The 55,546-nt window shown below is 63.7% G+C and carries 51 protein-coding genes and 1 pseudogene; 25 read left to right on the forward strand and 27 right to left on the reverse strand.

The genetic code is table 11. The features are described 5' to 3' along the window. Window positions 1–147: 147 nt before the first annotated feature. Together gmk and ACNFCH_RS15500 are read right to left on the reverse strand one after the other, a co-directional pair. Window positions 148–804 carry a guanylate kinase gene (gene gmk, locus ACNFCH_RS15495; RefSeq protein ID WP_196163178.1) on the reverse strand — a complete coding sequence of 219 codons (657 nt, stop codon included), beginning with the start codon at window positions 802–804 and terminating at the stop codon, window positions 148–150. A 13-nt stretch (window positions 805–817) separates the two neighbouring features. Continuing rightward, a complete protein-coding gene (locus tag ACNFCH_RS15500; protein ID WP_196163179.1) occupies window positions 818–1,681 on the reverse strand; it encodes a YicC/YloC family endoribonuclease in 864 nt (287 codons plus the stop codon). Between the two features lie 225 nt (window positions 1,682–1,906). On the opposite strand from ACNFCH_RS15500, the gene rph reads away from it, so the two are divergent. Together rph and ACNFCH_RS15510 are read left to right on the forward strand one after the other, a co-directional pair. Next, window positions 1,907–2,629: a ribonuclease PH gene (gene rph, locus ACNFCH_RS15505; RefSeq protein WP_337157660.1), complete on the forward strand. Its 723-nt coding sequence runs from the start codon at window positions 1,907–1,909 to the stop codon at window positions 2,627–2,629. 25 nt (window positions 2,630–2,654) lie between these two features. Beyond that, window positions 2,655–3,026 (forward strand): DUF4870 domain-containing protein, encoded by a 372-nt coding sequence (locus tag ACNFCH_RS15510; RefSeq protein WP_196163180.1) that lies wholly within the window; start codon window positions 2,655–2,657, stop codon window positions 3,024–3,026. Window positions 3,027–3,150: 124 nt separating this feature from the next. Here the strand turns inward: ACNFCH_RS15510 and ACNFCH_RS15515 are convergent, their stop codons facing one another. After that, window positions 3,151–3,930, reverse strand: a complete 780-nt coding sequence (locus ACNFCH_RS15515; RefSeq protein ID WP_043212963.1) for an exodeoxyribonuclease III — start codon at window positions 3,928–3,930, stop codon at window positions 3,151–3,153. Window positions 3,931–4,010: 80 nt separating this feature from the next. Between ACNFCH_RS15515 and pyrE the strand changes: the two genes are divergently transcribed. Then, window positions 4,011–4,652, forward strand: coding sequence for an orotate phosphoribosyltransferase (pyrE, locus tag ACNFCH_RS15520; protein ID WP_011536401.1), 642 nt, complete (start codon window positions 4,011–4,013; stop codon window positions 4,650–4,652). A gap of 105 nt (window positions 4,653–4,757) precedes the next feature. On the opposite strand, the gene ACNFCH_RS15525 is transcribed toward pyrE, so the two are convergent. The 7 genes and pseudogenes from ACNFCH_RS15525 to coaBC all read right to left on the reverse strand — a co-directional run bounded on the left by ACNFCH_RS15525 (window position 4,758) and on the right by coaBC (window position 10,806). Beyond that, window positions 4,758–5,417: a DUF799 domain-containing protein gene (locus ACNFCH_RS15525; RefSeq protein WP_337157659.1), complete on the reverse strand. Its 660-nt coding sequence runs from the start codon at window positions 5,415–5,417 to the stop codon at window positions 4,758–4,760. After that, the gene (locus ACNFCH_RS15530) at window positions 5,414–5,785 is read right to left on the reverse strand and encodes a DUF4810 domain-containing protein (RefSeq protein WP_337157658.1); all 372 of its coding nucleotides are present in this window, start codon (window positions 5,783–5,785) and stop codon (window positions 5,414–5,416) included. The genes ACNFCH_RS15525 and ACNFCH_RS15530 overlap by 4 nt, the downstream gene beginning before the upstream one ends. 26 nt (window positions 5,786–5,811) lie before the next feature. Beyond that, the gene (locus ACNFCH_RS15535; RefSeq protein ID WP_337157657.1) at window positions 5,812–6,492 is read right to left on the reverse strand and encodes a CsgG/HfaB family protein; all 681 of its coding nucleotides are present in this window, start codon (window positions 6,490–6,492) and stop codon (window positions 5,812–5,814) included. 196 nt (window positions 6,493–6,688) lie between these two features. Continuing rightward, window positions 6,689–7,594 (reverse strand): acetylglutamate kinase, encoded by a 906-nt coding sequence (gene argB, locus ACNFCH_RS15540; RefSeq protein WP_337157656.1) that lies wholly within the window; start codon window positions 7,592–7,594, stop codon window positions 6,689–6,691. A 31-nt stretch (window positions 7,595–7,625) separates the two neighbouring features. Further along, window positions 7,626–8,999 (reverse strand): annotated as a pseudogene (locus ACNFCH_RS15545) (phosphomannomutase/phosphoglucomutase); the annotation flags it as partial. 134 nt (window positions 9,000–9,133) lie between these two features. After that, complete coding sequence (dut, locus tag ACNFCH_RS15550; RefSeq protein WP_070093840.1) at window positions 9,134–9,589, reverse strand: dUTP diphosphatase; 456 nt, start codon at window positions 9,587–9,589, stop codon at window positions 9,134–9,136. A gap of 5 nt (window positions 9,590–9,594) precedes the next feature. Next, window positions 9,595–10,806, reverse strand: coding sequence for a bifunctional phosphopantothenoylcysteine decarboxylase/phosphopantothenate--cysteine ligase CoaBC (gene coaBC, locus ACNFCH_RS15555; protein ID WP_070093841.1), 1,212 nt, complete (start codon window positions 10,804–10,806; stop codon window positions 9,595–9,597). A 125-nt stretch (window positions 10,807–10,931) separates the two neighbouring features. On the opposite strand from coaBC, the gene radC reads away from it, so the two are divergent. After that, window positions 10,932–11,612, forward strand: a complete 681-nt coding sequence (gene radC, locus ACNFCH_RS15560; RefSeq protein ID WP_337157654.1) for a RadC family protein — start codon at window positions 10,932–10,934, stop codon at window positions 11,610–11,612. 93 nt (window positions 11,613–11,705) lie between these two features. Here the strand turns inward: radC and ACNFCH_RS15565 are convergent, their stop codons facing one another. Next, window positions 11,706–13,295: an ABC transporter substrate-binding protein gene (locus ACNFCH_RS15565; protein WP_416743078.1), complete on the reverse strand. Its 1,590-nt coding sequence runs from the start codon at window positions 13,293–13,295 to the stop codon at window positions 11,706–11,708. Between the two features lie 363 nt (window positions 13,296–13,658). Here ACNFCH_RS15565 and rpmB point away from each other — a divergent pair, with 363 nt between their 5' ends. Continuing rightward, a complete protein-coding gene (rpmB, locus tag ACNFCH_RS15570; protein WP_043212989.1) occupies window positions 13,659–13,895 on the forward strand; it encodes a 50S ribosomal protein L28 in 237 nt (78 codons plus the stop codon). An 11-nt stretch (window positions 13,896–13,906) separates the two neighbouring features. Then, entirely contained in the window at window positions 13,907–14,062 is a 156-nt protein-coding gene (rpmG, locus tag ACNFCH_RS15575) for a 50S ribosomal protein L33 (RefSeq protein WP_003253507.1), read from the forward strand. Between the two features lie 64 nt (window positions 14,063–14,126). On the opposite strand, the gene ACNFCH_RS15580 is transcribed toward rpmG, so the two are convergent. Next, a complete protein-coding gene (locus ACNFCH_RS15580; RefSeq protein ID WP_337157652.1) occupies window positions 14,127–14,330 on the reverse strand; it encodes an I78 family peptidase inhibitor in 204 nt (67 codons plus the stop codon). Window positions 14,331–14,410: 80 nt separating this feature from the next. Next, a complete protein-coding gene (locus tag ACNFCH_RS15585; protein WP_337157651.1) occupies window positions 14,411–14,770 on the reverse strand; it encodes a cupin domain-containing protein in 360 nt (119 codons plus the stop codon). Window positions 14,771–14,965: 195 nt separating this feature from the next. Here ACNFCH_RS15585 and ACNFCH_RS15590 point away from each other — a divergent pair, with 195 nt between their 5' ends. After that, the gene (locus ACNFCH_RS15590) at window positions 14,966–16,459 is read left to right on the forward strand and encodes an aldehyde dehydrogenase (protein ID WP_043212993.1); all 1,494 of its coding nucleotides are present in this window, start codon (window positions 14,966–14,968) and stop codon (window positions 16,457–16,459) included. 164 nt (window positions 16,460–16,623) lie between these two features. Next, window positions 16,624–17,763, forward strand: a complete 1,140-nt coding sequence (locus ACNFCH_RS15595) for an MFS transporter (RefSeq protein WP_416743079.1) — start codon at window positions 16,624–16,626, stop codon at window positions 17,761–17,763. A 111-nt stretch (window positions 17,764–17,874) separates the two neighbouring features. Here ACNFCH_RS15595 and ACNFCH_RS15600 read toward each other — a convergent pair whose 3' ends face one another. Continuing rightward, a complete protein-coding gene (locus ACNFCH_RS15600; protein ID WP_337157649.1) occupies window positions 17,875–19,431 on the reverse strand; it encodes a phospholipase D family protein in 1,557 nt (518 codons plus the stop codon). A 59-nt stretch (window positions 19,432–19,490) separates the two neighbouring features. Beyond that, on the reverse strand, window positions 19,491–20,921 hold the full coding sequence (locus ACNFCH_RS15605; protein WP_337157648.1) for a PLP-dependent aminotransferase family protein: 1,431 nt from the start codon (window positions 20,919–20,921) through the stop codon (window positions 19,491–19,493). Window positions 20,922–21,100: 179 nt separating this feature from the next. Between ACNFCH_RS15605 and ACNFCH_RS15610 the strand changes: the two genes are divergently transcribed. Then, window positions 21,101–21,331 carry a DUF1127 domain-containing protein gene (locus ACNFCH_RS15610; protein ID WP_196163350.1) on the forward strand — a complete coding sequence of 77 codons (231 nt, stop codon included), beginning with the start codon at window positions 21,101–21,103 and terminating at the stop codon, window positions 21,329–21,331. Between the two features lie 151 nt (window positions 21,332–21,482). Here ACNFCH_RS15610 and ACNFCH_RS15615 read toward each other — a convergent pair whose 3' ends face one another. Further along, complete coding sequence (locus ACNFCH_RS15615; RefSeq protein ID WP_416743080.1) at window positions 21,483–22,775, reverse strand: NAD(P)/FAD-dependent oxidoreductase; 1,293 nt, start codon at window positions 22,773–22,775, stop codon at window positions 21,483–21,485. Between the two features lie 178 nt (window positions 22,776–22,953). On the opposite strand from ACNFCH_RS15615, the gene ACNFCH_RS15620 reads away from it, so the two are divergent. Then, window positions 22,954–23,307 carry a YkgJ family cysteine cluster protein gene (locus tag ACNFCH_RS15620; RefSeq protein ID WP_416743081.1) on the forward strand — a complete coding sequence of 118 codons (354 nt, stop codon included), beginning with the start codon at window positions 22,954–22,956 and terminating at the stop codon, window positions 23,305–23,307. A 3-nt stretch (window positions 23,308–23,310) separates the two neighbouring features. On the opposite strand, the gene ACNFCH_RS15625 is transcribed toward ACNFCH_RS15620, so the two are convergent. After that, window positions 23,311–23,799 (reverse strand): Lrp/AsnC ligand binding domain-containing protein, encoded by a 489-nt coding sequence (locus ACNFCH_RS15625; RefSeq protein WP_043213006.1) that lies wholly within the window; start codon window positions 23,797–23,799, stop codon window positions 23,311–23,313. 155 nt (window positions 23,800–23,954) lie between these two features. Here ACNFCH_RS15625 and dadA point away from each other — a divergent pair, with 155 nt between their 5' ends. The 6 genes from dadA (at window position 23,955) to ACNFCH_RS15655 (ending at window position 30,014) form a co-directional block, all read left to right on the forward strand. After that, window positions 23,955–25,256: a D-amino acid dehydrogenase gene (dadA, locus tag ACNFCH_RS15630; protein WP_337157645.1), complete on the forward strand. Its 1,302-nt coding sequence runs from the start codon at window positions 23,955–23,957 to the stop codon at window positions 25,254–25,256. Next, entirely contained in the window at window positions 25,228–25,581 is a 354-nt protein-coding gene (locus ACNFCH_RS15635) for a RidA family protein (RefSeq protein WP_070093855.1), read from the forward strand. Before dadA ends, ACNFCH_RS15635 begins: the two co-directional genes overlap by 29 nt. 90 nt (window positions 25,582–25,671) lie before the next feature. After that, window positions 25,672–26,745 (forward strand): alanine racemase, encoded by a 1,074-nt coding sequence (gene alr / locus ACNFCH_RS15640; RefSeq protein ID WP_337157644.1) that lies wholly within the window; start codon window positions 25,672–25,674, stop codon window positions 26,743–26,745. A 110-nt stretch (window positions 26,746–26,855) separates the two neighbouring features. Next, window positions 26,856–27,404, forward strand: a complete 549-nt coding sequence (locus ACNFCH_RS15645; protein WP_043213014.1) for a cupin domain-containing protein — start codon at window positions 26,856–26,858, stop codon at window positions 27,402–27,404. A gap of 154 nt (window positions 27,405–27,558) precedes the next feature. After that, the gene (locus ACNFCH_RS15650) at window positions 27,559–27,963 is read left to right on the forward strand and encodes a c-type cytochrome (protein WP_196163351.1); all 405 of its coding nucleotides are present in this window, start codon (window positions 27,559–27,561) and stop codon (window positions 27,961–27,963) included. A gap of 185 nt (window positions 27,964–28,148) precedes the next feature. After that, window positions 28,149–30,014 (forward strand): acetyl-CoA hydrolase/transferase C-terminal domain-containing protein, encoded by a 1,866-nt coding sequence (locus ACNFCH_RS15655; RefSeq protein ID WP_416743082.1) that lies wholly within the window; start codon window positions 28,149–28,151, stop codon window positions 30,012–30,014. Window positions 30,015–30,043: 29 nt separating this feature from the next. On the opposite strand, the gene xpt is transcribed toward ACNFCH_RS15655, so the two are convergent. Then, complete coding sequence (gene xpt, locus ACNFCH_RS15660) at window positions 30,044–30,616, reverse strand: xanthine phosphoribosyltransferase (protein ID WP_070093858.1); 573 nt, start codon at window positions 30,614–30,616, stop codon at window positions 30,044–30,046. A 71-nt stretch (window positions 30,617–30,687) separates the two neighbouring features. After that, window positions 30,688–32,697, reverse strand: coding sequence for a DNA helicase Rep (gene rep / locus ACNFCH_RS15665; RefSeq protein WP_070093859.1), 2,010 nt, complete (start codon window positions 32,695–32,697; stop codon window positions 30,688–30,690). A 252-nt stretch (window positions 32,698–32,949) separates the two neighbouring features. Here rep and ACNFCH_RS15670 point away from each other — a divergent pair, with 252 nt between their 5' ends. After that, complete coding sequence (locus tag ACNFCH_RS15670) at window positions 32,950–34,614, forward strand: putative bifunctional diguanylate cyclase/phosphodiesterase (protein ID WP_416743083.1); 1,665 nt, start codon at window positions 32,950–32,952, stop codon at window positions 34,612–34,614. Window positions 34,615–34,717: 103 nt separating this feature from the next. On the opposite strand, the gene ACNFCH_RS15675 is transcribed toward ACNFCH_RS15670, so the two are convergent. Beyond that, entirely contained in the window at window positions 34,718–36,106 is a 1,389-nt protein-coding gene (locus tag ACNFCH_RS15675; RefSeq protein WP_416743084.1) for a NorM family multidrug efflux MATE transporter, read from the reverse strand. Window positions 36,107–36,261: 155 nt separating this feature from the next. Here ACNFCH_RS15675 and ACNFCH_RS15680 point away from each other — a divergent pair, with 155 nt between their 5' ends. Further along, a complete protein-coding gene (locus ACNFCH_RS15680) occupies window positions 36,262–37,209 on the forward strand; it encodes a LysR substrate-binding domain-containing protein (protein WP_337157640.1) in 948 nt (315 codons plus the stop codon). A 114-nt stretch (window positions 37,210–37,323) separates the two neighbouring features. Here the strand turns inward: ACNFCH_RS15680 and ACNFCH_RS15685 are convergent, their stop codons facing one another. Both ACNFCH_RS15685 and ACNFCH_RS15690 read right to left on the reverse strand, forming a co-directional pair. After that, window positions 37,324–38,709 (reverse strand): VOC family protein, encoded by a 1,386-nt coding sequence (locus tag ACNFCH_RS15685; RefSeq protein ID WP_337157639.1) that lies wholly within the window; start codon window positions 38,707–38,709, stop codon window positions 37,324–37,326. Window positions 38,710–38,966: 257 nt separating this feature from the next. Continuing rightward, window positions 38,967–39,857, reverse strand: coding sequence for a LysR family transcriptional regulator (locus ACNFCH_RS15690; RefSeq protein WP_337157638.1), 891 nt, complete (start codon window positions 39,855–39,857; stop codon window positions 38,967–38,969). 136 nt (window positions 39,858–39,993) lie between these two features. Between ACNFCH_RS15690 and ACNFCH_RS15695 the strand changes: the two genes are divergently transcribed. Together ACNFCH_RS15695 and ACNFCH_RS15700 are read left to right on the forward strand one after the other, a co-directional pair. Beyond that, entirely contained in the window at window positions 39,994–41,484 is a 1,491-nt protein-coding gene (locus tag ACNFCH_RS15695; protein ID WP_337157637.1) for an aldehyde dehydrogenase family protein, read from the forward strand. 167 nt (window positions 41,485–41,651) lie between these two features. Beyond that, window positions 41,652–42,938: an NAD(P)/FAD-dependent oxidoreductase gene (locus ACNFCH_RS15700; protein WP_416743085.1), complete on the forward strand. Its 1,287-nt coding sequence runs from the start codon at window positions 41,652–41,654 to the stop codon at window positions 42,936–42,938. Between the two features lie 100 nt (window positions 42,939–43,038). On the opposite strand, the gene ACNFCH_RS15705 is transcribed toward ACNFCH_RS15700, so the two are convergent. Beyond that, window positions 43,039–44,466, reverse strand: a complete 1,428-nt coding sequence (locus ACNFCH_RS15705; RefSeq protein ID WP_416743086.1) for a mechanosensitive ion channel domain-containing protein — start codon at window positions 44,464–44,466, stop codon at window positions 43,039–43,041. Window positions 44,467–44,787: 321 nt separating this feature from the next. Between ACNFCH_RS15705 and ycaC the strand changes: the two genes are divergently transcribed. From ycaC to ACNFCH_RS15720, 3 genes are all read left to right on the forward strand, one after another. Beyond that, complete coding sequence (gene ycaC / locus ACNFCH_RS15710) at window positions 44,788–45,417, forward strand: isochorismate family cysteine hydrolase YcaC (protein ID WP_043213448.1); 630 nt, start codon at window positions 44,788–44,790, stop codon at window positions 45,415–45,417. 59 nt (window positions 45,418–45,476) lie between these two features. Beyond that, entirely contained in the window at window positions 45,477–46,028 is a 552-nt protein-coding gene (locus ACNFCH_RS15715; RefSeq protein ID WP_337157634.1) for an antibiotic biosynthesis monooxygenase, read from the forward strand. 76 nt (window positions 46,029–46,104) lie between these two features. Beyond that, entirely contained in the window at window positions 46,105–48,075 is a 1,971-nt protein-coding gene (locus tag ACNFCH_RS15720) for an amidohydrolase (RefSeq protein ID WP_416743087.1), read from the forward strand. Between the two features lie 33 nt (window positions 48,076–48,108). Here ACNFCH_RS15720 and ACNFCH_RS15725 read toward each other — a convergent pair whose 3' ends face one another. The 4 genes from ACNFCH_RS15725 to ACNFCH_RS15740 form a co-directional block, all read right to left on the reverse strand. Next, window positions 48,109–49,020, reverse strand: a complete 912-nt coding sequence (locus tag ACNFCH_RS15725) for a LysR substrate-binding domain-containing protein (RefSeq protein WP_337157632.1) — start codon at window positions 49,018–49,020, stop codon at window positions 48,109–48,111. A gap of 150 nt (window positions 49,021–49,170) precedes the next feature. After that, window positions 49,171–50,958 (reverse strand): monovalent cation:proton antiporter-2 (CPA2) family protein, encoded by a 1,788-nt coding sequence (locus ACNFCH_RS15730; RefSeq protein WP_337157631.1) that lies wholly within the window; start codon window positions 50,956–50,958, stop codon window positions 49,171–49,173. Between the two features lie 309 nt (window positions 50,959–51,267). Next, window positions 51,268–52,755, reverse strand: a complete 1,488-nt coding sequence (locus ACNFCH_RS15735) for a YifB family Mg chelatase-like AAA ATPase (protein ID WP_337157630.1) — start codon at window positions 52,753–52,755, stop codon at window positions 51,268–51,270. Window positions 52,756–53,028: 273 nt separating this feature from the next. Further along, window positions 53,029–53,292 carry an accessory factor UbiK family protein gene (locus ACNFCH_RS15740; RefSeq protein WP_337157629.1) on the reverse strand — a complete coding sequence of 88 codons (264 nt, stop codon included), beginning with the start codon at window positions 53,290–53,292 and terminating at the stop codon, window positions 53,029–53,031. A 388-nt stretch (window positions 53,293–53,680) separates the two neighbouring features. Between ACNFCH_RS15740 and glnK the strand changes: the two genes are divergently transcribed. Further along, entirely contained in the window at window positions 53,681–54,019 is a 339-nt protein-coding gene (glnK, locus tag ACNFCH_RS15745) for a P-II family nitrogen regulator (RefSeq protein ID WP_002555808.1), read from the forward strand. A 42-nt stretch (window positions 54,020–54,061) separates the two neighbouring features. Then, window positions 54,062–55,393 (forward strand): ammonium transporter, encoded by a 1,332-nt coding sequence (locus tag ACNFCH_RS15750; protein ID WP_416743088.1) that lies wholly within the window; start codon window positions 54,062–54,064, stop codon window positions 55,391–55,393. Window positions 55,394–55,546 lie beyond the last annotated feature (153 nt).

The raw sequence follows: 55,546 nt of genomic DNA on the forward strand, positions 1-55,546 counted from the left end.
TATTAATATCGTGCACAAGAACGCCGGTTTGTAGATGTGTTTGCTCGCACGAACATCATCCATCAAACCGGCGTTCTTGTTTCTGTCTTTCCCGGGATTCCGTGAAGAACCAAAAAAAAGGGGCTGCGAACGCAGCCCCTTTTTGTTTCAGCCGATCAGTTGCTTGAGCAGCGCCCCATGGCGCTGCTGTTGCTGATGCAGCTTGAGCGCCTCGGCGCGCTGCGCAGCCTGCGAATCATCATTGCGGTTCGCGCGGAACACTGCCTTGAGGTCTTCCAGTGCATCGGCGAAGTCATCGTTGATGATGACGTAGTCGTACTCGTCGTAGTGCACCATCTCGCTGACCGCTTCCTTCATGCGGCCCTCGATGATTTCTTCGCTGTCCTGGCCGCGGTTGTCCAGGCGCTGGCGCAGAGCCTGCTGGCTCGGCGGCAGGATGAACACCGAAAGCGCTTCTGGCATCAGCTTGCGGACCTGCTGGGCGCCTTGCCAGTCGATTTCCAGGATCAGGTCCTGACCCTGGTCGAGAGCCTGCTGCAGCGCGCTGCGTGAGGTGCCGTAGAAGTTGCCGAACACCTCGGCGTGCTCGAGGAAGTCGTTGCGCTCGATCAGGGCTTTGAACTCGTCATGGCTGACGAAGTGGTAGTTCACGCCGTGTTCTTCGCCCGGGCGCTTGTTGCGCGTGGTGTGCGAAACCGAGACGCTGATGCGTGGATCGTCCTGGATCAGCGCTGTGACCAGGCTGGTTTTGCCGGCGCCGGAAGGGGCCGAGACGATGTAGAGGGTGCCGCTGCTGTGGTTCATGGTAGGGGTGGCCTTACTCGATATTCTGTACTTGTTCACGCATCTGTTCGATCAACACCTTGAGGTTGACCGCCGCCTGAGTGCTGCGCGGGTCGAACGCCTTGGAACCCAGGGTGTTGGCCTCGCGATTGAGCTCCTGCATCAGGAAGTCCAGGCGCCGGCCGGCTGCACCGCCGGACTTGAGCACGCGACGGACTTCGGTGATGTGGGTGCTCAGGCGGTCCAGCTCTTCGGCCACGTCGCTCTTCTGGGCCAGCAGCACCATCTCCTGCTCCAGGCGCTGCGGGTCGAGTTCGGCCTGCAGATCATTGAATCGGTCGAGAATGCGCTGGCGCTGGGCGGCCAGCATCTGTGGCACCAGGGCGCGCAGGGTGGTGACTTCAGTGGTCATGCCATCCAGCCGCTCGTTGATCAGACGGGCCAGTTCCAGACCTTCGCGCTGACGCCCAGCCTTGAGCTCGGCGAGTGCTTCGTCGAACAGCGCCATGGCTTCGGCATTGAGGGCTTGTGGATCGCTGGCATCTGCCACCAGCACGCCGGGCCAGGCCAGGACTTCGAGCGGGTTCAGCGGCGCGGGCTGTTTGATCAGCCCGGCGACGGTCTCGGCGGCGGCGACCAACTGCGCGGCGCGCTCACGGTCGACTTGCAGGGGCTTGCCGGTGTTGTCTTCGCTCAGGCGCAGGGTGCATTCGACCTTGCCGCGCGACAACCCTTGGCGCAGGCCTTCGCGTACTGCGCCTTCCAGATCACGCAAGGCTTCGGGCAGGCGCAGGTGAGGTTCCAGATAGCGGTGGTTGACCGAGCGCAGTTCCCAGGCCAGGGTGCCTTGGCTGCCGGCGCGCTCGACGCGAGCAAATGCGGTCATGCTGTGCACCATGGAGAGTACCTCGCGAAGTCTGAATGAACGGGGAAGCCTTTCGGCCAAGGCGCGGGATTGTAACGCAGTGCGGTGCGGGCGCCCAATCCGCCCATGTTACAGACAGCCCGCAGGGCCGGTGGGAAAAGACGACAGGCTGCCGGGAGCGCGACAATAGGCATGTCTTCCCAGGGCGACGGGCCTTATAATGCTCGCCAGATTCAAGTCCCGGTACAGGTATCCCAGATGAAACGTCCAAGTGGTCGCGCCGCCGATCAGCTCCGCTCGATCCGCATCACCCGCAACTACACCAAGCACGCCGAGGGGTCGGTACTGGTCGAGTTCGGCGACACCAAGGTCGTCTGCACGGTCAGCGTCGAAAATGGTGTTCCCCGCTTCCTCAAGGGTCAGGGCCAGGGTTGGCTGACTGCCGAGTACGGCATGCTGCCGCGCTCCACCGGCGAGCGTAACCAGCGTGAGGCGAGCCGTGGCAAGCAGGGCGGTCGCACCCTGGAAATCCAGCGCCTGATCGGCCGTTCTCTGCGCGCCGCGCTGGACATGAGCAAGCTGGGCGATGTCACCCTGTACGTCGACTGCGACGTGATCCAGGCCGATGGCGGCACCCGCACCGCGTCGATCACCGGTGCCATGGTCGCGCTGTGCGACGCCTTGGCGGTGATCAAGAAGCGTGGCGGTCTCAAGGGCGGCAACCCGCTCAAGCACATGATCGCCGCTGTCTCGGTGGGCATGTACCAGGGCGAGGCCGTGCTCGACCTGGACTACCTGGAAGACTCCGCCGCCGAGACCGACCTGAACGTGGTCATGACCAGCGCCGGTGGCTTCATCGAGGTGCAGGGCACCGCCGAAGGCGCCCCGTTCCAGCCTGAAGACTTCAACGCCATGCTCGCCCTGGCGCAAAAAGGCATGACCGAAATCTTCGAACTGCAGAAGGCCTCGCTGGCCGACTGACCTGTACGCCAAGGAGGTGTGGAACATGAACGAACCTGACGACCTGCCGGTCGCCCCACCCAACGCCGAGATCCGGCAGTGGGCGATGTTCTGTCATCTCTCGGCGCTGCTGGGCCTGGTGGTGCCCCTTGGGCACCTGCTGGGTCCGCTGGTGATGTGGATCTGGAAGCGTGAGCTGGATCCTTTCATCGACGCGCAAGGCAAGGAGGCGCTGAACTTCCAGATCAGCGTGACCATCGCAGGGTTCATCTGCTTCCTGCTGATGTTCGTGCTGGTGGGGATCGTGCTGTTCGCCATTCTGACGGTGGCGGTGCTGGTCCTGGCCATCCTTGCGGGCGTCAAGGCCAACGAGGGCAAGCCTTACCGCTATCCGCTGATCTGGCGACCGATCAAGTAGGTTTTTCTGAGGCCCATTCGCGGAAAACCCGCTCCCACAAGGTCTGCGCCGCTCTTGCGTGCGACGCCATACCTGTGGAAGCGGGTTTACCCGCGAATGGGCTGCTGCTAGGCAGCCCCATGCTTTAGATGGTCAGCGTCCAGTCGTAGTCCACGATCAGTGGCGCATGCTGGGAGAACCGCGGCTGGCGCGGCAGGCGGGCATTACGCACGAAGCGACGCAGGCCTGGGGTGAGGATCTGGTAATCGAACCGGTAACCCAGGTTGAGCATTTCGGCCTGCTCGTTGTCCGGCCACCAGCTGTACTGGTCGCCTTCGCGGCTGACTTCGCGCAGGGCGTCGACGTAACCCATGTCGCCAACGATTGCGTCCATCCACGCACGCTCCGGTGGCAGGAAGCCTGGCGACTGCTGGCTGTCGCGCCAGTTCTTGATGTCGAGCTTCTGCTGCGCCACGTACAGCGAGCCGCAGTAGATGTACTCGCGACGCTTGCGACGCTGCTTGTCCAGGTAGCGGGCGAAGTCGTCCATCAACTTGAACTTCTGGTTCAAGTCCTCATCGCCGTTCATGCCCGAAGGCAGCAGCAAGGTGGCAATACTTACCTTGTCGAAATCCGCTTGCAGGTAACGCCCGTAACGGTCGGCTGTCTCGAAGCCCAGGCCGGTGATGACTGCCTTGGGCTGCATCCGCGAGTACAGTGCCACGCCACCTTGGGCTGGCACCTCCGCGTCGCAGGCGTAAAGGAAATAGCCATCGAGCTGGAAAGCTGGGTCGTCGAGTTCAAAGGCCGAGGCGCGGGTATCCTGAAGGCAGATGACGTCGGCATTCTGGGCTTGCAGCCAGCTGAGCAATCCACGCTCGGCCGCAGCCTGAATGCCATTTACGTTCACACTGATGATCCGCATAAATGGCCCCAAAAATCTCGTGCGTGTATGATACCCGAGCTCAACTCATTTAGCTAAATCCGTGGTGTCTGGGACTCTTCATGCAGCCGTATCAGCGCGACTTCATTCGTTTTGCCATCGATCGCGGGGTTCTGCGCTTCGGTGAGTTCACCCTGAAATCGGGGCGTACCAGCCCGTACTTCTTCAATGCCGGCCTGTTCAATACCGGCTCTGCACTGGCGCAACTGGGGCGTTGCTACGCGGCGGCCATCGTCGACAGCAAGATCCCGTTCGACGTGCTGTTCGGCCCTGCCTACAAGGGTATTCCCCTGGCGGCAGCCACTGCCGTGGCCCTGGCCGAGCAACACCAGCTCGATGTGCCATGGTGCTTCAACCGCAAGGAAGCCAAGGATCACGGCGAAGGCGGCAGCCTGGTCGGTGCTCCCCTGGCCGGTGACGTGCTGATCATCGACGACGTGATCACCGCTGGCACCGCCATTCGCGAAGTGATGCAGATCATCAACGCCCAGCAGGCCAAGGCCGCTGGCGTTCTGATCGCCCTGAACCGCGAAGAGCGTGGCAATGGCGAGCTGTCGGCGATCCAGGAAGTCGAGCGCGACTTCGGCATCCCGGTCGTCAGCATCGTTTCGCTGACCCAGGTGCTGGAGTTCCTGGCCGACGATCCACAGCTCAAGCAGCACCTGCCAGCGGTCGAAGCCTATCGGGCCCAGTACGGGATCTGATTCGCGCGTTGAAAATGAAAAAGGCGACCTTCGTGAGAGGGTCGCCTTTTTTATGCTGGCTATTCAGGCCTCATTCGCGCCGAACTGCCGCGATGCTGGCTACGCTCAGTCCGTGCCGTACTTCGGCGAACGGGGACCATAGAGGATGCCGCCATTGGGCTGGGGTGTGAGCAGTCGAGTGCTGGTCATGCCTGCGATCGGGTAACCCGCATCATCTTGTACGTTGCTGATGATCTGGTTGATAGCGGCGGTGACCAGCATGCCGATCAGACCCCCTTGGTTCTGCCGACCCTCTTCGCTCGAGGCGCTGGCGCTACCCGTCCACAAGGTGGTTCCGCTTTTGAGGTCCACCAGTTTGGCGCTGGCGGTGACGACAGTTGCGCTGCTGAGCACCATGTAGCGAGTACCGTAGTCGCTGACGGTGACATACAGGCCTGCATCCGCGCCAAAGATCTCGTGCAGCTTGTTGGTCGGCAGTTGGTGGATATCGGAGGGTGTGCTCAGGCCGTTCTGGCGGAATGTCTCGTCCACCAGTGCCACGGGCATCACATAGTAGCCGGCCTCGGCCAGTGGATAGGTCACCTGGGACAGCATGCTGTAGGTGGCTTTGACGTCCGGCGACTCGTTCAGCGGTGGCAGGATCAAGATGGATTTGGGGCGGCTTTGCTTGTACGCCGTGTAGTCGATGGTCTTGCGTTCGGCGCAGCCGGTCAGCAAGGCCAGCACGCAGACACTCGCGAGCAGTTGGGTGAGGCGTCTGGTCATTGCTTGTCCCTTTTGCTGGCGTTGTTCATCAGAAAGTCCATGTAGGCTGCCGACTCAGGAAACAGGGCTTTTTCTGTGCGCAGCTGCTGAATCATCTGGTCATCTTTACCCAGGCCGGCATACAGCAGGCCCAGTTGAGCGTGGTAGCCCGGAGGCACGCTGCCATTCTTGGCTTTGATCTTTTCCAGGTCGCGCTCCAGGGCAATGGCCTGCTCCTCTTTCGAGGACTCACCTTTGAAGTACTCATATACCTGGGGCTGGTAGCTCTCCCATTGATACATGGGCTTTTGCCCGCTGCAGCCGGCCAGCAGGGTGCAGCCCAGCAAGAGCGCGGCGCCAGCGCGCCAGGCCGAGAGTGGGGTCGTCATGTCACTGTCTTCCTTGTCCTATGCACTTACTGTGCTTGTGGCTTCCATTGGCCGCTTTCCACGGCATTGACCAGTTTGTTCACGGCTTCGCGCATGGCCAGGTCGAGGACCTTTCCATTGAGGGTGGAGTCATAGCTGGCGGTGCCGCCGAAGCCGATGATCTCGCGGTTGGAGAGCGCATATTCACCCGCGCCCTGGCTCGAATAGACCACCTCGGAGGTGCTGATATTGACGATGTTCAGTGCAACCTTGGCGTAGGCGATCTGGGTCTTGCCGCGGCCCAGGATGCCGAACAGCTGATGATCGCCGACCTCTTTGCGGCCGAACTCGGTCACATCGCCCGTCACCACGAAGTCGGCGCCTTTGAGGCGCTGGACCTGGCCTTTGATCGCCGCTTCCTGCTGGATCTCGCCCATGTTGTCGCGGTCGAGCACATTGAAGCGATTGGTCTGCTGCAAATGGGTGATCAGGATGGTTTTGGCCTGACCGCCGAGGCGGTCAACGCCGTCGGAGAAGATGCCACGCATATAGCTGGAGCGATTGTCGAACTTGCCCACGGCGATCGGCGCACGAACGCCGCTGTAGGGGCGGCTGACGCTTTCCACCTGCTGCACGGCGACTGCCGTGGAGGTTTCTGTTGCGCAGCCGGTAAGGGACCCGATAGCCAGAGCGGCTACCAGCACGAGTCCTTGTGATGCGTGTTTCACGCGATATCTCCACTAGAAAAAATTAGAACGATGGCGCTATGCCATTACTTTTTCGGCGCCAGGTAAAAAAACTTTATGTGCGGCGGGAGCTTAAAGCGTGGGTGCAGCGAGGACGCATAAAAAAAGGCGACCCTAAAGGTCGCCTTTTTCCGTGAATTGGCGCCAGATGGTAAGAGCCATCTGACAGACCAAGCGATCAGTGACGCTTGGTGTTGGTGATCAAGGTACCCACGCCGCTGTCGGTGAAGATCTCCAGCAGCACGGCGTTCGGTACGCGACCATCGATGATGTGCGAGCTGTTCACGCCGCCTTGTACTGCCTCCAGTGCGCATTTGATCTTGGGCAGCATGCCGCCGTAGATGGTGCCGTCGGCGATCAGCTCGTTGACCTGCTCGGTGGTCAGGCCTGTCAGGACGGTGCCTTGCTTGTCCATCAGGCCAGCGATGTTGGTCAGCAGCATCAGCTTCTCGGCTTTCAGCGCCTCGGCCACCTTGCCCGCCACCAAGTCGGCGTTGATGTTGTAGGACTCGCCGTTCTCACCCACGCCAATCGGTGCGATCACCGGGATGAAGTCGCCTTTTACCAGCATGTTCAGCAGGTCGGTGTTGACGCTCACCACTTCGCCCACATGACCGATGTCGATGATTTCCGGCTGGGTCATCTCCGGTGTCTGGCGGCTGACGGTGAGTTTCTTGGCGCGGATCAGTTCAGCATCCTTGCCGGTCAGGCCGATGGCGCTGCCGCCGTGACGGTTGATCAGGTTGACGATGTCCTTGTTGACCTGGCCGCCCAGGACCATCTCCACTACGTCCATGGTGGCCGAGTCGGTGACGCGCATGCCATCGATGAAGTGGCTTTCGATCGACAGGCGCTTGAGCAGATCACCGATCTGCGGGCCGCCACCGTGCACGACCACTGGGTTGATGCCCACGGCCTTCATCAGCACGATGTCCCGGGCAAAGCCGGTCTTGAGCTCTTCGCTCTCCATCGCGTTGCCGCCGTACTTGATCACCAGGGTCTTGCCGACAAAGCGGCGAATGTAAGGCAGTGCTTCGGACAAAACCTCGGCTACATGGGAAGCGGCATCGCGATCGAGGGTCATGCAGGGCTCCAGGTAAGGAACGGATAGTCGGTCAGAACGGCAGTTGCAGGGCTGGATCGACACGCAGCAACTGCGTGCGCAAGACAGCCTGGATACGTTGCAGCTCGGCGTCGCTTTCGGCCTCGAAGCGCAGTACCAGCACCGGGGTGGTGTTGGAGGCGCGAACCAGACCCCAGCCCTGGGCGTAGTCGACTCGCACACCATCGATGGTGGTGAGGTTGGCATCGCCCCAGTCGGCGTCGCGTTGCAGTGCATCAATGATGCTGAATTTACTCTCGTCGGTCACATCAATGTTGATTTCCGGCGTCGAAATATCGTTCGGGAACGCCGCGAACAGACTTTCGGCGTCCTGATCGACCTTGCTGAGGATCTCCAGCAGGCGTGCGGCGCTGTAGATGCCGTCGTCGAAACCGTACCAGCGTTCCTTGATGAAGATGTGTCCGCTCATCTCGCCGGCCAGCAGCGAGCCGGTCTGTTTCATTTTCTTCTTGATCAGCGAGTGGCCAGTCTTCCACATCAGGGCGCGGCCGCCATGCTGCTCGATCAGTGGCGTCAGGCGACGGGTGCATTTGACGTCGAAAATGATCTCGGCACCGGGGTTGCGCGACAGCACGTCCTGGGCGAAGAGCATCAGCAGGCGATCGGGATAGACGATGGTGCCGGTGTTGGTCACCACGCCCACACGGTCGCCGTCCCCGTCGAAGGCCAGGCCGATATCGGCGCCGGTTTCCTTGACCTTGGCGATCAGGTCCACGAGGTTTTCGGGCTTGCCCGGGTCCGGGTGGTGGTTGGGGAAGTTGCCGTCGACGTCGCAGAACAGCGGGATGACCTCGCAGCCCAGGGCCTCGATCAATTGCGGGGCGATGACGCCGGCGGCGCCGTTGCCGCAATCCACCACCACTTTGAGTTTCTTGGCCAGTTTCACGTCGCCGGTGATCTGCTGGAAGTAACGCTCCAGGATCTCGACACGCTCGACGCGGCCTTCGCCATGGCTCAGGTCATTGGTTTTCAGGCGGGTCAGCAGGGCCTGGATCTGTTCATTGGCCAGGGTGTCGCCAGCAATCACGATCTTGAAGCCGTTGTAGTCAGGCGGGTTGTGGCTGCCGGTGAGCATCACGCCGGATTTGCCGGCCAACACATTGGCGGCGTAGTACAGCGCGGGGGTCGGAACCAGGCCTACGTCGCTGACTTGGCAACCGGCGTCGACCAGGCCCTTGATCAGTTGCTCGACCAGCATAGGGCCGGACAGGCGGCCATCGCGACCGACCGAGATCTGCGGCTCGCCCTGGGCGAGGGTCTGGGCGCCGATGGCACGGCCGATCCAATAGGCAGTCTCGCCGGTCAGGGTTTTGCCGACAACGCCACGGATGTCGTAGGCGCGGAAGATGCTCTCGGGCAGTGCGGGTACCAGGTGGGCCATGTCGTTCATCTCTGGGTGCTCCAATAATCAAAGGCTTCTGGGCAGGCGCAAACTGAACGCTTGGACGGTGCTTTGGCCAGAGAGTTCGCCATCCATGGCCCAACGGTCGTCAAGCGGGCTCAGTGGCTGCCGGAGTGACCGAAGCCGCCAGCTCCGCGCTGGCTCTCGTCGAAGGACTCGACGATGTCGAAATGCGCCTGCACCACAGGCACCAGCACCAGCTGCGCGATGCGCTCGCCGATGGCGATGGTGAATGGCGTCTGGCCGCGGTTCCAGCAGGAGACCATCAACTCGCCCTGGTAGTCCGAGTCGATCAGGCCGACCAGGTTGCCCAGCACGATGCCGTGCTTGTGACCCAGGCCCGAGCGCGGAAGGATCATGGCGGCCAGGCCTGGGTCGCCGATGTACACCGACAGGCCGGTTGGAATCAGCAGGGTCTGGCCAGGTTCCAGGACGGTATCTTCCTTGAGCATGGCGCGCAGGTCCAGGCCGGCGGAGCCAGGGGTGGCGTACTGCGGGAGAGGGAATTCGTTGCCCAGGCGGGCGTCGAGAATCTTGGCTTGAAGAGCGTGCATGTAACTTATTGAACCTGGTTGAGCCGTTCGGCGATGAAGGCGACCAACTGCCGGGCGATCTTGCCCTTGCTGGTCTGCGCGAAGAGGGTCTGGTGCTGCTGGCGGTCGATGACGGTCAGGGCATTTTCCTCGCTGTTGAAGCCGATGCTGGGGTTGGCCACATCATTGGCGACGATCAGATCGAGGTTCTTGTCCTTGAGCTTGCGCGTGGCGTAATCGAGCAGATGTTCGGTCTCGGCGGCGAAGCCGACGCTGAACGGACGGTCGGTGCGCCCTGCGATGGTCGCAAGGATATCCGGATTGCGCACCATCTGCAGCAGCATGCCGTCGCCGGTCGTAGGGTCTTTCTTGAGTTTTTGCGGGGCAACGACTTCTGGGCGGTAGTCCGCGACCGCTGCCGAGGCGATGAACAGGTCGCAGGGCATGGCCGCTTCGCAGGCAGCGAGCATGTCCCGCGCGCTCACCACGTCGATCCGGTTGACGCGATCGGGTGTCGGCAGGTGCACGGGGCCTGTGACCAGGGTTACCCGAGCCCCGGCTTCGGCGGCCGCCTCAGCCAGGGCGAAGCCCATCTTTCCGGAGCTATGATTGGTGATGTAGCGCACCGGGTCGATGTTTTCCTGGGTCGGGCCGGCAGTGATCAACACGTGCTTGCCGGTCAGTGACTGGCGTTTGAAGCTTTCGGCGGCGCACCAGGCGAGATCCGTGGCTTCGAGCATGCGGCCAAGGCCTACATCGCCACAGGCCTGGCTGCCGGAGGCCGGGCCGAACACCTGGATGCCGCGGCTCTTGAGCAGTTCGAGATTGGCCTGGGTGGCCGGGTCGCGCCACATGGCCTGGTTCATGGCCGGGGCCACGGCAACAGTGGCATCGGTGGCCAGCACCAAGGTGGTCAGCAGGTCATCTGCCATGCCCTGCGCCAGGCGCGCCATGAGGTCGGCGGTGGCGGGGGCGATCAGTACCAGGTCGGCCCATTTGGCCAGTTCGATGTGCCCCATCGCAGCTTCCGCGGCAGGGTCGAGCAGATCCATGTGCACCGGGTGGCCGGAGAGCGCCTGCAGGGTCAGTGGCGTGATGAACTCGGCGCCACCGCGGGTCATGACGACGCGCACCTGCGCGCCGTGTTCCAGGAGTCGGCGGATCAGCTCGGCGCTCTTGTAGGCGGCGATGCCGCCACCCACGCCGAGAACGATGCGCTTGCGATACAACCGCTGCATAGGCTTGCCTTTATCCAGTGAAAGCGGGCGGCGACGACAACTGCCTGCGGCAGATCGTCGCATCTACGGAGCGAAATAGATTAACACAGGGCCGAAACGCGCCGCAGTAACACGCAAGGAGGGGTATGAACATCAGGGAGTGGCCTGTGGCGGAGAGACCACGGGAGAAGTTGTTGCAACAAGGGGTGGGTAGTCTGTCGGACGCTGAATTGCTGGCGGTATTCCTTGGGTCTGGTGTGCGTGGGTGCAATGTCCTCGAGTTGTCGCGTGGGCTATTGGTGAAGTTTGGTGGCTTGCGTCAGTTGCTTGAGGCCGACAGGGCGGCATTTCTGGGTGAGCTAGGGCTTGGCCCGGTCAGGTATAGCCAATTGCAGGCGCTGCTGGAAATTGGACGGAGGAATCTGGCCAAGTCGCTTGAGCGTGACTCTGTCATGGAAAACCCCTCGGCTGTGCGACGTTACCTGAAGTCCATGTTGCGCCATGAGGCCAGTGAGGTATTCGGCTGCCTATTCCTGGATACCAAGCATCGGCCGCTGGCTTTCGAGATTCTGTTCCGCGGCACGATCGATCGGGCCAGCATCTATCCCCGCGAAGTGGTGCGGCGCTCGCTGTTGCATAACGCCGCGGCGATGATCATCTGTCACAACCATCCTTCAGGCCATTGCGAGCCCAGTGAGGATGACGTGCACATGACCCTGATGCTCAAGCGTGCGTTGGCCTTGATCGATGTGCGGGTGCTCGATCATGTCATTGTCGGGGATGGCGAGCCGCTGTCGATGGTCGAGCAGGGGTGGTTTGTCGCCTAGGGCTCTCACAGGTACAGCAGCGTTCTTGAGGGCCGCCGAGCTGTGGAGGCTGGCGCAGCCTGCGATGGGGCGCAAAGCGCCCCTGGCCCCTGCTTAGCGCGTGACGGAAACCTTGCTGAAATCCAATCGCCCGAACGGGCTCACCTGGTAGCCCTCCACGCCCTGGCGCAGCAGTGTGGCCGCGGTCGGGTGAGCCAATGGCAGCCACAGCGCCTGCTGCTGGATCAGCGTCTGCGCCTGCTGGTACAAGCGGCTGCGCACGCTCTGGTCATTGGTGGTGCGTCCGGCGCTGATCAGCTGATCCAGGCGGTTGTCGCAGAACCGCGCGAAGTTGGTGCCGGATTTGACCGCCGCACAGGAAAACTGCGGGCTGAGGAAGTTGTCCGGATCGCCGTTGTCCCCCGCCCAGCCCATGAACAGCAGGTCATGCTCGCCGGCCTTGGCACGGCGGATCAGCTCGCCCCATTCGATCACGCGGATCTCGGCCTTGATGCCGATCTTCGCCAGGTCTGCCTGGAGCATCTGTGCGCCGAGGCTCGGGTTGGGATTGAGCAGGCTGCCTGAAGGACGGGTCCAGATCGTGGTGGCAAAACCGTCCGCAAACCCGGCCTTGGCCAGCAGCGCCTTGGCCTTTTTCAGGTCCAGGGTGTAGCCGGGCAAGTCTTTGGCGTAGCTCCAGGTGTTGGGCGGGTAGGGGCCGTTGGCCGCAGTGGCGGTGCCTTCGAACACGGCCTTGAGATAGGCGGGCTTGTCGAAGGCAAGGTTGATGGCCTGGCGTACTTCGGGCTTGTCCAGCGGTGGGTGCTGGCTGTTGAGGGCGACGAACGCCGTCATGAAGGCCGGGGTGCTGGCGGTCTTGAGGTTGCCGTCCTGGCCCGCTTCGGTGATATCCAGCGGCTTGGGCGAAAGGGCCACCTGGCATTCGCCGCGCTTGAGCTTCTGCAGGCGTACGTTGGCGTCCGGGGTGATGGCGTAGATCAGCGGGTCGACCGCAGGTTTGCCTGCGAAATAGTCGGGGTTGGCGCGGTAGCGCACCACCGCGTCCTTCTGGAAGCGCTGGAACACGAACGGCCCGGTGCCGACTGGCTGGCTGTTGAGTTTTTCCGGGGTGCCGGCCTTGAGTAGCTTGTCGGCATACTCGGCGGAATAGATCGAAGCGAAGCCCATGCTCAGGGTGGCCAGGAACGTGGCATCCGGGTGGGTCAGGGTGAAGCGCACCGTGTGCGGCTCCGGCGCCTCGATCAGTTTGATCAGGGTGGCCAGCTGCAGCGATTGGGCATGCGGGTAGCCGCCGGGCGCCGTCTTGTGCCAGGCGTGGGCGGGGTAGAGCATGCGCTGGAAGCTGAACAGCACGTCGTCGGCGTCCAGCTCACGGCTGGGCTTGAACCACGGCGTGGAGTGGAATTTCACGCCATTGCGCAGTTTGAAGTCGTAGATCAGGCCGTCATCGGACACTGTCCAGCTTTCCGCCAGACTGGGCACCACCTTGCCCTGGCTGGCATCGAATTCCACCAGGCGATTCATCAGCACATCGGCCGAGGCGTTGGTGGTGGTCAGCGAATTGTACTGGACCACGTCGAAGCCTTCGGGGCTGGCCTCGGTGCAGACGGAGAGGGGCGCCGCCTGGGCGAGGCCTGCGGCGAACAGGGAGGTGAACAACAATGAAAGGGCGGCGACACGCATGGTGGCTCCTTGGCTGATCCGTGGCCCATCTGGCTGTGCAGTTGAATGAAACGTCCTACCCTAGTGTGCGCATTGATAAATGACCACCTTCTTTTTCGCTCGCCTGGCGACGAGCGGTCGACAGCACGCCAGCCTTGTCGCTATGCTGGCCGGGCGCGCTCGGCCCTATCAGGATGCGTATCTTCTATTGTTGTGGCCGAGTCTTTCTGGTATAAAGCAGCGCTCTTTTCTAGGGGCACGGTCTGTCGCGCAAGCCGATTCGGTCGATAAGACCCCCGGAAACACGGCGCCTGGCGCCATAGACTGAGAGATTAAGCGGCCAACCCATGCCGGGTTGGGCATGTGGTTTTAGAGGGCTGAGGCATGTCGAGAGTCTGTCAAGTTACCGGTAAGGGTCCGGTAACCGGGAACAACATTTCCCACGCAAACAACAAAACCCGTCGTCGTTTCCTGCCAAACCTGCAGCACCACCGTTTCTGGGTTGAGTCCGAGAAGCGCTTCGTGCGTCTGCGCGTTTCCGCCAAGGGCATGCGTATCATCGACAAGCGCGGTATCGATGCCGTTCTGGCCGACATCCGTCGTGCTGGCGCCAAGGTTTAAGGGAGAACATCATGCGTGAATTGATCCGTCTGGTTTCGAGTGCCGGTACCGGCCACTTCTACACCACCGACAAGAACAAGCGCACCACTCCGGACAAGATCGAGATCAAGAAATACGATCCGGTCGTCCGCAAGCACGTGGTCTACAAGGAAGCCAAGATCAAGTAATTGATCGGCAACCTGAAAAAAACCCGCTTCCTCGGAAGCGGGTTTTTTATGCCCGGCGTTCAGGTCAGTTGAAGGCGAAACCTTCGATAATGCCGTTCGCGTCCGCCTGAATGTGAATTCGCATCGGGTCGAACTCCCGGGTGGACATCTCGCCCGGCCCAACGACACGAGGGCGCAGGGTGATGGCGCTGATCTCGTCCTTGATCGAGGGCGCATAACGGCTACCGATCAGATGAGACAAGGCTTGCAAGACTTCTTCGTTGGTCATGGTGTCGCTCCTTAGCGGTCGATGGCCCGACATGGGCCAGGCCATCCTCCCGCCGAGCGGTCCTGCCCCTGCGTTAACTATTACTTCTGTTCGAACATGACATAGATCTTGCGGCAGGGCTCCAGCACCTCCCAGGTGCCTTTGAAGCCGGCCGGGATCACGAACCGATCGCCGGTACGCAGGGTCTTGGCATTGCCTTCCTGGTCGCGCAGCACCGAAACACCCTGGGTGATCTCGCAGTATTCATGCTCGGTGTAATTCACCGTCCATTGGCCGATCTCGCCTTCCCACACACCTGCCGCGAATTGGCCGCATGGGCTGGAATAGTGGTTGTAGACCGCCTGGTCCGGCTCGCCCTTGAGGATTTTTTCCGCAGCTGGGCGGTAGCGTTCGGCCTCGGTGAGTGCCTGGGCGAAGTCGATGATGGTGCCGATGCTCATGGTGATTCCCTTTTGTTGTTTAATAAAATGCACATCAGTAGGCGTTTAGGCCATTCGTGTCAAATATATTGATAGTTTCTAGCGGCTGGTTTAGGGTGTCGGGTGCCAGTGTGCGCTTGTCGCCCGGCCAGAATTATTGACACGTCGTGATGTCCTCAGTACGGCGTTGCACCTTAACAAGAGGAGGAGTTTCGTATGACCACCCTGACTCGTGCGGATTGGGAACAGCGTGCCCAGCAATTGAAGATCGAAGGTCGCGCCTTCATCAACGGCGAATACACCGATGCCGCATCCGGTGAAACCTTCGACTGCCTGAGCCCGGTGGACGGACGCTTCCTGGCCAAGGTTGCCAGCTGCGATCTGGCCGACGCCAACCGCGCTGTCGAAAATGCCCGCGCCGTGTTCGAATCCGGCGTCTGGTCGCGCCAGGCCCCGGCCAAGCGCAAAGCCACCCTGATCCGCTTCGCCGACCTGCTGCGCAAGAACGTCGAAGAGCTGGCCCTGCTGGAAACCCTGGACATGGGCAAGCCGATCGGTGACTCCTCCACCATCGACGTTCCCGGTGCTGCCAACGCCATCCACTGGACGGCCGAAGCCATCGATAAAGTCTACGACGAAGTCGCCCCGACCCCGCACGATCAGCTGGGCCTGGTGACCCGCGAGCCTGTGGGCGTGGTCGGCGCGATCGTGCCGTGGAACTTCCCGCTGCTGATGGCCTGCTGGAAACTCGGCCCGGCCCTGGCCACCGGTAACTCCATCGTCCTCAAGCCTTCGGAAAAGTCGCCACTGACCGCCATCCGCATCGCCCAACTGGCGATCGAGGCTGGTATCCCGGCCGGCGTGCTGAACGTGCTGCCAGGCTACGGCCACACCGTGGGCAAGGCCCTGGCCCTGCACATGGACGTCGATACCCTGGTGTTCACCGGCTCGACCAAGATCGCCAAGCAACTGATGGTCTACGCAGGCGAGTCGAACATGAAGCGCGTCTGGCTGGAAGCCGGTGGCAAGAGCCCGAACATCGTCTTCGCCGACGCTCCTGACCTGAAGGCCGCTGCCGAAGCTGCTGCCAGCGCCATCGCCTTCAACCAGGGCGAAGTCTGCACCGCAGGCTCCCGTCTGCTGGTCGAGCGCTCGATCAAGGACAAATTCCTGCCGATGGTCGTCGAGGCCCTGAAGGCCTGGAAGCCGGGCAACCCGCTGGATCCGTCGACCACCGTCGGCGCGCTGGTGGACACCCAGCAGATGAACACCGTGCTGTCGTACATCGATGCCGGCCACCAGGACGGCGCCAAGCTGCTCGCTGGCGGCAAGCGTATTCTGGAAGAGACCGGCGGCACCTACGTCGAGCCGACCATCTTCGACGGCGTGACCAACGCCATGAAGATTGCCAAGGAAGAGATCTTCGGCCCCGTGCTGTCGGTCATCACCTTCGACACCGCCGAGGAAGCCGTGGCCATTGCCAACGACACCCCGTACGGCCTGGCGGCTGGCATCTGGACCGCGGACATCTCCAAGGCCCACAACACCGCCCGTGCCGTGCGCGCCGGCAGCGTGTGGGTCAACCAGTACGACGGTGGCGACATGACCGCGCCATTCGGCGGTTTCAAGCAGTCGGGTAACGGCCGTGACAAGTCGCTGCACGCACTGGAGAAGTACACCGAGCTGAAAGCGACCTGGATCAAGCTGTAAATCCAGCGGGGCCGCTTGGCGGCCCTTTTCGTGGGTGAATCCGCTGTAGGCGTGGGTTCACCCGCGATGGGCTGCACAGCAGCTCCGAAAGAAACTAGCCGGGCCGGCCCATGCCGTCCCGGCTTTGTCGTCTCTGCTGTTCAAGATCTGCCTGGGAGGCTGTCATGCGTTGGGGAACCTATTTTGCCGTGCTGGCGTCGGTGCTCAGTGTCGGGCTCGCGCTCGGCGTAAGCATGCCGCTGGTGTCCTTGCGCCTGGAGGCCTGGGGCTACGGTGGGTTCGCCATTGGCGTGATGGCGGCGATGCCCGCGCTCGGTGTGCTGCTCGGGGCCAGCCTGGCCAGTCGCCTGGCCGGCTGGGTGGGCGTACCGGCGGCGATGCGCCTGTGCCTGTGGGGCGGTGCGCTGTCGATCGGGCTGGTGGCAGTGTTGCCCAGCTATGCCCTGTGGTTGGCGTTGCGCCTGGTGATCGGCATGGCCCTGACCGTGGTGTTCATCCTGGGTGAGAGCTGGATCAACCAACTGGTGGTCGAGCAATGGCGTGGCCGGCTGGTGGCGCTGTATGGCAGCAGCTATGCCTTGAGCCAGCTTGCCGGTCCGCTGGTGCTGGGGTTCCTTGGCTCTGACGATGACTTCGGCTTTTGGGCCGCCACAGCGCTGCTGCTGTTTGCGCCGTTGCTGTTGATGGGGCGCGGCGGTGCGCCCAGCACCGAGGCGTGCAGCGTCACCTTCGGCGACCTTTTCGGGTTCTGCCGGCGCCTGCCGGTGATCGCCTGGGCCATTGCGCTGTTTGCCGCCTTCGAGGCGATGATCCTGACCTTGCTGCCGGTGTACTGCCTGCAACAAGGGTTCACTGCCGAGATCGCGTTGTTCATGGTCAGCACCGTGGTGGTGGGCGATGCCGTGCTGCAGCTGCCGATTGGTGCCCTGGCCGACTACATGTCGCGGCGGACGCTGTTCAGTGGCTGCGCCCTGACCTTGCTCGTGTCGAGCCTGGCCATCCCGCTCACGTTGCACACGCCTGCCATCTGGCCGGTCTGGGTATTGTTCGGGGCCAGTGCCGGTGGCCTGTTCACCCTGTCGCTGGTGCTGATCGGCGAGCGTTATCGGGATGACGAGCTGGTGCGCGCCAACGCGCATGTGGCACAGCTGTGGGGTATCGGTTGCCTGCTCGGGCCGTTGATTGCCGGCGCTGGCAGCCAGTGGATCAGTGGGCATGCATTGCCGTGGCTGATGGCGGCAGGGGCTGCGGGGTTGGTGGTGTTGACCCGGCGGCGCGACGCCTTCGAGCCTGCTTCGGCTTGATATCGAGGTTGGGCCTGCTTTGCAGCCCTTCGCGGCACAAGGCCGCTCCTACAGAAGGTTGCGTCGTACCTGTAGGCGCGGTCTTGTGCTGCGAAGGACTGTAAACCTGTACTAAAGCATCTTCTCCAGCCCCACAGCCTTGCTGATCCAGGCATTGAAGCGCCGCCACAGCCCGCCGGGTTCGGAGGTGAGCATGCGGCGTCTGCCGTTGTCTTCGGTCACCCACACCAGTTTGTCTCCCACCAGCTTTGCCTGATAACTCAGCGCTGGCGCCATGCCCTGCACCGCGAGGTCACGGGTGTATTCGGCCAATTCGGGGCTGTCGACCAGCACGCCGACCTCGGTGTTCCACAGCACCGAACGCGGGTCGAAGTTGAACGAGCCAATGAAGGTCTTGCGTCGGTCGAAGACGATGGCCTTGCTGTGCAGGCTGGAATCGGAGCTGCCATACAGGCGCAGGCTACGGTAGGCGCTCGGGTCACCGGGTTGGCGGCGCAGTTCGTACAGTTGCACGCCGTGCTCGAGCAGGGCGCGGCGATAGGGAGCATAGCCACCGTGCACCGCCGGTACATCCGTGGCTTCCAACGAGTTGGTCAGCAGCTTGATCGAGGTGCCGGCGTCGGCGCGGCTGGTCAAGTACAGCAAGCCCGATTCGCCCGGTACGAAGTAGGCCGACACCAGGATCAGCTCGCGATGCACATTGGCAAGCTCCGGTGCCAACTGCTGGGTCATCAGCAGGTGCGGGTCCGGCTCATCTTGGGCCAGCACCTTGCTGGGTGAATCCCACAGGGCCTTGCTGTGGGCCCAGATCAGCTCGTTGCGCCACGCGTCCAGCCGTGGATTGGACTGGTAGGCCATCAAGCGGTCGTACAAGGCTTTGTGCTTGACCCGCGCTTGCGCCAGTGAAATCTCCAGGCGCTTGCGGCTGGCACGCAGGTCGTTGGCATCCGGCTGGCGCCAGAGGAAGTCACCGATCGGCAGGCTCAAGGCGCTGTTCCAGTACTGGTCGAAGCTGTGGCCGAGCTGGTCGGCCACCGGGCCCACGCCGAGCAGGTCGATGTCGGTGAAATTGAGGTTCGGTTCGGCGTCGAAGTATTCATCGCCCAGGTTGCGGCCGCCAACGATGGCCATGCTGTTGTCCACCAGGAACAGCTTGTTGTGCATGCGCCGGTGCTGGCGCGAGAGGTTGAACAGTCGGCCTACGGCACGGGTGGCCCCGGTGCTGCGCCCCAGGTGCAGGGGGTTGAACACGCGGATCTGGATATTGGGATGGGCGGCGAGGGTACCCATCATGGTGTCGAGGCCGTCGCTGGTGGTGTCGTCGAGCAGCACGCGCACGCGCACGCCGCGGTCGGCAGCGCGCAGCAGTTCATGGACTAGGGCGCGGGTGCTCAAGCCATCGTGGACGATGTAGTACTGCAGGTCGATGCTCGCCTGGGCGTTGCGGATCAGCTCGGCGCGGGCGCGAAACGCCTCGTTGCTGTTGGGCAGCAGGCGAAAGCCCGAGCGTCCGTCATAGGGCGCGGCCTGACGCTGGACGGAGCGGCCGAACGCCGACTCGCTGGCTGGCAGCGTCTGGCTGACTTGGCGGGGCATGCTGACGCTGGCGCAGCCCGACAGGCCAAGCAGCAGCGCCAGCAAGAGGGGCAGAGCTCGCTGGAGTCTCAAGGGAGGATCGTCCTGTACAGCAAGGGCTTATGGTTTGGACCGTGGAGGGCGGCGCAAAGTTACGCCGGGTCTTCGTCCGCTTCCAGTAGACGAAGGGCGGTTTCACCTACTTTGCGTACGGCAGCCTCGATCTGTGGCGTGGGCCGCGCGGCAAAGTTCATGCGCAGGCAATGCCGGTACTTGCCCGACGCCGAGAAGATGCTGCCGACGGCAATCTGCACCCCCTGCTCCAGTAAAGCCCGGTTCAGGCGCAGCGTATCGAAACTTTCCGGCAATTCAACCCACAGCATGAACCCGCCCTGGGGCCGGCTGGCGCGGGTGCCAGGCGGAAAGTATCGCGTCACCCAGTCGCTCATTTGATCGCGGCCACGCTGATACTGGGTGCGCATGCGGCGCACGTGGGGCTGATAGTGGCCTGCCTGGATGAAGTCGGCGATGGCCAGTTGCGGCTGGCTGGCGGTGCTGCCGGTGCTGATGTACTTCATGTGCAGCACCCGTTCCAGGTAGCGTCCGGGCGCGACCCAGCCGACCCGCAGGCCCGGCGCCAGGGTCTTGGAGAAGGAGCTGCACAGCAACACACGGCCGTCTTCGTCGAATGACTTGATGGTCCGCGGTCGCGGGTAGGTGTAGGCCAAGTCGCCGTACACATCGTCCTCGAGAATGGCCACGTCGTAGCGCTGGGCGAGGGTCAGCAACGCCTTCTTGCGCGCCTCGGGCATGATGTAGCCCAGCGGGTTGTTGCAACTGGGGGTGAGCTGGATGAGTTTGATCGGCCACTGTTCCAGTGCCAGCTCCAGGGCCTCAAGGCTGATGCCGGTGAGCGGGTCGGTGGGAATCTCCAGGGCCTTCATGCCCAGGCCCTTGAGGGTCTGCATGGCGCCGTGGAAGCTGGGAGCCTCGACGGCAACGATATCTCCCGGCTCGCACACGGCGCGGATGCTGGTGGACAGCGCCTCGTGGCAGCCGGTGGTCACCACCAGGTCGGCCGGGCCCAGGCGACAGCCGGAGTCGAGCATCAGCCGGGCGATCTGCTCACGCAGGGCCAGGTTGCCGTGAATGTTGTCGTAGTACAGCCCCGGCATGTCCTGGCGCCGGCTGAGCTGGGCCAGGCTTCGCAGCAGGGGCTTGAGGGTCGGGCTGTCGATGTCGGGCATGCCGCGACCCAGTTGCATCACCCCTTTTTGCGGCGTGCTGCGCACCAACTCCAGGACTTGCTCCCACTGCGAGATGTCCACCGGGCGCTGGGCGGTGCGGCTCATGGCGGGCAGGGCAGGCAAGCTGCGGTCCTCGGCGACGAAATAGCCTGACTTGGGCCGTGGCGAGACCAGGCCGTTGTCTTCGAGCAGGCGATAGGCCTGCTGCACGGTGCTCAGGCTGACCCCATGCTCCAGGCTCAAGGCGCGCACCGACGGCAGGCGCTGGCCTGGGCGGTACAGGCCCTGCTCGATGCGGGCGCCGAGCAGTTCGGCGAGGTTCAGATAGAGGGTCACGGCATACTCCTGGGTACTGTCTGTGACATCGACCGGTACAGATGGGCTGAAAATACGTCATTCAGTCGTGTTTCGGCCAATTCTGTATGGGAATAATAAGCCAGTATTGGATCTGTATTGTCGAGGGCGCAAACCCGCATGCTTTCTCCACGGTTCGATCAGAGCAGGAGAGCGCAGTGATGGGCGGCGTGAGCGATGTACGTTTGCAATTGTTGGCCGAGGAACTGGAAGAGGGCCTGCGGCCGAAGGTCTACAACGCCCCGGCCGGGCTGGGACGTTGGGGTTTGATGCTGCACCGCTGGCGCACTCGCCGGGCCTTGTTGCAGTTGGACGATGGCCAGCTGAGGGACATCGGCCTGAGCTGGGAGCAGGCGCGTGAAGAAGGGCGCAAACCCTTCTGGAAAGACTGAATGCGATTGTTGTGGGAGCGTGCGGCGAGTGCAGACCTTGTGGGCGGTTCGGCGCTCCGATTCACCCGCGAACACCGGCAAAGCCGGTGCCATCCACCGCGTTACATGCTTCGCGGGTAAACCCCCACAGATCTGCGCATAGTTCCGGGATTCAGGCCAGTTCCTTGAGCCGATGCCAGAGCATGCCCAGGGCCAGCAGCGGCGAGCGCAGCAGCTTGCCGCCGGGGAAGGTGATGTGCGGGACCTGGGCGAACAGATCGAAGCGCCCGCTCTGTTGGCCGCTGATGGCTTCACCGAGCAGGCGCCCGGCCAGGTGGGTGGCGTTCACGCCGTGGCCTGAGTAGGCCTGGGCGTAATAGACGTTGGGCTGGCTGGCCAGGCGTCCGATCTGCGGCAGGCGGTTGGCACCGATGCCGATCATGCCGCCCCATTGGTAGTCGATGCGCACGTCGGCCAGTTGCGCAAACACCTTGAGCATCTTGGGGCGCATATAGGCGGCGATATCCTTCGGGTCGCGCCCGGAGTAATGGCAGGCTCCGCCGAACAGCAAGCGGTGGTCGGCCGACAGGCGATAGTAGTCCAGCGCGACCCGCTGATCGCAGACGGCCATGTTCTGCGGCAGCAGTTGGCGGGCACGCTCCTCGCCCAGCGGTTCGGTGGCGATGATGTAGCTGCCGGCGGGCAGCACCTTGCCGCCCAGTTCGCGGTTCAGGTCGTTGTGGTAGGCGTTGCAGCACAGCACCAAAGTGTTGGCGCGCACGCGTCCTTTGGCGGTATGGACCTGCACCTGTGGGCCATAGTCGATGCGCGTCACCTCTGACAGCTCGTGCAGCTTCACGCCCAGGCTGGCGGCGACCCGTGCTTCGCCCAGGGCCAGGTTGAGCGGGTGCAGGTGGCCCGAGCCCATGTCGATCAACCCGCCCACATAGCGGTCCGAGCCCACCACATTGTGCATGTCGCAGGCCGGCACCAGGCGCAGTTCGTGGCGATAGCCCAGGCTGCGCAGTTCTTCGGCGTCCTCGGCGAAGCCTTCCAGTTCGCCCGGTTTGTTGGCCAGGTCGCAATAGCCCCAGGTCAGGTCGCAGGCAATGGCATGGCGCTCGACGCGCTCGCGGACAATATCCACCGCTTCCAGGCCCATGAGTTTGAGGCTGCGCACGCCTTGCTCGCCGAGGATGGGCAGGAACTGCTCCAGGCCATGGCCGACGCCGCGAATCAACTGCCCACCGTTGCGCCCGCTGGCGCCCCAGCCAATCCTGCGCGCCTCCAGCAGGATGACCGACAGGCCGCGCTCGGCCAGTTCGATGGCGGTGTTCAGGCCCGAATAGCCGCCGCCGACGATGCAGACGTCCGCGCTGTGGTCGCCTTCGAGGGCCGGGTAGGCGGTGTGCGGCAGGCTGCTGGCGGCGTAGTAGGAGGCGGCGTGCTGCGCGCTGTGGATCATGATTCGGCCCTGGAAAATGGGGGAGGCGGCGAGGATAAGCTGTGCAATCGCGGTGGGGCAACCAGCGAGGGCTAGGCCCTCGTTCGCGGCTGAACCGGCGGCGATTGACGTGCGGGAGCGGGTTCGCCCTTGAACAGGCCTATAATCCCCTCACTATTTCCTTGCGCGCTATCTCGCCATGTCCTGCAACAGCCACAAGATTCATTTTCTACGCGAACTGATCCCCTCCTTTGAGTGCGAGCCGGGCTGTCACGACTGCTGCGGCCCGGTGACCACCTCGGCCGAAGAGATGGCGCGCCTGCCGCGCAAGTCTCGCGCCGAACAGGACGCCGCACTGGAGCGCCTGGACTGCGTGCACCTGGGCCCCCACGGCTGCACGGTCTATCAGGAGCGTCCGATGATTTGCCGACTGTTCGGCACCACGCCGCGCCTGGCCTGCCCGCGTGGGCGCGGGCCGGAGCAGATGATCGAGCCACAGGCCGAGCAATTGGTGCATCAGTTCATTGCCACCACCCGCCAGGTGCTGGTCTGAGCCTTACTCCGGAATCGGCAGGCACAGGCTCTCTTTGACTTCTTCCATCACGATGTAGCTCTTGGACTCGCGCACGTGGGGCAGCTTGAGCAGGATGTCGCCGAGCAGCTTGCGGTAGGAGGCCATCTCCGAGATGCGCGCTTTTACCAGGTAGTCGAAGTCACCGGACACCAGGTGGCATTCCAGCACGTGGGGCAGCTTGAGCACGGCGCGGCGGAACTCCTCGAAGGTGTCGCCGGACTTGTAGTCCAGGCTGATCTCGACGAACACCAACAGGCTGCCCTTGAGGTGCTGCGGATTAAGGCGGGCGTTGTAGCCCATGATGATCCCCTCGCGCTCCAGGCGGCGAACCCGTTCGGTGCAAGGGGTGGTGGAAAGGCCGACCTTTTCGCCCAGTTCGGTGAACGAGATGCGGCCGTCATTCTGCAGGATGCGCAGAATATTGCGGTCGATCTTGTCCAGTTCACGCTTGGTCTGGTGCTGGGTTCTCATAGGGGATGCCCCTCCGTGAAAGGCGATTTTGCCGAGAATTCTCGCCAAATATAGGCTTTTATATAGTGAAATGCACTGCCTATTCCTCCCTATACTGCGCCCAATCCAGCCATTTCAACAAAAGTCTGCGGCTAGCCGCGTGCGAGGGATAAACGATGCGAGTTCTGGTACTTGGTAGCGGTGTGATTGGAACCGCCAGTGCCTACTATCTGGCCCGGCAAGGTTTCGAAGTGACGGTGGTCGACCGCCAGCCGGCAGTGGCCATGGAAACCAGCTTTGCCAACGCCGGCCAGATCTCGCCCGGCTATGCCTCGCCATGGGCTGCCCCAGGTGTGCCGGTCAAGGCCATCAAGTGGCTGCTCGAACGCCACGCCCCGCTGGCCATCAAGCTCACCGGTGACGTCGACCAGTACCTGTGGATGGCGCAGATGCTGCGCAACTGCACCGCCAACCGCTATGCGGTGAACAAAGAACGCATGGTGCGTTTGTCCGAGTACAGCCGCGACTGCCTCGACGAACTGCGCGCCGAAACCGGCATCGCCTACGAGAACCGCTCCCTGGGTACCACCCAGCTGTTCCGCACCCAGGCCCAGGTGGACGCGGCTGCCAAGGACATCGCTGTCCTCGAGCAATCCGGCGTGCCTTACGAGCTGCTCGACCGCGACGGCATCGCCCGCGTCGAACCCGCCCTGGCTGGCGTGAAGAACATCCTGGCCGGCGCCCTGCGTCTGCCGAACGACCAGACCGGCGACTGCCAGCTGTTCACCACCAAGCTCGCCGAAATGGCGGTCAAGCTGGGCGTCGAGTTCCGCTTCGACCAGAACATTCAGCGCCTGGACTTCGCGGGTGACCGCATCAATGGTGTGTGGATCGACGGCAAGCTGGAAACTGCCGACCGTTACGTCCTCGCACTGGGCAGCTATTCGCCGCAGATGCTCAAGCCGCTGGGCATCAAAGCGCCGGTATACCCGCTCAAGGGCTACTCGCTGACCGTGCCGATCACCGATGCGGACATGGCCCCGACCTCGACCATTCTCGACGAAACCTACAAAGTCGCCATCACCCGTTTCGACAACCGCATTCGTGTGGGCGGCATGGCCGAAATCGCAGGCTTCGACCTTTCGCTGAACCCGCGTCGGCGTGAAACCCTGGAGATGATCGTCAACGATCTTTATCCTCGCGGCGGCGACCTGAGCCAGGCCAGCTTCTGGACCGGCCTGCGCCCGGCCACCCCGGACGGCACCCCGATCGTGGGCGCCACCCCGTACCGCAACCTGTTCCTGAACACCGGTCACGGTACCCTGGGTTGGACCATGGCCTGTGGTTCCGGTCGCCTGCTGGCTGACCTGATCGCACGCAAGAAGCCGCAGATCAGCGCCGAAGGCCTCGACATTTCGCGCTATGGCAACAATCAGGAGATTTCCAAGCATGGCAATCCAGCGCCAGCTCACCAATGAGCGCATGAGCCAGATCGTCACCCATAACGGCACCGTCTACCTGGCGGGCCAAGTGGGGGACGACCTGGACGCCGGGATCGAACAGCAGACCCGTGAAGTGCTGGCGAACATCGAGCGCCTGCTGGAGCAGGCCGGCAGCGACAAGACCCGCCTGCTCTCGGTGACCATCTACTTGAAGGACATCGACGCGCACTTCCTGGGCATGAATGCGGTGTGGGACCAGTGGCTGCCTCAGGGCGTCGCCCCGGCCCGTGCCACGGTCGAGGCCAAGCTGTGCGAGCCGGAGATCCTCGTCGAGATGTCGGTGGTCGCCGCACTGCCGTAAACCGTTCCCTCACCCTGGTGCGGCGGGCACTACCCCACGCCCGTCGCGCCAGGGACTTATTCATAACCAGACTGCCAGAAGGCTGCCGCCATGCGTCCCGCCCGTGCCCTGATCGACCTTCAAGCCCTTCGCCACAACTACCGCCTGGCCCGTGAACTGTCCGGTGCCAAGGCCCTCGCCGTGATCAAGGCCGATGCCTACGGCCATGGTGCGGTGCGGTGCGCCCTGGCCCTGGAAACCGAAGCCGATGGTTTTGCCGTGGCCTGCATCGAGGAAGCGCTGGAGCTGCGCGCCGCTGGCATCAAAGCCCCGGTGCTGTTGCTCGAAGGCTTCTTCGAGGCCAGCGAGCTGGCGTTGATCGCCGAGCAGGACCTGTGGTGCGTGGTGCAGTCGCTGTGGCAGCTCGAGGCGATCGAGAAGACGCCGGTGCACAAGCCGCTGACGGTCTGGCTGAAGATGGACACCGGCATGCACCGGGTCGGTCTGCACCCAAAGGATTACCAGGAGAGCTATCAGCGTCTGCTGGCCAGCGGCAAGGTGGCGCGCATCGTACTGATGAGCCACTTCGCCCGTGCCGATGAGCTGGATGTGGACGCCACCGCGCAACAGGTCGCAGTGTTCGAGGCCGCCCGCCAGGGCCTGACCGCCGAATGCAGCCTGCGTAACTCGCCTGCGGTGCTGGGCTGGCCGCAGGTGCCGAGCGACTGGGTGCGCCCAGGCATCATGCTGTACGGCGCTACCCCGTTCGAAGTGTCCCAGCCTCAGGCCGAGCGCCTGCAGCCGGTGATGACCCTGCAATCGCGGGTGATCAGCGTGCGTGAACTGCCGGCCGGTGAGCCGGTGGGCTACGGCGCCAAGTTCATCACCCCGCGTCCGACCCGCGTCGGTGTGGTCGCCATGGGCTACGCCGACGGTTACCCCCGCCAGGCACCGACCGGTACGCCGGTGATGGTCGCTGGCAAGCGCACTCAACTGATCGGTCGGGTATCGATGGATATGCTTTGCATCGATTTGACCGACGTGCCTGAGGCCACCATCGGCAGCCCGGTGGAGTTGTGGGGCAAGCAGGTGCTGGCCAGCGACGTGGCCGCCCAGGCTGGGATGATCCCTTACCAGATCTTCTGCAACCTCAAGCGCGTGCCGCTGGACTATATCGGCGAATGAGGCGCTGAAGCGGACAGGCTGCGGGGCGAAGTGTTGTAAATACTGAACGGCGTTGCCATCATATCGTTCACACTTCGCTCCCACCTCGACCGTTTCAGGAGGCTCCAGCTTTGGACGTCGGTGAACGACTGCAAGCCATCCGCAAGCTCAAGGGCCTGTCCCAGCGTGAACTCGCCAAACGCGCGGGCGTCACCAACAGCACCATCTCGATGATCGAGAAGAACAGCGTGAGCCCATCGATCAGCTCCCTGCGCAAGGTGCTCAGCGGCATCCCCATGTCCATGGTCGAGTTCTTCTCCGTGGAGCTGGCGCCTGAAAGTCCCACCCAGGTCGTCTACAAGGCCCACGAACTGATCGACATCTCCGACGGCGCAGTGACCATGAAGCTGGTGGGCAAGTCGCACCCCAACCGGGCCATCGCCTTCCTCAACGAGGTGTACCCGCCAGGGGCCGATACGGGCGAAGAAATGCTCACCCACGATGGCGAAGAGACCGGCATTTTGCTCGAAGGCCGGCTGGAGCTGGTGGTCGGCACCGAGACCTTCATCCTCGAGGCCGGCGACAGCTACTACTTCGAAAGCACCCGTCCGCACCGCTTTCGCAACCCTTTCGAAGAGCCTGCCCGGCTGATCAGCGCGGCGACACCCTCGAACTTTTGATCCAGCGCAGTGCATTGTTTCGGCAATACCCCTTTCCCTTGTGGGGTCGTTCCACGGTTTCGGGGTTCCCGCTATACTTTCAAACGCTCGCAGATCCGTGGCCGCGGGCGTGATTAGCCACCATGAGGGTGTTCGCGTGAACCAAATCAAGAAGATGCTGGCCGTACCAGCAGCCGTATTCGCCCTTTGGGCAATGAGCGCAACCGCTGCGACCAACGATGAACTCGCCAAGCGCCTCGAGCCGGTTGGCCAGGTGTGTGTCCAGGGCCAGGAGTGCAAGGGCATGGAAGTGGCGGCCACCGCAGGTGGCGGTGGAGCCAAGACCCCCGATGAAGTCATCGCCAAGCATTGCAACGCCTGCCATGGCAGCGGCCTGCTCGGCGCGCCTAAGATTGGCGATACCGCCGCCTGGAAAGAACGTGCGGACCACCAGGGTGGTCTGGACGGCATCCTGGCCAAGGCCATCACTGGCCTGAACGCCATGCCACCGAAAGGCACCTGCGCCGATTGCTCGGACGAAGAGCTCAAGGGTGCCATCAAGAAGATGTCGGGGCTGTAACCCTAGCCTGACTCCCCAAGCCCGCCTCCCATGGCGGGCTTTGTGTTTGATGGCCAAGGTATGTGGTGGCCGTTTCGCGGGTACAGCGGTGCTAGTGAAAATACCGCTATACCGGATTCACCCGCGAAGAAGTCTCTGAGTAATAACGGTCCAACCCCTGCGCACGGACGTTTACAGGAGGCCCCATGACTCAACGCTGTTCCCTCGACCAGGCGGTAGAGCAGGTCTTGGCTCATCTACCCCGCCACATTCACATGGGCTTGCCCCTGGGTCTGGGTAAACCCAATGCATTCGTCAACGCGTTGTATGCCCGGGTGCGCCAGCTCCCCGAGCGCCAGCTGACGATCTACACCGCCCTGAGCCTCGGTCGTCCGCCACTGGGTGACGGTTTGCAGCGCCGTTTTCTGGAGCCCTTCGTCGAGCGCGTCTTCGGCGATTACGAAGAGCTCGACTACCTCGCCGACCTGCGCAACGATAGCCTGCCTGCGAACATCCGCGTCGAGCAGTTCTTCCTGCAGCCGGGCAGCCTGCTGCACAGCCAGAGCGCCCAGCAGGACTATGTCAGCAGCAACTACACCCATGCCGCCCGGGATATCAACGCCAAAGGCCTGAACCTGATCGCCCAGCTGGTGGCCGCTACGCCCGAGCGCCCCGATCACCTGAGCCTGGCCTGCAATCCGGACATCACCCTCGATCTGTTGCCGATGATCGCCCGTCGTCGGGCCGCCGGTGAGACCATCCTGCTGCTCGGCCAGGTGCACACTGAGCTGCCCTACATGCCGGCGGGGGCCGAACTTGGCCGGGAGGCCTTCGACCTGCTGATCGACGAGCCGGAGCGGCGCCGGTTGTTCTGTACCCCGAACATGCCGGTCACCACCCAGGATCACTGCATCGGGCTGTACGCCAGTGCCCTGGTGCGCGACGGCGGTACCTTGCAGATCGGCATCGGCGCGATGGGCGATGCGCTGACTGCGGCCTTGCTGGCGCGCCAAGGCGACAACGCCGGCTACCGGGCGCTGCTCGACGCCTTGGACCTCACACCTTGGCAGGCGCTGGTCGAGCGCGAGGGCGGGTGCGATGCCTTCGCCCAGGGCCTGTATGGCTGCAGTGAGATGTTCGTCAACGGCTTGCTGGTCTTGGTCGAGGCGGGGGTGGTGCGGCGCCCGGCCGATGAGCAGGGCGCCCTGGTGCACGGCGGTTTCTTCCTGGGGCCCCAGGCGTTCTACCAGCGCCTGCGGGAGATGACGCTCGAGCAGCGCAGTCGTTTTGTCATGACGGCCATCAGCTACATCAACGAACTGTATGGCCAGGAGTCGCTCAAGCGCCGCCAACGCCGTGATGCTCGCTTCATCAACACGGCCTTCGGCATGACCCTGCTCGGCGCAGGCGTGGCCGACCAGCTTGAAGATGGTCGAGTGCTCAGTGGTGTGGGCGGGCAATACAACTTTGTCGCCCAGGCCCATGCCCTGGAGGGTGGGCGTTCTATCCTGCTCCTGCGCAGTTGGCGAGAAGCAGGGGGTGATGTCACCTCCAACCTGTTCTGGAACTACGGTCACTGCACCATTCCCCGGCACCTGCGCGACATCGTGATAACCGAATACGGTATCGCCGACCTGCGCGGACAGACCGACAGCGAGGTAATCGCCAGGCTGCTGGCGATCAGCGATTCACGCTTTCAGCCGCAGCTGATGGAGCAGGCCAAGGCGGCGGGCAAGCTGCCCAAGGAGTTCGTGCTCGACGCGCGTTTCACCGACAACACGCCCGAGCGTCTGGAGACGATACGCGAGCGGCATTCGCGGCTGTTTCTCGAGTATCCGCTGGGTTGCGACTTCACGGCAGAGGAAAGGGAGTTACTGCGGGCGCTCAACTGGCTCAAGAGTAAGTTCAAGCTGAGCGAGGTGCTGGAGCTGGGCAAGGCGGCGCTGGATGCGCCCACGCCCGAGGCTTATCCGGCGCAACTGGCGCGAATGGGGCTGGCGCAGCCGCAGGGGCTGAAGGAGGAGCTGTACCAGCGGCTGCTGCTGGCGGGATTGGCAGCCACCCGGAGGTAGCAGGGGCCGCAAGGCGGCCCCTGGGGGCATCAATCGATGAACGTGACCACGCCGCCTTCGAGCGACTTGACCCGAGCCAGCGACTCGACGCGATAGCCTTGGCTGTCCAGCTCGGCGCGCCCGCCCTGGAACGACTTTTCGATCACGATGCCCAGACCTGCGACGGTAGCGCCGGCCTGCTTGATGATCGAGATCAGCGCCTGGGAAGCCTTGCCGTTGGCCAGGAAGTCATCGATCACCAGCACGCGGTCGCTGCTGTTCAGATGACGCGGCGAGATGGCCACGGTGTTCTCGGTCTGCTTGGTGAAGGAGTACACCGAGGCGGTCAGCAGGTTCTCGGTCAGGGTCAGCGACTGGTGCTTGCGGGCGAAGATCACCGGCACGCCCAGCTTCAGGCCGGTCATCACCGCCGGGGCAATCCCTGAGGCTTCGATGGTGACGATCTTGGTCACGCCGGAGTCGGCGAACAGACGGGCGAATTCGTCACCGATCAGCTGCATCAGCGCCGGGTCGATCTGGTGGTTGAGAAACGCGTCGACTTTGAGAACCTGATCGGAAAGCACGATGCCTTCTTCGCGAATCTTCTGCTGCAGTGCTTCCACTGTGGTATTCCTCGATGTAGCAAAGGTGGCCACGGACCAGGCCGCGGCAAAGGTTGAATAATAAGGGTTGATCAGCGTCTGAGCATGGCCCGGATGTCGGCCAGTGCGTTGTTGCCGCGCGCAGCCTTCACTTCGACAGGCGCATCGTCCAGGCCCTCCCAGGCCAGGTCGTCCGGCGGCAGTTCGTCCAGGAACCGGCTGGGGGTGCAGTCGATGATTTCGCCATACTGCTTGCGCTTGGCGGCGAAGGTGAAGGCCAGGGTCTGGCGGGCACGGGTGATGCCCACGTAGGCCAGGCGCCGCTCTTCCTCGATGGTGTCGGCCTCGATGCTGGAGCGGTGCGGGAGGATTTCCTCCTCCATCCCCATGATGAACACGTAAGGGAATTCCAGACCCTTGGAGGCGTGCAGGGTCATCATCTGCACGCCCTCGGCGTTTTCTTCCTCTTCCTGCTGGCGCTCGAGCATGTCGCGCAGCACTAGCTTGCCGATGGCGTCCTCGATGGTCATGTCGCCCTCTTCGTCCTTCTCGAGGGTGTTCTTCAAGGCATCGATCAGGAACCAGACGTTGCTGATGCGGAACTCCGCCGCCTTGTCGCTGGCCGTGTTCTGGCGGATCCAGTTCTCGTAGTCGATGTCGCGGACCATGTCATGCAGGGCCGCGATCGGGTCTTCCAGGGCCACGCGCTGGCGCACGCCGTCGAGCCAGTGCTTGAAGCGCTGCAGGCGCTCGGTGTAGCGGGCATCCAAGTGCTCGCCCAGGCCCAGCTCCTCGCTGGCGGCGTACATCGATACGCCACGCTCGGTGGCGTAGTTGCCGAGTTTTTCCAGGGTGGTCGAGCCGATTTCCCGGCGCGGCACGTTGATCACGCGCAGGTAGGCGTTGTCGTCGTCAGGGTTGACCAACAGGCGCAGGTAGGCCATGAGGTCCTTGACCTCCTGGCGCCCGAAGAAGCTGTTACCGCCGGAGAGGCGGTACGGCACCTGGTGGTGCTGGAGCTTGAGCTCGATCAGCTTGGCCTGGTAGTTGCCCCGGTAGAGGATGGCGAAGTCGCTGTAGGGCCGGTTGGTGCGCAGGTGCAGCGTGAGGATCTCCATGGCCACGCGCTCGGCCTCGGCTTCCTCGTTCTTGCAGCGGATCACGCGGATCTCGTCACCGTGGCCCATTTCGCTCCACAGCTGCTTTTCGAAGGCATGCGGGTTGTTGGCGATCAGCACGTTGGCGCAGCGCAGGATGCGGCTGGTGGAGCGGTAGTTCTGCTCCAGCATCACCACCTTCAGGGAGGGGTAGTCCTCCTTGAGCAGCATGAGGTTTTCAGGGCGGGCGCCGCGCCAGGCATAGATCGACTGGTCATCGTCGCCCACCACGGTGAACTGGTTGCGCATGCCGATCAGCATCTTCACCAGCAGGTACTGGCTGGCGTTGGTGTCCTGGTATTCGTCCACCAGCAGGTAGCGCACGCGGTTCTGCCAGCGTTCGAGCACATCTTTGTGCTCTTCGAACAGCTTCACCGGCAGTAGGATCAAGTCGTCGAAGTCCACCGCGTTGAACGCCTTGAGCGTGCGCTGGTAGTGGGTGTAGACGATCGCGGCGGTCTGTTCGCGGGGGTTGCGTGCCTTTTCCAGGGCCTCGGCGGGCAGGATCAGGTCGTTCTTCCAGGCACCGATCATGTTCTTGATCTCGTCGATGCCGTCGTCGCCGGAGTATTCCTTTTGCATGATGTCCGACAGCAACGCCTTGATGTCGGTCTCGTCGAAGATCGAGAAGCCAGGCTTGTAGCCCAGGCGCTCATGCTCCTTGCGGATGATGTTCAGGCCCAGGTTGTGGAAGGTACACACGGTCAGGCCACGGCCTTCACCTGCACGCAGCAGGGTGCCGACCCGCTCTTTCATCTCGCGCGCGGCCTTGTTGGTGAAGGTCATGGCCACGATGTACTGCGCACGGATGCCGCAGTTCTGAATGAGGTGGGCGATCTTGCGCGTGATCACGCTGGTCTTGCCGGAGCCTGCACCGGCGAGCACCAATAGAGGGCCGCCGACGTAGTCACAGGCTTCCTGTTGCCGGGGATTGAGTCGGGACATGCTAGAAACCGGGGGTCACCAGAAAATAGCCGCGCATTCTAGCAGGCATGGGGCGGTTGTGGCGTTACCGTCTGACAGTGTGATGCAAGGCGCGAATCGGATTTGCCGCTTTTGTTACTTTCGCGCAGGATGCACGACAAAATGCGTCGGGATACTGGCTATGGAGTGGCACTTTAAGTGAAAATTATTTTCATTCGCGAGGGTTGGATGCTCCGCGCCCGTCGTTCTACTGTTCAAGCCTAAGGAGCTCGCTTGTCCACGCCTGTCGAACCGTTGCGTTTGCTGCTGTTGGCCGATGAGCCGGAATGGGCCACCCTGCTGCGCGAATGCCTGCAGCCAATGGCCGGGAGCGCGGTATTGCTGACCGCACCGAACTGGGAGTCGGTGGACAGCCTGTTCGTCAATGACCGCCAAGCCGTCGTCCTGGCAAGGCCGGCGTTGCAACCGGCGCCGGGCCGTTGCGACCTGCCGACCATCCTGCTGCTCGATGAAGAGCCCGACACGCCGCCCACCGCGGTCAGCGACTGGCTGGTGCGCGAGCAGTTGAGTGGCGACGCGCTGCGCCGCTCCCTGCGCCATGTGCGCGAGCGGGGCGTGCTGGTGGCCACCTTGCAGCGCCTGGCCGAGCAGGACCCGTTGACCGGCATCGCCAACCGCCAGGGCTTCCAGGCATTGCTGACCGCACGCCTGGCGGAAAACGAAGGCCGAGGCGTCGCGCTGGGTCATCTGGACCTGGACAACTTCCGCCACGTCAACGATGCCCTCGGCCACCAGGGCGGCGATCGCCTCATCCTGCAGGTGGTGGCGCGGCTGAAGCAGCAACTGGAGGCCGGGGACCAGTTGGCCCGGTTGGGCAGCGATGAATTCGCCCTGCTGATCGACACCCGCCGTGATGCCAACCGCGCCGAATGGATGGCCGAACGCATCGTCGAGGCCCTGGCCGAGCCCTATTGGGTCGATGGCGAGAGCCTGTTGCTCGGCGCCAGCCTGGGGGTCGCCCACGCCCGTGCCCAGGCAGGCGCCGATCCACTGATGTGGCATGCCCACATCGCCATGCGCCAGGCCAAGGGCAGCCAGGGCTGCACCTTCCATGTGTTCAACGAGCGGATCAACCGCAATGCCCGCAGCCTCGCCGACCTGGAAAGCGAGCTGCGCCGGGCCCTGCGCCGCGACGAGCTGGAGTTGCACTACCAGCCCCGGCTGAGCTTGGGCGATGGCCGCATCGTCGGTCTCGAGGCGCTGGTGCGTTGGCGTCACGCCGAACGTGGCCTGTTGCCGCCCAGCGAGTTCGTGCCCCTGGCCGAGCAGAGTGGCTTGATCGTGCCCTTGGGCTACTGGGTGATCTCCCGTGCTCTGCGCGACATGCAGGCATTGCGTGAGCGGGGGCTCGAGCCCTTGCACATGGCGGTCAACCTGAGCTTCCGCCAGTTCCAGGACAGCCAGTTGCTGGCCACGCTCAGCCGTTTGATCATCGAGCACGGTGTCGATGCCCGCTGGCTGGAGTTCGAGCTCACCGAGACTGCTGTGATGCGGCGCAATGAGCTGGTCCGCCAGACGATGGACGCCTTGGGGCGCCTGGGCGTGCGCTTTTCCCTGGATGACTTCGGCACGGGCTTTTCGTCGTTCGTGCACCTGAACAGCCTGCCGATCACCTTGCTCAAGGTGGATCGCAGCTTCGTCGGTGGCATGGAGCTGCGCGAAGAGAACCGCAAGCTGGTGCACGCCATGATCAACCTGGCGCACAACCTCAATCTGGAGGTGGTGGCCGAAGGGGTGGAGACCGAGGCGCAAATGGCGCTGCTGCGCGGCTTTGGCTGTGACCAGGTGCAGGGCTACCTGGTGAGCAAGCCGTTGCCGGTCGATGAGTTGATGGACTACCTGCAGCAGGCGGCCAAGCCGCAGTTAGTGAGCCTGTAGTCGCCACCGAGTCGTCATCTTCGCGGGTAACCCGCACACAAGGAACACCGCTACCCTGTGGGAGCGGGTTCACCCGCGAAAGGCCGCAACGCGGCCCCGCACATCAAACCGACACCACCACCCCATCGGCCTTGCGCGCCTTGCCCAGCATCCGCTTGGTCCGCCATTCGAAACCAATGGTCAGTGCAACCGCCGCACAGGCCAGGCCCAAGGCCAGCCCCCACCACACACCCACCGCGCCACCGCCGAGGGTGAAGGTGAACAGCCAGGCGCTGGGCGCCCCCACCAGCCAATAGCAGCACAGGCCGATGAGGAAGGTGGTCTTGGCGTCTTTCAGCCCGCGGATCGAGCCCATGGCGATGGTCTGCATGCCATCGAACAGCTCGAACCAGGCCGCCACCATCAACAGGCTCACCGCCAGCTGGAAGATCGCCGCGAAGGCCGGGTCGTCGCGGTCGATGAACAAGGCCACCAGTGTGTCGGGCAGCAGCCAGAACAACGCCGCGAAAGCGAACATGATCATCGCCCCGAAGCCGATGCCCACTCGTCCGGCGCTGCGCGCGGCCAACAGGTTGCCGCCGCCGTAATACAGCCCCACGCGCATGGTCACTGCGTAGGAAAGGCCCGTCGGGACCATGAACGCGGTGGAGACGATCTGCAGGGCGATCTGGTGTGCCGCCAGCTCGGTGCTGCCCAGCACCCCCATGCACAGGGCGGCGAAGGCAAACAGGCCGACCTCCACCATGTAGGTGCCGCCGATTGGCAGGCCCAGGCGCCACAGCTCGCGCAGCGCGGGCAGGGATGGGCGCGACAGGCCCTTGCGCAGCGGGTAGTCGGCATAGGCCTTGTGCCAGCGGATGTACAGGGCCAGCGCGATGGCCATGCCCATCGACACCACCGCCGTGACCAGGCCGATGCCCATCAGGCCCAGCTTGGGCAGGCCGAACATGCCCTCGATCAGCGCGTGGTTGAACACATAGTTGAGCACCGTGCCCACCAGGCTGATGACCATCACCGGCGTCGAGCGGCCCAGAGCACTGGTGAAGCCACGCAGGGCCATGAAGGTCAGGTAGCCGGGCAGGGCCAGCGGCAGCAGGGTGAGGAACTCCATCGCCGAGGCGACGTTCTCCGGTTGCTGGCCAAACAGCAGCAGGGCAGGCTCCAGGTTCCACAGCACCAGCGCCGCCACCAGCGCCAGGCCCCAGGCCAGCCACAGACCGTTCTGCGCCAGACGGGTCGCGCCGGGAACATCGCCTGCGCCCTGGCGGATGGCGACCAGCGTACCGACCGCGGCGATGACGCCCAGGCAGAAGATCGACACGAAGGAATAGCTGGCCGCCCCCAACCCGCCCCCGGCCAGGGCCTGGGGGCTGATGCGCGCCATCATCAGCGTGTCGGTCAGCACCATCAGCATGTGCGCCAACTGCGAGGCGATCAGCGGGCCGGCCAGGCGCAGCAGAGCCTTGAGTTCGGTGGTGGGCGCGACGTGCATTGGGATGTCCTTCTTCCTGATTCTATTGAGCGAGCCGTCGATTCTGAGGCTTCGGTCAAGTTTGCACAAAAGGATAAATGCGATCGTTGGCATGAGTTGAAGTCATGTATATAGGTGTCCACGATTTCATTTTCGCCCCGCAGGGCAGGTGCCAGATGTCTCGTCAGCTTCCTCCGCTCTATGCGCTACGCGCATTCGAAGCCGCCGCTCGGCTGAGCTCGTTCACCCGCGCCGGTGAAGAGCTGTCCATCACCCAGAGCGCGGTCAGCCGGCACATCCGTACCCTGGAGGATCACTTCGCCTGCCGCCTGTTCGTGCGCAACGGTCGCAGCCTGCAACTGACCGAGGCGGCGCGGGTGCTGTTGCCCGGCGTGCGTGAAGGCTTCAGCGCCCTGGAGCGGGCCTGCGACACGCTGCGCGGCGAAGACGACATCCTGCGCATGAAGGCGCCATCGACATTGACCATGCGCTGGCTGCTGTCGCGCCTGAGCCAGTTCCGCCACTTGCAGCCGGGCAACGAAGTGCAACTGACCAGCGCCTGGATGGACGTGGACCATGTGGACTTCAACCAAGAGCCGTTCGACTGCGCGGTGTTGCTCAGCGATGGGGTTTTCCCGGCGGACTGGGAAGTGCGGCGGCTGTTCGCCGAGTTGCTGATCCCGGTAGGCGCGCCGGGCCTGCTCGAGGAAGGCCCATGGGACGAGCGGCGTCTGGCGGGCATCGAGTTGTTGCACCCGACGCCCGACAAGCGCGATTGGCGCGCCTGGCTGGAGCGCATGGGGCTGTCCGACAAGGTCTCGCTCAAGGGCGGGCAGGTGTTCGATACCCTGGAGCTGGGCATGATCGCCGCTGCCCGTGGCTATGGCATCTCAATGGGGGATCTTTTGATGGTGGCCGAGGATGTCGCCCAGGGGCGCCTGAGCCTGCCGTGGCCGACGGCGGTGCCCAGTGGCATGGATTACTACCTGGTATGGCCCCGGACGCGGCCGGGTGGGGAGCGCTTGCGGCGCTTGAGCCAGTTCTTGCAGGAGGAGGCGGCTGCGATGAACCTGCCGGATGTGCGCATTCTCGAAGCACCCGCGGCGGCTCCATTTTCGCCGTAGCGCCGGATAGCGTCTGGGGTTGCTTCGCAGCCCTTTCGCGGCACAAGGCCGCTCCTACAGAAGCGCTGTGCGTGTCTGCAGGAGCGGCCTTGTGCCGCGAAAGACAGCCTCAGATCACTTGAAGTCCAGGTTCAGCGCCTGGGCACAGGCCTGTAGCGAACGCTGTTCGCTCTGGGCATACAACGCCAGTTCATCCTGCACCTTCATTTGCAGTGCCGCTTCGAAGGCGTCGCGGTTGGCGTTGCTGCCGTACTCGGCCTGGGCATCGTCGCCCAGGTTGGACTGGAAGATCCCGGCGGCGCTGACCGGCAGGAAGTCTTCGTACACCAGCGCCTCGAAATGCACGTGGCCGGCATCGATCAGGCCTTGCAAGGTGGTCGGACGGTCTTGCTGGTCGCGGGCGGCCAGGCCCTTTTCGGTAGCGAAATAGCGGAAGTACGCCAGCCCTTGCTCGCGCATTTGCGCCAGATCATCCGGGAACTCGGCGAACTGCGCCTTGAGCAGCGCCCTGTAGCGCTCGGCGTTGGCTTCGGCCGGCGCGCCGCCCAGGGCCTCGCGGGTGGCGTCGAGCAGGCGGTCATAGAGCTGGCGACCCTTAGGGGTCAGTGCCGCACCGCGTTGTTCGATCTCGCCGAAACGCGCGGTATGGCTGCCTTGCGCATCACTGAAGGCGACCTTTTCCTGCAGGGCCTTGAAGCTGGTCTGGCGCAACAGAATCGGGTGGCGGCGGGTGGGCGGGCCTTCGACCACGGCCTTGGGCGGAATCCCTTTGGCCGGCATGCCTACCTGGATGGCGTCGATGTCCAGGGTACGAGGGGTCAGGTGGTTGATGTGCGGGCCCTTGAAGGCCACCACGTCGGCGATCAGGCGGTGCTGGTCGTGCAACTGCTGGTACTGCTCGGCCGTGACGGTGGCGTCCTGGTGCCAGCGGAAGGTGTGCAGCGCCTCCTGCACGAAGGTCTCGGCGTCGCTGGCGCTCAGGCCTCCGTCGCGCTCGCATTGGGCGATCAGCTCCAGCACACGCGGGGTGAAGATCTTGCGCTTGGCCAGGATGCCTTGGGCCAGCTCGCGCAACTGCGGGTTGTCGATCAGCTCCAGGCGCAACAACGAGGTGAACACACGGAACGGGCTGATGTGCAGGGACTGTTCGTGCACGGCACGGAACGCGGTGGAATGCACAGGCACCCCGGCGCTGCTCAGGTCGTAGTAGCCGACCGGCTCCATGCCCATGACCGCGAACAGGCGGGCGATAGTGGCCAGCTCCTCGGCGGTGCCGACGCGGATGGCGCCGTGGCGCTCCTGGTCGAGGCGCTCGATTTCACCGGTCCAGCGCAGGGCCTCGGCGACCTTGGGTTGCTGGGTCATGACCTGCTGGTTGATTTCGCTCACCAGCTCCAGCAGCGTGCCGTACAGGGGCACTTCCTGTTTGTACATGAGGGACATGGCGGCAGAGAACTGCGCGCGGATGCTGTCGGGGCTGACGAAATCGTGGGCGGGCATCGCTAGCTTCCTGAGGGTGAGTGAGTACCCTTACATGAAAGCTGGGAATGCACTTTCCCCACAAGCGAAAAAAAGTGCAGGTGTCATTCCTTTTCGGATCGACCTTTTGGCTGCGAATCCCTTGCCATTCACCGAGGTGGTTTCTTCGCGGGTACAGTGGTGACCGTGAGACCGCTGGAGAACTTGTAGGAGCGGGTTCACCCGCGAAGAAGCCACCGCGGAGCACGACCGCTGCCCGCACGATCGAGCCCCACCTATCAGCCTTGCAACTGCTCTCTGACCCACTCCACCAACGCCCGCACCTTCGGCACCTCCGCCGCATGTTCGGCGAATGCCAGGTAGTGTGCGCCGTTGCTTTTCATCGCATGGTTCCAGGCCATCACCAGGCTCCCGTCGGCCAGTTCCTTGGCGACCAGGTAGCGCGGCACCAACGCCACGCCGCAACCGGCCTGTGCCGCGCTCAGCGCCATATAGAAGGTGTCGAAGCGCGGCCCGTGGTAGCTGTTGTCGGTGTGCAGCCCTTGCTCCAGGAACCACTCGTGCCAGGCTTCCGGGCGTGAGGTGCTTTGCAGCAGCACCAGTTGCGCCACCGCACTGGCGTCCTTGAGCTCGCGGCCTTGCAGAAGCTCCGGCGCGCACACCGGCACCACCTCTTCGCCGAACAGCTCCACGCAGGTGGCGCCCGGCCAGGTGCCCTGGCCGTAGAAGAACACCGCGTCCGCCGACCCCTGGAGCAGGGCGAAGGGTTCCATCTCGTTGCGGATGTCCAGGTGGATGTTCGGATAGCGTTTGCCGAAGCCTTTGAGGTGTGGAATCAACCAGCGCACGCCAAAACTCGGTTGGGTGGCTACCTTCAATACTTCGGTCTGCTCGCCGTAGGTCAGGACGTAGCGGCTGGACATGTCCACCTGGGTGAGGATCTTGTTGACCTCGGCCAGGTACAGCGAGCCGGCTGGCGTGAGCTGCAGCCGTCGGCGGATACGCAGGAACAGGTGGTGGCGCAGCATCTCTTCGAGCTGCGCGACCTGCTTGCTGACCGCACTCTGGGTCAGGTGCAGCTCTTCGGCCGCACGGGTGAAACTCAAGTGGCGGGCTGCGGCCTCGAAGCACTGCAGGGCGGTCATCGAGGGTACCAGGCGTTTGGACATAGCGGTCTCTACGGCAGGATGATCATTACCTGACGGAATGATATGCGGAATAAAGGTCGTTTGTTGCGCTAGTGTGATCGGATTAATACTGATCCACATCAGGTTTTCAACCCTCCACCCCCTGTAGGAGAAGCACATGGTCGCTGGATTGCTCGAGCGCCTTGGCGTTGCCGCCGAGGCTTACACCCAGGGTGACTACCCTGTTCACACCCCGATCGACGGTAGCCAGATCGCCTCGGTGAAACTGCTCGGCAAGGCCGAGACCACTGCTCGCATCGACCAGGCCCACAAAGCCTTCGAAGCCTGGCGCAGCGTGCCGGCCCCGCGCCGTGGCGAGCTGGTGCGTCTGTTCGGCGAAGTGCTGCGTGCACACAAGGCTGAACTGGGCGAGCTGGTGTCCGTCGAGGCCGGCAAGATCACCCAGGAAGGCCTGGGCGAAGTGCAGGAAATGATCGATATCTGCGACTTCGCCGTTGGCCTGTCGCGTCAGCTGTACGGCCTGACCATCGCTTCCGAGCGCCCAGGCCACCACATGCGTGAGACCTGGCACCCGCTGGGCGTGGTCGGCGTCATCAGCGCCTTCAACTTCCCGGTCGCTGTCTGGGCGTGGAACACCGCGCTGGCGCTGGTCTGCGGCAACGCTGTGGTGTGGAAACCGTCCGAAAAGACCCCGCTGACCGCCCTGGCCTGCCAGGCCCTGTTCGAAAAAGCCCTGAAAGCCTTTGGCGATGCGCCGCAAGGCCTGAGCCAACTGGTGATCGGCGGCCGCGAAGCCGGCGAAGCCCTGGTGGACGATCCGCGTGTGCCGCTGGTCAGCGCCACCGGCAGCACCCGCATGGGCCGCGAAGTGGGCCCACGTGTGGCTGCCCGATTCGGCCGCAGCATTCTGGAGCTGGGTGGCAACAACGCCATGATCCTGGCCCCGAGCGCCGACCTGGACCTGGCCGTGCGCGGCATCCTGTTCTCCGCCGTCGGCACCGCAGGCCAGCGCTGCACCACGCTGCGTCGCCTGATCGTGCACCGCTCCATCAAGGACGAGGTGGTTGCCCGCGTCAAAGCGGCCTACGGCAAGGTACGCATTGGTGATCCACGTAAGGACAACCTGGTCGGCCCGCTGATCGACAAGCAGTCCTTCGATGCCATGCAAGGTGCGCTGGCCAAGGCCCGCGACGAAGGCGGCCAGGTGTTCGGCGGCGAGCGCCAACTGGCCAGCGAATACCCCAACGCCTACTACGTCTCGCCGGCCATTGCCGAGATGCCGGGCCAGAGCGAAGTGGTGCGCCACGAAACCTTCGCTCCGATCCTCTACGTGCTGGCCTATGACGACTTCGAAGAGGCCCTGCGCCTGAACAACGAAGTGCCACAAGGCTTGTCCTCGTGCATCTTCACCACCGACCTGCGTGAGGCCGAGCGCTTCCAGAGCGCCTCGGGCAGCGACTGTGGCATCGCCAACGTCAACATCGGCACCAGTGGTGCGGAGATCGGCGGTGCGTTCGGTGGCGAGAAGGAAACCGGCGGTGGCCGTGAGTCCGGCTCCGATGCCTGGAAAGGCTACATGCGTCGTCAGACCAACACCGTGAACTACTCGCGCGAGCTGCCGCTGGCGCAGGGCATTGTGTTCGACTGATGGTTTGAGGCTACAAGACCGGGGGCATGGTCCCCGGTTCGCGGATGAACCCGCTCCCACAGGTACAACACGGTTTTAAAGACCTGTGATGTCCCTGTGGGAGCGGGTTCACCCGCGAATGGGCCGCACGGCGGCCCCAACAAGAACAAAATTGCTGGAGCCGGGCCATGTCCGAATTGCGTCAAGAATGTCTGTGGGAGTTCGTCACCAAGCCGACCGTCGCCGCCCAGGCGTTGGCGGGTGAGCACAAGGCCGATGTCTGCGTGATCGGCGGTGGCATCACGGGGCTGTCCGCGGCGATCCACCTGCTCGAACAGGGCAAGTCGGTGATCCTGCTGGAGGCCTGGAAGATCGGTCATGGTGGCTCTGGACGCAACGTCGGTCTGGTCAATGCCGGCACCTGGATCCGTCCCGACGACGTCGAGGCGACCCTCGGCCTGGAGCAGGGCAGTCGCCTGAACAAAGCGCTCGGCGGGGCGCCTGCCGAAGTGTTCGCGATGATCGAGCGTCTCGGCATCGACTGCCAGGCCCAGCACAAGGGCACGCTGCACATGGCGCACAACGCCACCGGCGTCGCCGACCTCGAGGCGCGCCACGCCCAGTGGAGCCGTCGTGGTGCGGATGTCGAGTTGCTGACTGGGGCCCGCTGCCAGGAGTACTGCGGTACCGACAAGATTTCCGCCGCGCTGCTCGACCGCCGCGCCGGCACCATCAACCCCATGGCCTACACCCAGGGCCTGGCCGCTGCGGTGGCACGCTTGGGTGGCCGGGTGTTCCAGCAGTCTTCAGTCGAAGGTCTGGAGCGCGACGGCGATGGCTGGCGAGTGAATACCGCGCGTGGTTCGGTGCGCGCCGACAAGGTGGTGATCTCCACCGGCGCCTACACCGAAGGCGAGTGGAGCAACCTGCAGAAGCACTTCTTCCGGGGTTATTACTACCAAGTGGCCTCCAAGCCACTGCAAGGCGCTGCGGCCGACAAGGTCCTGCCCCACGGCCAGGGCTCCTGGGACACCCGCACCGTGCTCAGCAGTATTCGCCGCGACGATCAGGGCCGTCTGCTGCTCGGCAGCCTTGGTCGGGTCGACAACAAGCCGGCGTGGTTCGTGCGCAGCTGGGCCGACCGCATCCAGAGCCATTACTACCCGGAGCTGGGCAAGGTCGAGTGGGAGATGCACTGGACCGGTTGCATCGACTTCACGCCCGATCACCTGATGCGCCTGTTCGAGCCAGCCCCAGGGCTGGTGGCGGTGACTGGCTACAACGGCCGGGGCAACACCACCGGTACGGTGATTGGCCGCGCGTTCGCCGAGTTCCTGCTCAAGGACGACCCGAACAGCCTGCCGATCCCGTTTTCGCCGATGAAACCGGTCAGCGCGCCGTCGCTGCGTACGGCCTTCTATGAGTCGGGCTTCTCGCTGTACCACGCGGGGCAATGCCTGCGGGTAGTGCTGTAACCGCCTGGGCTCGTTCGCGGGTGAACCCGCCCCCGCAGGGGCAGCACCAGCCTTGTAGGAGCGGGTTTACCCGCGAAAAAGCCCGCACAAGACTGACTGCTCATTTGTGCAGCCAGCTGAGGAAGCCGCCTTTCTTCACCACCGGCGGTTTCTGCATCAGCAGTGACTCCCGGTTCTGACGACGAAAGCGCTGTAGCTTGGTCAGGGCGGTCTGCACCTCGCCACGCTGGGCCAGGCAGCTGCGTACCTGCTCCTTGTCGATGCGATAGAGCAGGCAACCGGTGAGGGTGCGGAATTCCGCCAGGGATTCCTCTTCATCGATCAGCCCTTCGACCCCCAGTACCTCGCCAGGGCCCATGCGTCCGGCCTCGATCAGCCGTTCGCCATCACGAATCGACGCCGAGACCACGCCGCTGCCGATCACCAGCACATAGTCGGAGTGCTCACCCACGCCCAGGATCACCTGATCGGCCAAGTACTCCACCGCAGTCATGCGCTGGCTCAGGGCGTCGCGCTCATCGCTGGTCAATGCGCGGAACACCCGCACGTCATCCAGCAGCTCGCGCTGGCGACTGCGAGGCGGCAGGGCGAGGTCGACGTTCCACATCACACCGTTGGCCTCCAGGTGGCGATGGGCCAGGTCGAACAGCTGGTTGCGCACTTCGACCTTGCGGTCCATGGATGCGACGAATGCGCTGGCCTCGTACTCCACCGACTCCAGTGTGGAGGCCTTCACGGTGACCTTGGGTGGCGGTGTCGTGAGCAGCGCGCTGGTGCCTTGCAGGGCTTTCTCCAGCGCATCGAATACCCGCTTGGGGCGCACCTTGGCTGGCACCACCACGCTGACCGACACCCCATGCACGTCCGCCGGTCGGCTGAAGTTGAGCAGCTTGGCCTTGGCTACCACCGAGTTGGGCACCACTGCCAGGCTGCCATTGCCGGTGAGCAGCCGCGTGGCCCGCCAATCGATGTCCAGCACCTTGCCCTCGGTGCCGTCGATGGAGATCGCATCACCGATCTGGTAGGGCCGCGTGGTGTTGAGCACGATACCGGAGAACACGTCCGCCAAGGTGCTCTGCAACGCAAGGCCAATGACGATGGCCATGACGCCTGACGTTGCCAGCAGGCCTTTGACCGGCAATTGCAGCACATAGGCCGCCGCCGCGATCGCTGCGGCCACGAAGATCAGCGCCCCGAGCACGTCCTGCAGCAACCGCCCGCCATGACCCCCGCGGGCGATCAGCACGAGACCGAACACCACCGTCACCGTGCGCGCGAAGAACAACCACCAGGCGATCTCCAGCGCGGTGGCCATCAGGTTGCGAGGCACGTCGTCCACCCAGGGCGGCGGTTGCAACGGGCTCATGCCCGCCGCCAGCAGAACCCAGCTGAACAGCAGGAAGATCACCAGCCGAGCGCCGATGCGACAGGCCCGGCGCTCGACCGGGATCACCTGCCACAACAATAGGTCGAGCAGCAGCAGGACGGCGCCGAACCACAGTGGGGAGGACTGAATGAACGCCAGCATGAAAGTCTCGAGAGAGAAGAGGGCTGTGGGGTAGTAAAGAGCAGGTTGAGCGGGCAGGCAATGGATCCCGGGCCGCTATACGCCCATCGCAGACTGCGCCAGCGCCCACGAAAAACCACACCGCGCTGGCGCAGCTTTCGATGGGCTGCAGAGCAGCCCCAAACGTAGAAAGGTTCGCAGAGCGAGTTGCACTGCGTTTCGTCCTAAAAATAGAACGCTAGGGCCAATTTTCGCTATCTAGTGCTTCAAAGGTGATGTTTTTAATCTGTGTCCATGCAGTCAAGGCAACACCCCCACTCACTACCTGAAGGAACACAGACCATGAGCAAATTCACCTACAACCGCCTGGACAAGAACAACGCCGCTGTACTGCTGGTCGACCACCAGGCAGGCCTGCTCTCGCTGGTACGTGACATCGAGCCGGACCGCTTCAAGAACAACGTGCTGGCGCTGGCGGACCTGGCCAAGTACTTCAACCTGCCGACCATCCTCACCACCAGCTTCGAGCAAGGCCCCAACGGCCCGCTGGTGCCTGAGCTCAAGGCGCAGTTCCCAGATGCCCCGTACATCGCCCGCCCAGGCCAGATCAACGCCTGGGACAACGAAGACTTCGTCAAGGCGGTGAAAGCCACCGGCAAGAAGCAACTGATCATCGCCGGTGTCGTGACCGAAGTGTGCGTGGCCTTCCCAGCGCTGTCGGCCCTGGAAGAAGAGTTCGAAGTGTTCGTGGTCACCGATGCTTCCGGCACCTTCAACGAGATGACCCGCGACGCCGCCTGGCGGCGGATGGAAGCGGCCGGTGCGCAACTGATGACCTGGTTCGGCGTGGCCTGTGAGCTGCACCGCGACTGGCGCAACGACATCGAGGGCCTGGGCACCCTGTTCTCCAACCACATCCCGGACTATCGCAACCTGATGACCAGCTACAGCACGCTGACTGCTGGCAAGTAAGCCGCCTCGCCAGGCGCCGGATTCCGGCGCCTGGCTTCACCTTGCTCAGGGGAAGGCCGATGAACAACCGTACCGTGGTCACGCTGGTCATCCAGCACAAAGTGCGTACCGATGCGCTGGCGCGTTATGAAACCTGGCTGCGGCACACCGTTGGCGTGGCCCGTCAACAGCCGGGGCACCTGGATGTGAATGTGATCCGTCCCGACGACGGTGGCCGTCAGTTCACCACCGTGGTGCGTTTCGCCGAGGCCAGCCAGCTGCAGGCCTGGGTCGACTCCGCCGAGCGCCAGGCGCTGATCGACGAGGTGTTGCCGCTGCTGGAGGAGGGCGACCAGACCCAGGTCCATGACGATCCGGAATTCTGGTTCACGCCGCCCACCAGCGGTGCGGCCCAACCGCCACGCTGGAAGCAGGCGCTGCTGACTTATCTCGTCATTTGCCCGATGACCCTGGTCATCCCGCAACTGCTGGCGCCGCTCTTCGCGCGTTTTCCGTCGTTGGGCGGCGCGATCACCAGCAACTTGATCGTCAACCTGTTCGTCATCGTGCCTGTGGTGTTCTACATCATGCCTTGGGTGACGCGCCGCTGCGCGGGCTGGCTGCGTCGCTGACCAGCTGCCGCGCTGGCCGGCGCATCCGTTGCTAGCCTTCACACGCCTGTCGATCACGCACCCGCCGGAGATCACCATGAACCAGGACCCTACCGACAAGAGCCGCCGCCAGTTCCTCGCCACCAGCACCGTGCTGGGCGCCGCAGGTGCGCTCTGGTCCGCACTGCCGTTCACCGATTCCGCTCACGCCGCAATTTCAGGAGATCCCATGACTGCCGACCTCATCCTGTTCAATGGCCGACTGCACACCGTCGACCGTGAGAAGCCCAAGGCCAGCGCCGTCGCCATCAAAGATGGCCGCTTTCTCGCCGTGGGCACCGATGCCGATGCCATGGCGCACAAAGGTGCCGGCACCCAGTTGATCGACCTCAAGCAACGCACGGTCATCCCCGGGCTCAACGACTCGCACCTGCACCTGATCCGTGGCGGCCTGAACTACAACCTGGAACTGCGCTGGGAGGGCGTGCCCTCTCTGGCCGACGCCCTGCGCATGCTCAAGGACCAGGCCGACCGCACGCCGAGCCCGCAGTGGGTGAGGGTGGTCGGCGGCTGGAACGAGTTCCAGTTCGCCGAAAAGCGTATGCCGACGCTGGAGGAGATCAACCAAGCCGCGCCGGACACGCCGGTGTTCCTGCTGCACCTTTACGACCGGGCGCTGCTCAATCGCGCCGCGCTCAAGGCCGTGGGCTACACCAAGGACACGCCCGACCCGCCTGGGGGCGAAATCCAGCGCGACAAGTTCGGCAACCCCACCGGCATGCTCATCGCCCGGCCTAACGCCACCATCCTGTATGCCACCCTGGCCAAGGGGCCGAAGCTGCCGCTGGAATACCAGGTCAACTCCACGCGCCAGTTCATGCGCGAGCTCAACCGCCTGGGCCTGACCAGCGCCATCGATGCCGGTGGCGGCTACCAGAACTACCCGGACGACTACCAAGTGATCCAGGAACTGGCCAAGCAAGGCCAACTGACCGTGCGCATCGCCTACAACCTGTTCACCCAGAAACCCAAGGAAGAGCTGGCCGACTTCCAGAACTGGAGCAAGATCGTCAAACCCGGTGACGGCAACGACTTTTTCCGCCACAACGGTGCGGGTGAAATGCTGGTGTTTTCCGCCGCCGACTTCGAGGACTTCCTCGAGCCGCGACCCGACTTGCCGCAGACCATGGAGCAGGAGCTCGAACCGGTGGTCCGTCACTTGGTGGAGCAGCGCTGGCCGTTCCGGCTGCATGCCACGTACAACGAGTCCATCTCGCGCATGCTCGATGTGTTCGAGAAGGTCGACCGCGACATTCCGTTCAATGGGCTGCCGTGGTTCTTCGACCATTGCGAGACCATCACCCCGAAGAACATCGAGCGGGTACGAGCGCTCGGCGGCGGCATCGCCATCCAGGATCGCATGGCCTTCCAGGGTGAATACTTCGTCGACCGTTATGGCGCCAAGGCTGCGGAAAAGACCCCGCCGATTCAGCGCATGCTGGCCGAGGGTGTGCCGGTGGGCGCGGGTACCGACGCCACTCGGGTGTCCAGCTACAACCCGTGGACTTCGTTGTACTGGCTGGTCAGCGGCAAGACCGTTGGCGGGCTGGAACTTTACCCGGAGGGTCTGAGCCGCGAGACGGCCTTGCAGCTGTTCACCCATGGCAGCGCCTGGTTCTCCAGTGAGCAGGGTAAGAAAGGGCAGATCAAGGTGGGCCAGTTGGCGGACCTGGCGGCGCTGTCGCAGGACTTCTTCAGCGTCGAAGAGGACGCGATCAAGGGTATCGAGTCGGTGCTGACGGTGGTCGATGGCAAGGTGGTGTATGCCGCAGGCGACTTCGAGAAGCTCGGCCCGGCTGTGCTGCCGGTGTTGCCGGAGTGGTCGCCGGTGGTGAAGGTGCCAGGGCACTGGCGGGCCGGGGCGCCTTTGGCGGCGGCGGTGCACCAGTGCGCCGGGCCTTGTGGCGTGCATGCCCACAGCCATGAAAAGGCGCGCCATTCCAGTGTGCCGGTGAATGACTTCCAAGGTTTCTGGGGGGCCTTAGGCTGCTCGTGCTTTGCCTTCTGAACCAATGGGGGCCGCTTTGCGGCCCCCTTGGTCTTACGCCATATCGCTGACCGCGAACTCTTCGGCCAGATGATCGATCAACGCCCGCACCGACGGTAGCAGCCCCCGCCGTGACGGGAAGATCGCATGGACGATCCCGCAGCGCGGGTGCCAGCCCGGCAACATTTCCACCAGCCTGCCCGCTGCGAGGTCTTCACGCACCGCCACCCGTGGCAAGTGCGCGATCCCCACGCCCTCCACCACGAAGTGGCGCAAGGCGAACAAGTCATCGGTGACCACCTTGGGCGTATGCGCAATCACCAGCTTTTGCGTCATACGCTCGTCCTGGAACAACTCCCACTGATACTCACGCTGCGAACCACCCCAGTGCAGGCTGGGCAATTGGCCCAGCATCTGCGGCTCGAAGTCTTTCGGCAGGCGTTCGAGAAACGAAGGCTGCCCCACCAGGCACTGAGTGCTGTTGCTCAGTACCTTCATCACCATGTCGGTGTTCTCCAGCGGCGGGAAGCGCACCCGCAGGGCGATGTCGAAGCCTTCGTGAAGCAGGTCGACCCGGCGGTTGGTACTCTCGATGAACAACTCCACTTGCGGGTACTTGGCCATGTAGCGGGTCAGCATCGGCCCCACCCAGGCATTGAGCAAGGTGGTGGGGCAACTGATGCGCACCAGGCCACGAGGCTCGCTGCGGTTGCGCTCGATGATCTCGGCGGCCCCCTCGGCCTCCACCCGCATGGCCAGGCAGCGTTGGTAGTACGCCTGGCCGACCTCGGTCAGCGAGCAGTGGCGGCTGGTGCGATGCAGCAGCCGCACGCCCAGGCGCTCTTCCAGCTCGGCGATGCGTCGGCTGAGTTTGGACTTGGGCATGTCCAGGGCCCGGCCGGCCGGCGCGAAGCCGCCATGTTCGACTACCTGGGTGAAGTAGTAGAGGGAGTTGAGGTCTTCCATGCAGAGGTTCTCAGGATGGGGCGCGTGGGGCAGTCTACCCCAGCAACGCCGTTTTTCATCCGTATCGCGGGTGAGCGCTGTGTGGCGTCAGTTTGGAGTGTCCGATTCAACCAGTCCCTCTGCCAGCCCCGGATGCCCGCACGCCGTGCCCTACGGCGCATCCGATTCGAACAACCGCTCCAGTTCCTTGCGCGCCTCCTGGGCGGTCTGCATGACCTTGGCCCGGTCATCGCGTACACGGCCTTGGGCTTCGAGCACTTGTTCGTCGTGCTCGGTGAAGCGCTGGATGCGGTCCGCGGCCTGCTCGCTCGACAAGCCCAGGCCGACCAGGGTGCGGCGGCTCATCTCAAGGCTCGAGTAGAAGGTCTCGCGGATCGGCTCGGCGCCGACGTCCATCAGCTTGTGCACGTGCTGGCGATTGCGTGCCCGGGCGATCACCTTCAGGTGCGGGTACAGGCGCTTGACCCGTTCGGCGGTGCGTGTGGTGACCTCCGGATCGTCCGTGGTGATGATGACGTACTCGGCCTCGCCGACCTTGGCCGCATGCAGCACCTCCGGCCGTTGTGGGTCGCCGTAGAACACCGGGGCCTGCTCGAAGGTGCGGGTCATCTCGATGGTGTCCACCGAGGTGTCCAGGGCGATGAAGGGGATCTTCTGCGCCCGCAGGATGCGCGAGACGATCTGGCCCATGCGCCCCATGCCGACGATCACCACCCGCGGGGTATCGGCCTGGATGCTCTTGTAGTGCTCCGGTACTTCTCGGGCTGGTTGCGGGCGCTTGAGCAGGCGCGCGCAGACCAACAGCAACAGCGGGGTGATGGCCATCGACAGGGTGATGGTCATCAGCAGCAGGTCGTGGGTGCGGGCGTCGAACAGGCCCTGATCCTTGCCCAGCTTGAACACCACGAAGGCGAATTCGCCGCCAGCGGCCAACACCACGCCGAGGCGCAGGGCACTGGCGGTGGTCAGACCACCGGCCAGGCGTCCGACCAGCATCAGCAGCGGCAACTTCACCGCCACCAGCAGCAGCGTCAGGCCGAGCAGTACCAGCGGCATCTCCAGCAACAGCCCGAGGTTGGCGCCCATGCCGACACTGATGAAGAACAACCCCAGCAGCAGGCCTTTGAACGGCTCGATCTGCGACTCCAGTTCGTGGCGGTACTCTGAATCCGCCAGCAGCAGGCCGGCGAGGAAGGCGCCCAAGGCCATGGAAATGCCGGCCTGTTCCATGAGCCAAGCGGTGCCGATCACCACCAGCAGCGCAGTGGCGGTGGAGACTTCCGGCAGGCCGGTGCGGGCCACGGTGCGGAACACCGGGCGCAGCAGGTAGCGGCCACCGACGATGACGATGGCGATGCTGGCGAACACCTGTAGGCCATGCTGCAGGCTATCGCCGTGGCTGGTGTCCGGGCCGCTGGCAGCCAGCAGCGGCACCAGGGCGATCAAGGGGATGGCGGCGATGTCCTGGAACAACAGGATGGCGAAGGCCAGGCGCCCGTGAGGGGCATTGAGTTGTTTGCTTTCGGCGAGGCTCTGCAGGCCGAAGGCAGTCGACGATAGCGCCAGACCCAGGCCCAACACCGCGGCGCTGGAAAGCGACTGGCCGAAACCGAACAGGGCAATCGCGCCGATGACTGCGCCGGTCACCAGCACCTGGGCCAGGCCCACGCCGAATACCGCCTTGCGCATCAGCCACAGGCGCCGGGGCGAGAGCTCCAGGCCAATGATGAACAGCAGCAGGACCACGCCGAGTTCGGAGATGTGCGCGACGCTCTCGGTGTCGCGAATCAGCCCCAATGCCTGGGGGCCGATGGCCACGCCGGCCAGCAGATAGCCGATGACCGCGCCCAGTTGCAGGCGCTTGGCCAGGGGCACGGCAACGACGGCGGCAAGCAAGAAGATCACCGCAGTTTGCAACAGGCTGGCTTCGTGGGGCATGGCTCGGACTCCTTGAGCGGCGAGGGGGTTAGGCTCTGTACGAAAAGCCTTGATACTCGGTGATGCTGCGTTGAAAACAGCCTCGGAATGCTCATTTACAACCCGTAAACTGCGCTTCCTCGGCTGTTTTCGCCTTGCCTGACCTTCGTCTCAAGACTTTTCATACAGACCCTAGGCAATGGATAGCAGAGGCGGGCATTTTCGTCTTGTGCGATAAACAGGACAATCCCGTCGCGTCGGGAAGCATCGTTCCGAAATCGCCACCTTTGTAGGCCCGGGTTTAGCCGCGAACAGGGCGCTGCCCAGTCATCAGGCGCTCGGTCGATACTGGAGTGCTTCGGCCAGGTGCGCACGCCCGATGCCGTCCACCTGTTCAAGGTCCGCCAATGTACGGGCCACCTTGAGCAGGCGGTGGGCGGCCCGCAGGGACAAGGTCAGGCGCTCGCAGGCACTTTCCAGCCAGGCCTGGTCGTCGGCTTGCAGCACACAGTGGCGGCGCAGGCCATTGAGGTCGAGAAAGGCATTGGCGCACCCCTGGCGCCGCTGCTGAAGGTCCCGCGCCTGGGCCACCTGGCGGGCGACGCTGGCGCTGGACTCACCGCTGGGCTGGTGGGTCAGTACGGTGCTTTCCCTGGCCACGGTCAGGTGTAGGTCTATGCGATCGAGCAGCGGGCCGGACAGTTTGTTGCGATAGCGCTGGATCTGCTCGGTGCTGCAGCGACAGCGACCGGTGGGATCACCCAGGTAGCCGCAAGGGCAGGGGTTCATGGCTGCCACCAGTTGGAAACGTGCGGGGAAGCGTATGCGATCCTTGGCGCGGGCTACCACGATTTCCCCCGATTCCAGCGGCTCGCGAAGCACCTCCAGTACACGTCGTTCGAACTCCGGCAGTTCGTCCAGAAACAGCACGCCATGATGCGCCAGGGTGATCTCGCCCGGTTGAGGTCGGCTGCCACCGCCGACCAGGGCAGGGCCGGAGGCCGAGTGATGAGGGTGGCGGAACGGCCGTTGCGGCCAGCAGTCCAGCGGCTTGTGACCGCTGACCGATTGGATCGCCGCCACTTCCAGGGCCTCGTGCTCATCCAGCGGAGGCAGCAATCCGGGCAGACGGCTGGCGAGCAGGGTCTTGCCCGTGCCGGGTGGCCCGGTAAACAGGAGATTGTGCGCGCCGGCCGCTGCGACCAGCAGGGCGCGTTTGGCTGCGGCCTGGCCCTGCACTTCGCTGAGGTCCGGATAGGGCCGCTCCCGCAGCAGCAGGCCATTGGCCGCGTAGGGTGACAAGGGCGCCTGGCCATTGAGGTGGGCGACCAGTTCCAGCAGATGATCCACGGCATACACCACCAGGCCGCTCGCCAGGCTCGCTTCCTCGGCGTTTTCCCGGGGCACCACCAGCGCTCGCCCCGCTTCTCGGGCGGCCAGCGCAGCAGGCAGCACGCCCTGCACTGGCCGCAACCCGCCCGACAGCGCCAGCTCGCCGATGCACTCGATATCGCTCAGGGTCGCGACCGGCACCTGGCCGTTGGCGGCGAGGATGCCCAGGGCGATGGCCAGGTCATAGCGCCCGCCGTCCTTGGGCAGGTCGGCCGGGGCGAGGTTCTGGGTGATGCGCCGGGCGGGGTAGTCCAGGCCGGCGTTGACGATGGCGCTGCGCACCCGGTCCTTGCTTTCCTTGACCGTGGCTTCGGGCAGACCCACCAGCGTCAGGGTGGGCAGGCCGTTGGCCAGATGGGTTTCGACACTGACAGCAGGCGCCAGCACGCCGACCTGGGCGCGGCTGTGGACGAGGGCGAGGGACATGGACACTCCGTGATCGCTTTTAGAAAACCGCTTCCTGCGGTTGGGCAAGCATAGAGCGCCTGGGGAAGGGCTATTGCGAAAGAGTGCGTCGGGGTTTTGCAATGGACGGCCGACGGCCAGTTCGTGTTGTTCGCACCGGCCTGTTCGCGGATGAACCCGCTCCCATAGGGACGGCGGTGTTCTTGAGGACACCGCAGAACCCCTGCCGGACACCGCGCACGCTGCGGGAAAGGCGATTCGGGGCTCCGATGTCTCCCGCAAAGATGCCGGGTGCTATTGCTGAACGGATGGCGCGATCCGGGCTTCCAGCTCGGCCAACTGCTTCTCCAGGGCTTCCAGGCGTGCGCGTGTGCGCGCCAGGACGACCATCTGGCTGTCGAATTCGTCGCGGCTGACCAGGTCCAGCTTGCTGAAGGCGCCTTGCATGAGGACCTTGAACTGGCTTTCCAGTTCGGCGCGAGGTTGTGCGGTGTCGCCGCTGAACAGGCGCGAGGCCTGGTCGCTCAGGGCGTCGAGAAAAGCTTTGGGCGCGAGCATGTTGGGCTGTCCGCTTGAATCGTTGAGAGGTGCGCAGTGTAGCACGCACCCCGATGGCATTTGCCCTGCACATTTTTTGCGCAATCCGGCACGTCGTGCTGCACCGAAGTTGTGCGTCTTTCCCTTGCTGGCGATTGGCCAAAATCCGTTCTTAAGCGTAACCGGCTGTTTTTGCTGCAGTTATTCGAAGTGGCAAGGTTTCTGCAGAGACCATCGCGAGCCATGCACTGATGCAGTTCTTGTGACCAGGCAGTGCGAGGCTGGAACCAACGGCCCTTTCGACTTCGGCGAGAGGGCTCCGACGACGGGTTACAAAGCCAGGCGCTGCGCTTAGACTTGAGACGGGTTTGTTTTCCTGGGGCAAGTCCACCAAATCGGGAGAAGTTTCATGAAGCTAGTCACTGCCATCATCAAGCCGTTCAAGCTGGACGACGTGCGCGAGTCGCTGTCGGAAATCGGCGTGCAGGGCATCACCGTGACCGAAGTCAAAGGCTTCGGTCGGCAGAAAGGCCATACCGAGCTGTATCGCGGTGCCGAGTACGTGGTCGATTTCCTGCCCAAGGTGAAGATCGACGTCGCCATCGACGACAAGGACCTTGACCGGGTAATCGAAGCCATCACCAAGGCTGCCAACACCGGCAAGATCGGTGACGGCAAGATCTTCGTGGTCAATCTGGAGCAGGCCATCCGCATCCGTACCGGCGAAACCGATACCGACGCGATCTAAGTAACACCGCCTCACAAACCCAACGCCCCAGGAGAAAACAACATGACTCTGCGTAAGATCGCAGGGCTAGGAGCCCTATTGTCCCTCGTAATGCCCGGCCTGGCCTTGGCAGAGGAAGCTGCCCCGGCGTTGAACTCCGGCGATACCGCCTGGATGCTCACTGCCACGGCGCTGGTGCTGTTCATGACCATTCCGGGCCTGGCCCTGTTCTATGGCGGCATGGTCCGCTCCAAGAACGTGCTGTCGGTGATGATGCAATGCTTCGCCATCACCGGCCTGATGAGCATCCTCTGGGTCGTCTACGGCTACAGCCTGGCATTCGATACCACGGGTATGGAAAAGGGCGTGGTCAATCTCTATTCCTTCGTCGGTGGTTTCTCCAAGGCGTTTCTGGCCGGCGTCACGCCCCAGAACCTGACCTCGGCCACTGCGTTGTTCCCCGAGGCGGTGTTCATCACCTTCCAGATGACCTTCGCCATCATCACCCCGGCGCTGATCGTCGGTGCCTTCGCCGAGCGCATGAAGTTCTCCGCTATGCTGGTTTTCATGGGCATCTGGTTCACCTTGGTCTATGCGCCGATCGCGCACATGGTCTGGAGTGGTGACGGCGCGCTGATGTGGGACTGGGGCGTGCTCGACTTCGCCGGTGGCACCGTGGTGCACATCAATGCCGGTATCGCAGGCCTGGTCTGCTGCCTGGTGCTGGGCAAGCGCAAGGGCTACCCAACCACGCCGATGGCCCCGCACAACCTGGGCTATACGCTGATGGGTGCGGCCATGCTGTGGATCGGCTGGTTCGGTTTCAACGCAGGCTCTGCCGCCGCAGCTAACGGCACCGCCGGCATGGCCATGCTGGTCACCCAGATCGCCACGGCGGCGGCGGCGCTGGGCTGGATGTTCGCCGAGTGGATCGGCCACGGCAAACCCAGTGCCCTGGGCATCGCCTCCGGGGTGGTCGCGGGCCTGGTGGCCATCACCCCGGCGGCAGGCACCGTGGGCCCGATGGGCGCCTTGATCATCGGCCTGGCTTCGGGCGTGATCTGCTACGTCTGCGCCACCAGCCTCAAGCGCAAGCTGGGCTATGACGACTCCCTCGACGCCTTCGGCGTGCATGGTGTCGGCGGTATCGTCGGTGCCATTCTCACCGGTGTGTTCGCAGCCCCTGCCCTGGGCGGCTTCGGCGCGGTCACCGATATCGCCGCACAGCTCTGGGTGCAGACCAAGGGCGTGCTGTTCACTGTGGTCTACACCGCCATCGTCACCTACGTGATCCTCAAGGTGCTGGACGTGTTGATGGGGCTGCGGGTCAACGAAGAAGAAGAGTCGGTCGGCCTCGACCTGGCTCAACACAACGAGCGTGGCTACAACCTGTAACCGCGAGACGCTGGAAAACTTGCCCGGTTCGCCGGGCATTTTTTTGCCTGGAATTCGCTGTTTGGCGAAGAGCAAACGGTTTACCCGGCACGTTCGTGACAGAGGCGTAAAACTTACAACGCGCTGGGCGTTCAGGGAGCTTTGCTTTTTCAA

Source organism: Pseudomonas sp. NY15354 (assembly GCF_048068075.1).
Classification (GTDB): Bacteria; Pseudomonadota; Gammaproteobacteria; order Pseudomonadales; family Pseudomonadaceae; genus Aquipseudomonas; species Aquipseudomonas guariconensis_C.

Coding starts and splice junctions, on each gene's coding strand:
- rph (WP_337157660.1), top strand. CDS start 1,907: ATGAAACGTCCAAGTGGTCGCGCCGCCGATCAGCTCCGCTCGATCCGC.
- ACNFCH_RS15725 (WP_337157632.1), bottom strand. CDS start 49,020: ATGGAAGACCTCAACTCCCTCTACTACTTCACCCAGGTAGTCGAACAT.
- ACNFCH_RS15685 (WP_337157639.1), bottom strand. CDS start 38,709: ATGCCCGCCCACGATTTCGTCAGCCCCGACAGCATCCGCGCGCAGTTC.
- ACNFCH_RS15590 (WP_043212993.1), top strand. CDS start 14,966: ATGACCACCCTGACTCGTGCGGATTGGGAACAGCGTGCCCAGCAATTG.
- rpmB (WP_043212989.1), top strand. CDS start 13,659: ATGTCGAGAGTCTGTCAAGTTACCGGTAAGGGTCCGGTAACCGGGAAC.
- ACNFCH_RS15610 (WP_196163350.1), top strand. CDS start 21,101: ATGGGCGGCGTGAGCGATGTACGTTTGCAATTGTTGGCCGAGGAACTG.
- dadA (WP_337157645.1), top strand. CDS start 23,955: ATGCGAGTTCTGGTACTTGGTAGCGGTGTGATTGGAACCGCCAGTGCC.
- ACNFCH_RS15500 (WP_196163179.1), bottom strand. CDS start 1,681: ATGGTGCACAGCATGACCGCATTTGCTCGCGTCGAGCGCGCCGGCAGC.
- ycaC (WP_043213448.1), top strand. CDS start 44,788: ATGAGCAAATTCACCTACAACCGCCTGGACAAGAACAACGCCGCTGTA.
- ACNFCH_RS15580 (WP_337157652.1), bottom strand. CDS start 14,330: ATGACCAACGAAGAAGTCTTGCAAGCCTTGTCTCATCTGATCGGTAGC.
- ACNFCH_RS15695 (WP_337157637.1), top strand. CDS start 39,994: ATGGTCGCTGGATTGCTCGAGCGCCTTGGCGTTGCCGCCGAGGCTTAC.
- pyrE (WP_011536401.1), top strand. CDS start 4,011: ATGCAGCCGTATCAGCGCGACTTCATTCGTTTTGCCATCGATCGCGGG.
- ACNFCH_RS15595 (WP_416743079.1), top strand. CDS start 16,624: ATGCGTTGGGGAACCTATTTTGCCGTGCTGGCGTCGGTGCTCAGTGTC.
- ACNFCH_RS15635 (WP_070093855.1), top strand. CDS start 25,228: ATGGCAATCCAGCGCCAGCTCACCAATGAGCGCATGAGCCAGATCGTC.
- ACNFCH_RS15735 (WP_337157630.1), bottom strand. CDS start 52,755: ATGTCCCTCGCCCTCGTCCACAGCCGCGCCCAGGTCGGCGTGCTGGCG.
- argB (WP_337157656.1), bottom strand. CDS start 7,594: ATGACCCTCGATCGCGATGCCGCTTCCCATGTAGCCGAGGTTTTGTCC.
- ACNFCH_RS15675 (WP_416743084.1), bottom strand. CDS start 36,106: ATGCACGTCGCGCCCACCACCGAACTCAAGGCTCTGCTGCGCCTGGCC.
- ACNFCH_RS15690 (WP_337157638.1), bottom strand. CDS start 39,857: ATGTCCAAACGCCTGGTACCCTCGATGACCGCCCTGCAGTGCTTCGAG.
- ACNFCH_RS15730 (WP_337157631.1), bottom strand. CDS start 50,958: ATGCCCCACGAAGCCAGCCTGTTGCAAACTGCGGTGATCTTCTTGCTT.
- ACNFCH_RS15650 (WP_196163351.1), top strand. CDS start 27,559: ATGCTGGCCGTACCAGCAGCCGTATTCGCCCTTTGGGCAATGAGCGCA.
- ACNFCH_RS15705 (WP_416743086.1), bottom strand. CDS start 44,466: ATGCTGGCGTTCATTCAGTCCTCCCCACTGTGGTTCGGCGCCGTCCTG.
- ACNFCH_RS15515 (WP_043212963.1), bottom strand. CDS start 3,930: ATGCGGATCATCAGTGTGAACGTAAATGGCATTCAGGCTGCGGCCGAG.
- dut (WP_070093840.1), bottom strand. CDS start 9,589: ATGCACGCTCTTCAAGCCAAGATTCTCGACGCCCGCCTGGGCAACGAA.
- gmk (WP_196163178.1), bottom strand. CDS start 804: ATGAACCACAGCAGCGGCACCCTCTACATCGTCTCGGCCCCTTCCGGC.
- ACNFCH_RS15585 (WP_337157651.1), bottom strand. CDS start 14,770: ATGAGCATCGGCACCATCATCGACTTCGCCCAGGCACTCACCGAGGCC.
- ACNFCH_RS15625 (WP_043213006.1), bottom strand. CDS start 23,799: ATGAGAACCCAGCACCAGACCAAGCGTGAACTGGACAAGATCGACCGC.
- ACNFCH_RS15720 (WP_416743087.1), top strand. CDS start 46,105: ATGAACCAGGACCCTACCGACAAGAGCCGCCGCCAGTTCCTCGCCACC.
- glnK (WP_002555808.1), top strand. CDS start 53,681: ATGAAGCTAGTCACTGCCATCATCAAGCCGTTCAAGCTGGACGACGTG.
- ACNFCH_RS15510 (WP_196163180.1), top strand. CDS start 2,655: ATGAACGAACCTGACGACCTGCCGGTCGCCCCACCCAACGCCGAGATC.
- ACNFCH_RS15530 (WP_337157658.1), bottom strand. CDS start 5,785: ATGACGACCCCACTCTCGGCCTGGCGCGCTGGCGCCGCGCTCTTGCTG.
- ACNFCH_RS15740 (WP_337157629.1), bottom strand. CDS start 53,292: ATGCTCGCGCCCAAAGCTTTTCTCGACGCCCTGAGCGACCAGGCCTCG.
- radC (WP_337157654.1), top strand. CDS start 10,932: ATGAACATCAGGGAGTGGCCTGTGGCGGAGAGACCACGGGAGAAGTTG.
- ACNFCH_RS15655 (WP_416743082.1), top strand. CDS start 28,149: ATGACTCAACGCTGTTCCCTCGACCAGGCGGTAGAGCAGGTCTTGGCT.
- rep (WP_070093859.1), bottom strand. CDS start 32,697: ATGTCCCGACTCAATCCCCGGCAACAGGAAGCCTGTGACTACGTCGGC.
- ACNFCH_RS15750 (WP_416743088.1), top strand. CDS start 54,062: ATGACTCTGCGTAAGATCGCAGGGCTAGGAGCCCTATTGTCCCTCGTA.
- ACNFCH_RS15565 (WP_416743078.1), bottom strand. CDS start 13,295: ATGCGTGTCGCCGCCCTTTCATTGTTGTTCACCTCCCTGTTCGCCGCA.
- ACNFCH_RS15620 (WP_416743081.1), top strand. CDS start 22,954: ATGTCCTGCAACAGCCACAAGATTCATTTTCTACGCGAACTGATCCCC.
- ACNFCH_RS15715 (WP_337157634.1), top strand. CDS start 45,477: ATGAACAACCGTACCGTGGTCACGCTGGTCATCCAGCACAAAGTGCGT.
- ACNFCH_RS15680 (WP_337157640.1), top strand. CDS start 36,262: ATGTCTCGTCAGCTTCCTCCGCTCTATGCGCTACGCGCATTCGAAGCC.
- coaBC (WP_070093841.1), bottom strand. CDS start 10,806: ATGCAGCGGTTGTATCGCAAGCGCATCGTTCTCGGCGTGGGTGGCGGC.
- ACNFCH_RS15700 (WP_416743085.1), top strand. CDS start 41,652: ATGTCCGAATTGCGTCAAGAATGTCTGTGGGAGTTCGTCACCAAGCCG.
- ACNFCH_RS15615 (WP_416743080.1), bottom strand. CDS start 22,775: ATGATCCACAGCGCGCAGCACGCCGCCTCCTACTACGCCGCCAGCAGC.
- alr (WP_337157644.1), top strand. CDS start 25,672: ATGCGTCCCGCCCGTGCCCTGATCGACCTTCAAGCCCTTCGCCACAAC.
- ACNFCH_RS15525 (WP_337157659.1), bottom strand. CDS start 5,417: ATGACCAGACGCCTCACCCAACTGCTCGCGAGTGTCTGCGTGCTGGCC.
- rpmG (WP_003253507.1), top strand. CDS start 13,907: ATGCGTGAATTGATCCGTCTGGTTTCGAGTGCCGGTACCGGCCACTTC.